The sequence below is a fragment of the Leucobacter japonicus genome, assembly GCF_001273855.1.
GTDB lineage: Bacteria > Actinomycetota > Actinomycetes > Actinomycetales > Microbacteriaceae > Leucobacter > Leucobacter japonicus.
Window position 1 is genome coordinate 344,765 of record NZ_JHBX01000142.1, and the last position, 57,031, is coordinate 401,795.

General features: G+C 66.7%; 53 protein-coding genes and 3 tRNA genes (2 of these 56 cut by a window edge). 28 read left to right on the plus strand and 28 right to left on the minus strand.

What is annotated here, in order from left to right; all coding sequences use genetic code 11:
• Together AMS67_RS15735 and AMS67_RS15740 are read right to left on the minus strand one after the other, a co-directional pair.
• Positions 1–597: the 5' portion of an MIP/aquaporin family protein gene (locus AMS67_RS15735; RefSeq protein WP_053388186.1), read on the minus strand. 165 nt of this gene lie to the left of the window's left edge; only the first 597 of its 762 coding nucleotides appear in the window; it begins with the start codon at positions 595–597; the stop codon falls past the left edge of the window.
• A gap of 106 nt (positions 598–703) precedes the next feature.
• Positions 704–2,425, minus strand: coding sequence for a glycerol-3-phosphate dehydrogenase/oxidase (locus tag AMS67_RS15740; RefSeq protein WP_053388187.1), 1,722 nt, complete (start codon positions 2,423–2,425; stop codon positions 704–706).
• A 79-nt stretch (positions 2,426–2,504) separates the two neighbouring features.
• Between AMS67_RS15740 and AMS67_RS15745 the strand changes: the two genes are divergently transcribed.
• Both AMS67_RS15745 and dinB read left to right on the plus strand, forming a co-directional pair.
• Positions 2,505–3,500, plus strand: coding sequence for a sugar-binding transcriptional regulator (locus AMS67_RS15745; protein WP_053388347.1), 996 nt, complete (start codon positions 2,505–2,507; stop codon positions 3,498–3,500).
• Between the two features lie 26 nt (positions 3,501–3,526).
• The gene (gene dinB / locus AMS67_RS15750; protein WP_053388188.1) at positions 3,527–4,756 is read left to right on the plus strand and encodes a DNA polymerase IV; all 1,230 of its coding nucleotides are present in this window, start codon (positions 3,527–3,529) and stop codon (positions 4,754–4,756) included.
• Positions 4,757–4,762: 6 nt separating this feature from the next.
• Here dinB and AMS67_RS15755 read toward each other — a convergent pair whose 3' ends face one another.
• From AMS67_RS15755 to AMS67_RS15765, 3 genes are read right to left on the minus strand one after another with little or no spacing between them, the layout of a single operon-like run.
• Positions 4,763–5,365 carry a DUF2017 family protein gene (locus AMS67_RS15755; protein WP_053388189.1) on the minus strand — a complete coding sequence of 201 codons (603 nt, stop codon included), beginning with the start codon at positions 5,363–5,365 and terminating at the stop codon, positions 4,763–4,765.
• Positions 5,362–5,649 carry an ATP-dependent Clp protease adapter ClpS gene (gene clpS, locus AMS67_RS15760; protein ID WP_370726597.1) on the minus strand — a complete coding sequence of 96 codons (288 nt, stop codon included), beginning with the start codon at positions 5,647–5,649 and terminating at the stop codon, positions 5,362–5,364. The genes AMS67_RS15755 and clpS overlap by 4 nt, the downstream gene beginning before the upstream one ends.
• Positions 5,650–5,651: 2 nt before the next feature.
• Positions 5,652–5,999, minus strand: coding sequence for a metallopeptidase family protein (locus tag AMS67_RS15765; RefSeq protein ID WP_053388191.1), 348 nt, complete (start codon positions 5,997–5,999; stop codon positions 5,652–5,654).
• Positions 6,000–6,133: 134 nt separating this feature from the next.
• Between AMS67_RS15765 and AMS67_RS15770 the strand changes: the two genes are divergently transcribed.
• The gene (locus AMS67_RS15770; RefSeq protein WP_156316704.1) at positions 6,134–8,458 is read left to right on the plus strand and encodes a putative bifunctional diguanylate cyclase/phosphodiesterase; all 2,325 of its coding nucleotides are present in this window, start codon (positions 6,134–6,136) and stop codon (positions 8,456–8,458) included.
• A gap of 41 nt (positions 8,459–8,499) precedes the next feature.
• On the opposite strand, the gene AMS67_RS15775 is transcribed toward AMS67_RS15770, so the two are convergent.
• Positions 8,500–9,351: a hypothetical protein gene (locus AMS67_RS15775; protein ID WP_241488117.1), complete on the minus strand. Its 852-nt coding sequence runs from the start codon at positions 9,349–9,351 to the stop codon at positions 8,500–8,502.
• 250 nt (positions 9,352–9,601) lie between these two features.
• On the opposite strand from AMS67_RS15775, the gene AMS67_RS15780 reads away from it, so the two are divergent.
• The gene (locus AMS67_RS15780) at positions 9,602–10,372 is read left to right on the plus strand and encodes a hypothetical protein (RefSeq protein ID WP_053388193.1); all 771 of its coding nucleotides are present in this window, start codon (positions 9,602–9,604) and stop codon (positions 10,370–10,372) included.
• Positions 10,369–11,316: a ThiF family adenylyltransferase gene (locus tag AMS67_RS15785; protein WP_053388194.1), complete on the plus strand. Its 948-nt coding sequence runs from the start codon at positions 10,369–10,371 to the stop codon at positions 11,314–11,316. Before AMS67_RS15780 ends, AMS67_RS15785 begins: the two co-directional genes overlap by 4 nt.
• Before the next feature lie 122 nt (positions 11,317–11,438).
• Here the strand turns inward: AMS67_RS15785 and AMS67_RS15790 are convergent.
• The 4 genes from AMS67_RS15790 to orn form a co-directional block, all read right to left on the minus strand.
• A tRNA-His gene (locus tag AMS67_RS15790) sits at positions 11,439–11,514 on the minus strand.
• A 132-nt stretch (positions 11,515–11,646) separates the two neighbouring features.
• Positions 11,647–13,071, minus strand: coding sequence for a mechanosensitive ion channel domain-containing protein (locus tag AMS67_RS15795; RefSeq protein WP_053388195.1), 1,425 nt, complete (start codon positions 13,069–13,071; stop codon positions 11,647–11,649).
• Position 13,072: 1 nt separating this feature from the next.
• On the minus strand, positions 13,073–15,241 hold the full coding sequence (locus AMS67_RS15800) for an adenylate/guanylate cyclase domain-containing protein (RefSeq protein WP_053388196.1): 2,169 nt from the start codon (positions 15,239–15,241) through the stop codon (positions 13,073–13,075).
• A 70-nt stretch (positions 15,242–15,311) separates the two neighbouring features.
• A complete protein-coding gene (gene orn, locus AMS67_RS15805) occupies positions 15,312–15,965 on the minus strand; it encodes an oligoribonuclease (protein ID WP_075201449.1) in 654 nt (217 codons plus the stop codon).
• 141 nt (positions 15,966–16,106) lie between these two features.
• Between orn and def the strand changes: the two genes are divergently transcribed.
• Entirely contained in the window at positions 16,107–16,670 is a 564-nt protein-coding gene (gene def, locus AMS67_RS15810) for a peptide deformylase (protein ID WP_053388197.1), read from the plus strand.
• Between the two features lie 7 nt (positions 16,671–16,677).
• On the opposite strand, the gene AMS67_RS15815 is transcribed toward def, so the two are convergent.
• The gene (locus tag AMS67_RS15815) at positions 16,678–17,898 is read right to left on the minus strand and encodes an MFS transporter (protein WP_053388198.1); all 1,221 of its coding nucleotides are present in this window, start codon (positions 17,896–17,898) and stop codon (positions 16,678–16,680) included.
• A gap of 69 nt (positions 17,899–17,967) precedes the next feature.
• On the opposite strand from AMS67_RS15815, the gene AMS67_RS15820 reads away from it, so the two are divergent.
• Positions 17,968–18,585, plus strand: a complete 618-nt coding sequence (locus AMS67_RS15820) for a PadR family transcriptional regulator (RefSeq protein ID WP_053388199.1) — start codon at positions 17,968–17,970, stop codon at positions 18,583–18,585.
• Positions 18,582–20,078, plus strand: a complete 1,497-nt coding sequence (locus AMS67_RS15825) for a DHA2 family efflux MFS transporter permease subunit (RefSeq protein WP_053388200.1) — start codon at positions 18,582–18,584, stop codon at positions 20,076–20,078. The genes AMS67_RS15820 and AMS67_RS15825 overlap by 4 nt, the downstream gene beginning before the upstream one ends.
• A gap of 66 nt (positions 20,079–20,144) precedes the next feature.
• Here the strand turns inward: AMS67_RS15825 and AMS67_RS15830 are convergent.
• The 9 genes from AMS67_RS15830 to AMS67_RS18125 all read right to left on the minus strand — a co-directional run bounded on the left by AMS67_RS15830 (position 20,145) and on the right by AMS67_RS18125 (position 27,576).
• Positions 20,145–20,217 (minus strand) — tRNA-Arg (locus AMS67_RS15830).
• An 86-nt stretch (positions 20,218–20,303) separates the two neighbouring features.
• Positions 20,304–21,242 (minus strand): GGDEF domain-containing protein, encoded by a 939-nt coding sequence (locus AMS67_RS15835; RefSeq protein WP_075201480.1) that lies wholly within the window; start codon positions 21,240–21,242, stop codon positions 20,304–20,306.
• 43 nt (positions 21,243–21,285) lie between these two features.
• The gene (locus AMS67_RS15840; protein WP_053388202.1) at positions 21,286–21,864 is read right to left on the minus strand and encodes an HhH-GPD-type base excision DNA repair protein; all 579 of its coding nucleotides are present in this window, start codon (positions 21,862–21,864) and stop codon (positions 21,286–21,288) included.
• Positions 21,865–21,949: 85 nt separating this feature from the next.
• Positions 21,950–22,528, minus strand: coding sequence for a TetR/AcrR family transcriptional regulator (locus AMS67_RS15845; RefSeq protein WP_053388203.1), 579 nt, complete (start codon positions 22,526–22,528; stop codon positions 21,950–21,952).
• Between the two features lie 9 nt (positions 22,529–22,537).
• Entirely contained in the window at positions 22,538–23,269 is a 732-nt protein-coding gene (locus AMS67_RS15850; RefSeq protein ID WP_162230867.1) for a DUF998 domain-containing protein, read from the minus strand.
• 101 nt (positions 23,270–23,370) lie between these two features.
• Entirely contained in the window at positions 23,371–23,871 is a 501-nt protein-coding gene (locus AMS67_RS15855; protein ID WP_082305564.1) for a globin, read from the minus strand.
• The gene (locus AMS67_RS15860) at positions 23,868–24,779 is read right to left on the minus strand and encodes a mechanosensitive ion channel family protein (protein ID WP_053388205.1); all 912 of its coding nucleotides are present in this window, start codon (positions 24,777–24,779) and stop codon (positions 23,868–23,870) included. The genes AMS67_RS15855 and AMS67_RS15860 overlap by 4 nt, the downstream gene beginning before the upstream one ends.
• Positions 24,780–27,365, minus strand: coding sequence for an aminopeptidase N (gene pepN / locus AMS67_RS15865; protein ID WP_053388206.1), 2,586 nt, complete (start codon positions 27,363–27,365; stop codon positions 24,780–24,782). It abuts the gene before it with no gap.
• 79 nt (positions 27,366–27,444) lie between these two features.
• Positions 27,445–27,576 (minus strand): hypothetical protein, encoded by a 132-nt coding sequence (locus tag AMS67_RS18125; protein WP_277619569.1) that lies wholly within the window; start codon positions 27,574–27,576, stop codon positions 27,445–27,447.
• Between the two features lie 179 nt (positions 27,577–27,755).
• Here AMS67_RS18125 and AMS67_RS15870 point away from each other — a divergent pair, with 179 nt between their 5' ends.
• The 12 genes from AMS67_RS15870 to AMS67_RS15925 all read left to right on the plus strand — a co-directional run bounded on the left by AMS67_RS15870 (position 27,756) and on the right by AMS67_RS15925 (position 39,161).
• Positions 27,756–28,724 carry an aldo/keto reductase gene (locus tag AMS67_RS15870; RefSeq protein WP_053388207.1) on the plus strand — a complete coding sequence of 323 codons (969 nt, stop codon included), beginning with the start codon at positions 27,756–27,758 and terminating at the stop codon, positions 28,722–28,724.
• Positions 28,725–28,729: 5 nt separating this feature from the next.
• Positions 28,730–29,353 (plus strand): DsbA family protein, encoded by a 624-nt coding sequence (locus AMS67_RS15875; protein WP_053388208.1) that lies wholly within the window; start codon positions 28,730–28,732, stop codon positions 29,351–29,353.
• Positions 29,354–29,410: 57 nt separating this feature from the next.
• A complete protein-coding gene (locus AMS67_RS15880) occupies positions 29,411–29,902 on the plus strand; it encodes a ribose-5-phosphate isomerase (protein WP_053388351.1) in 492 nt (163 codons plus the stop codon).
• Positions 29,902–30,906 (plus strand): Fpg/Nei family DNA glycosylase, encoded by a 1,005-nt coding sequence (locus AMS67_RS15885; protein ID WP_053388209.1) that lies wholly within the window; start codon positions 29,902–29,904, stop codon positions 30,904–30,906. Before AMS67_RS15880 ends, AMS67_RS15885 begins: the two co-directional genes overlap by 1 nt.
• A gap of 197 nt (positions 30,907–31,103) precedes the next feature.
• Positions 31,104–31,703 carry a dihydrofolate reductase family protein gene (locus AMS67_RS15890; RefSeq protein ID WP_053388210.1) on the plus strand — a complete coding sequence of 200 codons (600 nt, stop codon included), beginning with the start codon at positions 31,104–31,106 and terminating at the stop codon, positions 31,701–31,703.
• Between the two features lie 121 nt (positions 31,704–31,824).
• Positions 31,825–32,169, plus strand: coding sequence for a 50S ribosomal protein L19 (rplS, locus tag AMS67_RS15895; protein WP_053353259.1), 345 nt, complete (start codon positions 31,825–31,827; stop codon positions 32,167–32,169).
• Positions 32,170–32,321: 152 nt separating this feature from the next.
• On the plus strand, positions 32,322–33,041 hold the full coding sequence (lepB, locus tag AMS67_RS15900) for a signal peptidase I (protein WP_053388211.1): 720 nt from the start codon (positions 32,322–32,324) through the stop codon (positions 33,039–33,041).
• Between the two features lie 3 nt (positions 33,042–33,044).
• Positions 33,045–33,749: a ribonuclease HII gene (gene rnhB, locus AMS67_RS15905; protein WP_053388212.1), complete on the plus strand. Its 705-nt coding sequence runs from the start codon at positions 33,045–33,047 to the stop codon at positions 33,747–33,749.
• A 9-nt stretch (positions 33,750–33,758) separates the two neighbouring features.
• Positions 33,759–34,598: a glutamate racemase gene (murI, locus tag AMS67_RS15910; RefSeq protein WP_053388213.1), complete on the plus strand. Its 840-nt coding sequence runs from the start codon at positions 33,759–33,761 to the stop codon at positions 34,596–34,598.
• 57 nt (positions 34,599–34,655) lie between these two features.
• A complete protein-coding gene (gene rph / locus AMS67_RS15915) occupies positions 34,656–35,396 on the plus strand; it encodes a ribonuclease PH (protein WP_053353255.1) in 741 nt (246 codons plus the stop codon).
• A 1-nt stretch (position 35,397) separates the two neighbouring features.
• On the plus strand, positions 35,398–35,997 hold the full coding sequence (locus tag AMS67_RS15920; RefSeq protein WP_053388214.1) for a non-canonical purine NTP pyrophosphatase: 600 nt from the start codon (positions 35,398–35,400) through the stop codon (positions 35,995–35,997).
• 161 nt (positions 35,998–36,158) lie between these two features.
• Complete coding sequence (locus tag AMS67_RS15925) at positions 36,159–39,161, plus strand: aminotransferase (protein WP_053388215.1); 3,003 nt, start codon at positions 36,159–36,161, stop codon at positions 39,159–39,161.
• Positions 39,162–39,192: 31 nt separating this feature from the next.
• Here AMS67_RS15925 and mgtE read toward each other — a convergent pair whose 3' ends face one another.
• On the minus strand, positions 39,193–40,551 hold the full coding sequence (gene mgtE, locus AMS67_RS15930) for a magnesium transporter (protein WP_053388216.1): 1,359 nt from the start codon (positions 40,549–40,551) through the stop codon (positions 39,193–39,195).
• A 365-nt stretch (positions 40,552–40,916) separates the two neighbouring features.
• Between mgtE and AMS67_RS15935 the strand changes: the two genes are divergently transcribed.
• Positions 40,917–41,867 (plus strand): endonuclease/exonuclease/phosphatase family protein, encoded by a 951-nt coding sequence (locus tag AMS67_RS15935; RefSeq protein ID WP_053388217.1) that lies wholly within the window; start codon positions 40,917–40,919, stop codon positions 41,865–41,867.
• A gap of 151 nt (positions 41,868–42,018) precedes the next feature.
• A complete protein-coding gene (locus AMS67_RS17010; RefSeq protein ID WP_075201450.1) occupies positions 42,019–43,749 on the plus strand; it encodes a ParB/Srx family N-terminal domain-containing protein in 1,731 nt (576 codons plus the stop codon).
• Between the two features lie 95 nt (positions 43,750–43,844).
• On the opposite strand, the gene AMS67_RS15945 is transcribed toward AMS67_RS17010, so the two are convergent.
• The 5 genes from AMS67_RS15945 to fepB form a co-directional block, all read right to left on the minus strand.
• Positions 43,845–44,690, minus strand: coding sequence for a siderophore-interacting protein (locus AMS67_RS15945; protein WP_053388218.1), 846 nt, complete (start codon positions 44,688–44,690; stop codon positions 43,845–43,847).
• Entirely contained in the window at positions 44,687–45,547 is an 861-nt protein-coding gene (locus AMS67_RS15950; RefSeq protein WP_053388219.1) for an ABC transporter ATP-binding protein, read from the minus strand. Before AMS67_RS15950 ends, AMS67_RS15945 begins: the two co-directional genes overlap by 4 nt.
• Before the next feature lie 10 nt (positions 45,548–45,557).
• A complete protein-coding gene (locus tag AMS67_RS15955) occupies positions 45,558–46,535 on the minus strand; it encodes a FecCD family ABC transporter permease (RefSeq protein ID WP_053388352.1) in 978 nt (325 codons plus the stop codon).
• 74 nt (positions 46,536–46,609) lie between these two features.
• Positions 46,610–47,719: a FecCD family ABC transporter permease gene (locus AMS67_RS15960; protein WP_082305566.1), complete on the minus strand. Its 1,110-nt coding sequence runs from the start codon at positions 47,717–47,719 to the stop codon at positions 46,610–46,612.
• 5 nt (positions 47,720–47,724) lie between these two features.
• A complete protein-coding gene (fepB, locus tag AMS67_RS15965; protein WP_075201452.1) occupies positions 47,725–48,723 on the minus strand; it encodes a Fe2+-enterobactin ABC transporter substrate-binding protein in 999 nt (332 codons plus the stop codon).
• Positions 48,724–48,809: 86 nt separating this feature from the next.
• Between fepB and AMS67_RS15970 the strand changes: the two genes are divergently transcribed.
• Positions 48,810–50,273 carry a helix-turn-helix domain-containing protein gene (locus AMS67_RS15970; RefSeq protein ID WP_053388221.1) on the plus strand — a complete coding sequence of 488 codons (1,464 nt, stop codon included), beginning with the start codon at positions 48,810–48,812 and terminating at the stop codon, positions 50,271–50,273.
• 9 nt (positions 50,274–50,282) lie between these two features.
• Here the strand turns inward: AMS67_RS15970 and AMS67_RS15975 are convergent.
• A tRNA-Leu gene (locus tag AMS67_RS15975) sits at positions 50,283–50,364 on the minus strand.
• Between the two features lie 30 nt (positions 50,365–50,394).
• On the minus strand, positions 50,395–51,177 hold the full coding sequence (locus AMS67_RS15980; RefSeq protein ID WP_075201453.1) for a TIGR00645 family protein: 783 nt from the start codon (positions 51,175–51,177) through the stop codon (positions 50,395–50,397).
• 264 nt (positions 51,178–51,441) lie between these two features.
• On the opposite strand from AMS67_RS15980, the gene AMS67_RS15990 reads away from it, so the two are divergent.
• From AMS67_RS15990 to AMS67_RS16010, 5 genes are all read left to right on the plus strand, one after another.
• The gene (locus AMS67_RS15990) at positions 51,442–52,494 is read left to right on the plus strand and encodes a TerC family protein (protein ID WP_075201455.1); all 1,053 of its coding nucleotides are present in this window, start codon (positions 51,442–51,444) and stop codon (positions 52,492–52,494) included.
• A gap of 238 nt (positions 52,495–52,732) precedes the next feature.
• Positions 52,733–54,271 (plus strand): 3-isopropylmalate dehydratase large subunit, encoded by a 1,539-nt coding sequence (gene leuC, locus AMS67_RS15995; protein ID WP_053388224.1) that lies wholly within the window; start codon positions 52,733–52,735, stop codon positions 54,269–54,271.
• Between the two features lie 3 nt (positions 54,272–54,274).
• Entirely contained in the window at positions 54,275–54,877 is a 603-nt protein-coding gene (gene leuD, locus AMS67_RS16000) for a 3-isopropylmalate dehydratase small subunit (RefSeq protein ID WP_053388225.1), read from the plus strand.
• Positions 54,874–56,304, plus strand: a complete 1,431-nt coding sequence (murA, locus tag AMS67_RS16005) for a UDP-N-acetylglucosamine 1-carboxyvinyltransferase (protein ID WP_241488118.1) — start codon at positions 54,874–54,876, stop codon at positions 56,302–56,304. The genes leuD and murA overlap by 4 nt, the downstream gene beginning before the upstream one ends.
• A gap of 84 nt (positions 56,305–56,388) precedes the next feature.
• Positions 56,389–57,031 carry the 5' portion of a lysophospholipid acyltransferase family protein gene (locus AMS67_RS16010; protein WP_053353244.1) on the plus strand. Its footprint extends 134 nt past the window's final position, so 643 of the gene's 777 nt are visible here — the first part of the coding sequence; its start codon is at positions 56,389–56,391; its stop codon lies off the right edge, out of view.

The window sequence follows — 57,031 nt, forward strand, 5'->3', positions numbered from 1 at the left end:
TGGGTTGATGGCGTAACCGGTGGGGCCGCCGAGCGACGCGCCGATGCCGACGACGACGAGTGCGACCGGCAGTGCGGTGAGCGGCCCGAGACCCCCGGGTACTCCGACCTGGATGTCGCCGTAGTCGGCGAAGGCGAAGACGGCAAAGACGAGCACGAAGGTACCGATGACCTCGGTCAGGAAGTTGCCGAAGGGCGTGCGGATCGCGGGGCCGGTCGAGAAGACGCCGAGCTTGGCGGCGGCGTCCGGCTCCTCATCGAAGTGCGAGCGGTACGCGACCCAGCAGAGCACGGCGCCGATGATCGCGCCGATCAGCTCGGCCGCAGTGGCGACCAGGAACTGCACCACGCTGATCTTGCCAGCGATCGCCAGGCCGACGCCGACGGCGGGGTTCAGGATAGCTCCCGAATATGCGGAACCCAGCACGCCGACGAATACGGCGAGGCCCCAGCCCCAGTTCACGAGGAGGAAGCCGCCTCCGTTGCCCTTCGTCTTGGCGAGGGCGACGTTCGCGACGACGCCGCAGCCGAGCAGCACGAGGAGCCCCGTGCCGACGAGCTCTGAGAGGAAATACAGACCGAGGTTGACATCTGGCATGTCGTCTTTGACCTTTCGGGAGTGCGAACGCTGATGGCGTTCGCGGGTGGTGATGGAGTGCGGGGGGAGCCGAAGGTAGTGCGGCGCCCCCGCGGACCGAACCGGATTAGATATCTACGACAACGCCTCCGCGTTCGACGTCGATACGGTGGGCGGTGCGGAGCAGTTGGACCGTGCGGGCGATTTCGTCATCGACGCGCGCGGCATCCCAGTTCAGTGCCTCGGCGATTGCCTCGGCGGCGGCGCGCACGCGCTCGAGCGTGAGGCCGCCGACGAAGGCGATCGAGGTGCGTCGCAGCAGGAGATCGTCGAGGTGCACGACGTCTTCCGTCGCAGCGAGGTGCGCGAGCTCTGCGGCCGTGTAGCCCGGGAGGTGCGGGAGGTCAGTGGAATCCTCCGGTGCCGCGGCGAGAATCTCGTCGGCGCGCGTTCCATAGCGCTCGAGCAACTGCTCGGTACGCGCGCGGTCGGTGCCGTCAGCGTGCTCGGCGACCCACCGGGTGCGCGCGGACTGCGAGCGCGGGAAGTTCTTGCCGCCACCGATCGCGAGCGTCTCGGTACCCACGGTGCGTTCGACACCGAGCAGCGCAAGAGTGTCGTTCGCGAGGTGCGCGGCGAGCGCACGGAACGTCGTCCACTTGCCGCCGACGAGACTGAGGAGCGGCACGCCCGCGCGCTCCGAGGCGACGATGCGGTAATCGCGCGAGACGAAGCCGGGGGCCGTGTCGTCGTGGCGCGGCAGCGGCCGGATTCCGGAGAACGTGTACACGATCTGCGAACGGTCGACGGTGATCTTCGGGAAGACGTGCGAGATGAGGTCGAAGAAGTAGTCGACCTCGTCGGCCGTGGCGCTCATGGGGGTACTCGGGTCCGCGTTGATGTCGGTGGTGCCGACGAGCACGCGATCCTTGAGCGGGTAGATCAGCACGATGCGGCCGTCTGAGTGCTCGAAGAAGATCTCGCGGCCACCGGTGGCCGCGAGCAGCTCGGGGTGGTCGAGCACGATGTGCGAACCTTTCGTGCCGCCCATGAACTGCGTGCGCTCGCCGAGAGCGGCGTTGGTAAGGTCGGTCCACGGGCCGCTGGTGTTCAGGATCACCTTGGCGGTGAAATCGAACTCGTCGCCGGTGGTTTCGTCGCGCAACTGCACTGCGCCGTTCTCGAAACCGACCGCGGGGAGGTAATTCGCCGAGCGTGCGCGGTCACCGCCGGCGACGGCGCCGTCGTGCAGCACGTCGAGCGCGAGGCGCTCGGGGTCGTGCATCGACGCGTCGTAGTAGGTCGCCGTGTACTTGATGCCGTCGTTCAGCTGCGGCAGCGCGCTGAGCGAGCGGCGCTTGCCGTGGAATTGATGGCGCGGAACCTGGCCGCCATCGCGGGAGAAGGTGTCGTAGAGCGTGAGGCCGATCTTGATCAGGGCGGCGCCGCGCTCGTTCGGCTTGCCGCGACCGTGCGTCACGAGGAGGCGGAACGGAGCCGACAGGATGCCCGAGAACGTCGAGAAGATGGGGATGGTCGTCTTCAGCGGTCGCACGTAGTGCGGTGCCGTGCGGAGCAGGCGATTGCGCTCGGTCACCGCCTCTTGCACGAGCCGGAACTCGCCGTTCTCGAGATAGCGCACCCCACCGTGCACCATGTGGCTCGACGCCGACGACGCGCCCGATACGAAGTCTCCGCGCTCGACGAGCGCGACATCGACGCCCTGGAGCGCCAGCTCGCGGAAGGTCGCGATCCCGTTGATGCCCCCACCGATGATCAGCACATCGGCGTGCGGGCGATCCTGCAGTCGCGTGACAGCAGGGCGAATAGTCGGGGTGCGATCGTTCATAGCTCCAAACCTTTCAGCGTTGGCCTCAGCTTCCTCCACTCGTGCACTGAGTTGCAAGACCGTTGCACGTATGTGCATGATGTGTTCATCTCATGCGACGAAAGGGGCACCGGTGTCTGCAAATCCGTCCAAATCACGGGAAGCACTGCGTGCGGCGCAGCTCTACTACCTGCAGAACCTCACCATGGAGGCGATTGCCCAAGAGATGCGGGTTTCCCGCTCGTCGGTGTCGCGGCTCCTCACCTACGCGCGCGACACCGGCCTCGTCGAGATTCAGGTGCACTCGCCCCAGGAGGCGCGTTCCCAGCTCGAGCAGCGCCTGTCCGAGCACTACGGCATCACGGCGCACGTCGTGTCGTCACCAGTGCGCGCGAGTGAGGCCGATCGTCTGGAGCGCACGGCGCGCACGGCCGCCTACCGGGTCGCGGCGGCGGTCGGAGACCGAACGACCATCGGCGTCGCCTGGGGCGCCACGATGAGCGCCGTGGCGCGGCACCTGCCGTCGAAGACCGCGCACGAGGCGCGCATCGTGCAGATGAACGGCGCGGCGAATGTGCGCACAACGGGGGTGTCGTACGCAGCCGAGTTGCTCGGCGGCTTCGGCAATGCTTTCGCCGCTTCGGTCTATCAGTTCTCGGTTCCTGCAATCTTTGATGACCCGAACACTCGTCGTGCAATGTGGCGCGAGCGATCCGTGAGCCGGGTGCTCGAGCTCCAGGCGTCGAGCGACCTGTACGTCTTCGGTCTGGGATCTCGTATCGGAGACCCCAGATCCCGTATCTACTCCGGCGGATACCTCGACCGTGATGATTTGCAGGATCTCGTGCGATCGGGCGTCGTCGGCGATTGCGGCACGGTCTTCTACCGCAGCGACGGCAGCACTGACGGAATCGCGATGAATGAACGGTCGAGCGGGCCGTCGCTCGACGTCGTGCGACGGATTCCGCGTCGCCTGTGCGTCGTGTCGGGCACGGCGAAACGCGACAGTCTGCGCGGTGCGCTTGCCGCACGAATCGTGACGGAGCTCGTGGTCGAAGAGGAACTCGCGCGACTCGTGCTCGAGACTGGCAGCTGACCCGCTGACGTGGTGAAATAGTACGTATGTTCGAAGCGCCGCGTGAGATCGCCTCGATGCTGCACGTCGATATGGACTCGTTCTTCGTCTCCGTGGAACTGCTCGAACGCCCCGAGCTACGCGGTCTGCCGGTCGCTGCGGCGCACGACACCTCGCGGTCCGTGGTGTCCAGTGCCAGCTACGAGGCGCGAAAATTCGGTGTGAGGTCGGCGATGCCGGTCGCACGCGCCAAGCAGCTCTGCCCGCAGCTCGTGCTCGTCACTCCCACCTACGCGAAGTACCGCGAGGCATCGCGTGCGGTGATGGCCGTTTTCGAGGAGTTCACGCCCCTGGTCGAACCGCTGAGCATCGACGAGGCGTTCCTCGACGTCGCGGGCACCGTGCGGCTCTTCGGCGCTCCCATGGAGATCGCGCGTGCGATCCGTGAGCGCGTGCGCGAGCGCACAGGGCTCCCCGCCTCGGTGGGGCTGGCCGGCACGAAGTTCATCGCGAAGCTCGCGTCCCAGCGGGCGAAACCCGATGGCATCCTCGAGATTCCCCCCGCGCGCACGCTCGAGTTCTTGCACCCCCTCCCGATCGGAGCGATGTGGGGAGTCGGGCAGGCGACCGAACGCGCGCTGCACGCGCGAGCGATCCACACGGTGGGGGAGCTCGCTCGTGAGCCGCTCGCAACTCTCGAGCGCATCGTCGGGCGCGCCAGCGCGCAGCGCCTGCACGACCTCGCGAACGGTCGCGATGCGCGCCGGGTCGAGACGACGCGAGTCGAAAAGAGCATCGGGCATGAGGAGACCTTCGCCCACGACGTTTCGGATGTGGCCGTGCTACACCGCGAGCTGCTGCGACTGGCGACGCGCGCCGGTGAGCGGTTGCGCGCAGCCGGGCTCGAATCGCGCACGATCTCGATCAAAGTGCGCTGGGGCAACTTTGACACCATCACCCGTTCCCGAACGCTGGGAGAAGCCACGCACGCGACCCAGCGCATCTTCCAGACCGCGAAAGAACTGTTCGAGGGTGTCGACCGCGGTGGTCGAGCGGTGCGCTTGATCGGCGTGCGTGCCGAGCAACTCGTCGCCGCAGGCAGCGATCTTGCGGCGCTGTGGAGCGATGACGACGGCTGGCGCGCGGTCGATCACGCGGTGGATGAGGTGCGGGGTCGGTTCGGTACCGACGGTGTCACCTCGGCGAGCCTGCTCACCGGTCGCGGGGCCGTCGTCGACCCGCGTTCCCTGGAAGCCCCGGGGCCTGATCAGGGATAGCCGGTCTCACTCGACTTCGTCGTCGCTGTGATCTCCCGCGGTGTCCGCAGTCACCGACGCGAAGATGGCCAGTACAGATTCGAGGATCGCGGCCAACCAGTCGAACACGAGCACGGTGCCCCGCGAGTCCTCCTGCTCGAGCAGCCGTTCGCGATCCTCAGCTTCATCGAGACCGATGCGGGCGGCGATCGCCAACCGCAGTGCGGTGACGGTGCGCACCCAGGCAGGCAACGATGCAGGGGTGATCTCCACTTCGACCGCGGAGGTCTCGTCGATGGCATCGGCGCCGAGTCCGAGTGCCGCGGTCACCTCCATCGCATCCTGCAGTTTGCGATTGATGAGCCCCTGTTCGGTGACGCTGCGAAACGTGCCAGACTCGTCGGAATCCTCGTAGGCGTCGGGAAACAGTCGAGCGAGCGCCGGATCCTCGGGAGTCTCGTCCGATCCGCCCACTTCGAGGCTCGCGAACAGCGGGTCGGGATCGAGCGCGGTGCTGCTGTGGCTCTGCAGCAGCTGTGTGAGCTGCGTGATGAGTTGGTCGAGCATCGCGGCTTCGTCGTGGTCGAGCAGCAGTCGCAAGCCGGTGCCAGGGATCGGGAGGAGCTTCATGGGGTTCCTCCCTGGCGCACGGTCGCCCAGAGACCGTAGCCGTGCATCGCTTCGACGTGCATTTCCATCGCCTCGCGAGCGCCCTCGGCGACCACCGCGCTGCCACCGTGGTGCACACGCAGCATGAGTTCCTCCGAGCGCTCCCGTGAGAACCCGAAGTGCTGCTGGAAGACGTACGAGACGTACGACATCAGATTCACCGGATCGTCCCACACCACGGTCTGCCAGATCGGCTCGTGGCGTGTCGCCAGCTGTTCGCTGCGCTGCGCATCCGTCGCCTGCATGGTCATCCCCATCCGAGCTCGTGGATGCGCGATTCTGAGATGCCGTAGAAGTGCGCGATTTCGTGCACCAGCGTGACACGGATCTCGTGCACCAATTCGTCATGGTCGGCGCAGTGCCGCAGCAGATTCTCCCGGAAGAGAATGATGCGATCCGGCTCTTCGCCGTACCCGTAGACGCCGCGCTCAGCCAAGGAGAATCCTTCGTAGACGCCGAGCACGTCGCTCCCGTCTGCCGGTTCGTCTTCAACAAGGAAGATGACGTTGTCGAGTTGCGCGAGCATGTCGTCATGCAGCGAATCGAGGCCATCGGCGACCAGGGATTCGAAGTCCTCGTGCGAGATCTCGAGCATGTCTTCACCCTACACAGAACGACTCATTCGCGGGTGACGAATAGGTGAGTCGCGACATCCCGCGCATGCCATAATGAGCTGCTGCCACTCGCAATTACACTGCTGCGACAGGCATATTCGGGAATGGGGTCGTGGTGGGACGCGAATCAACGACGGCGCGAGACCGGGTCTTCGCTGCGCCGTTCATCGTGATCGCGGTCGCCGCGGTCGTCATCGGTGTCGTGGCGCTCGCCGGATCGGAACCGAAATCCTGGACGCTGGTGCTCACCGTGATCGCCAGCGTGATCATCTGCGGGCCCTTCCAATTGCGCATCGGGTACGACCGGGGATACCCGGTGGTCGGCGTATCCATCGTGATGCTCGCGATCGAGCCGATGCACGGCGCACCGTTTCTCGGCATCTGCGTGTGGGCGATCGGGGTGCTCATCTCGCAGACCATCATGCGCCGCAACCTCGTGCACGCCTGCTATCTCACCGGCGTGAGCACGCTCGGTGCCTGTGCGTTCGTGGGGGTGCGGATCGGCTTCGCCGCACTCGGCATCTGGTTCGTCGCCGCGTTCGTGCTGGCAACGGCGGCGTACTACTCCGTCTTCCTGATCGTTGAGTTCGTGCGTCAGCGCACGCGATCCGCCTCCGACCGCAGCGTCATCACCTCGGCGGTACGTCCGCTGCGGGTGCTCGTCGTCATCTGCATCGTCGCCGCAGCGGCCATTCTGATCAACTACGTCGATGCGTCAGTGATCTCCTGGCTCGAGGGCGACCCCAACGTGAGCCTGACCCCGTTCGTGGTGCTGCTCGCCGGATCGATCTTCTACGTGCTCGCGCAGCGCTCGCGCTCCGATGACGTGGAGGCCCGTCTGCACGCTGTTGTCGATGCGGCCATCGAGTTCCCCCGGCAAAGCGGTGAAGCGCTGGCAGGGGTGCTGCGCGACCGCGCGCAGGCGATCGTGCACGCCGACGAGGTCGAACTGCGCGGTGGCGCCCCCGAGCGCCGAGAGATCGGTGCGCCCGTGCGCGTCGAGTCGGGTGTCGATCAGTTTCTCGTGGCGTCGGGCAAGGTTGGCGGGGGAACGTTCAGCAGGGATGACGAGCGCACCCTCTCGACGCTCGCGCACCTCGCTACCGAGGCGGCGCGCATGCAGGAGGAAGTGGACACGCTCGAACAGCGGGCGAACAGTGATCCGCTGACCGGCCTGCCCAACTACGGTGCCTTTCAGAAGGCGCTCGTCGAAGCGAACGAGCACCGCCCCTATCACGAGGGCATTGCCCTGCTCTTCCTCGACCTCGACAACTTCAAGAAGCTGAACGACAACTACGGCCACCGGGCCGGCGACGAACTGCTGTGCGCGATTGCGCGCCGACTGCAGCGCGCGGCCGGCGGTGGCGACTTCGTCTCACGCGTCGGTGGCGATGAATTCGTGGTGATTTTGACCGGCCTCGTCTCGATCGATCAAGCGAAGGACTCCGCCGATCAGATCGTCGCCGCGCTCAGCGAGCAGATCGATCTCGAAGGTCACCTCATGCGGCCCGTGGTGAGCGCTGGCTTGGCGTTCTCCAGTCATCGAGAGATCGACGCGCAGTCACTCGTCGAAGACGCTGATCGCACGATGTTGCACGCGAAGCGCACGCGACGGCAGGGGAGCGTCGTCGAGAGCAGCAGCGTGAGCGTCTCCTCGCATCGTTCGACGCGTCTGAACGAAATTGTCGCGCGTGCGATTCGCGACAACCGGTTGATGCTCGCGTTCCAGCCGATCGTCGATATGTCGACCAACCGCCTGTGGGCGTTCGAAGCCTTGACGCGCTACGTCGACCCCGAACTCGGCCCGATCTCGGCGCCCTCGCTCATCGCGCGCGCGAAGAGCTTGGGGCTCATGAACGAACTGACGCAGCAGGTCATCCGTAAGGCACTCGAAGCCGCCGAGCAGTTTCGTGCGATCGAACCATCGGTCGAGTGCATGACGGTCAACCTCGAGCTGGGGCAGATCAGCGAAAACCAGCTGGGTCCGTTCATTCGAGAAGCTGCGCAGGCCTACCCCGAGATCAAGCTGTGCATTGAGCTCAACGAGCGATCACTGCGCACCGTGACCGATGATCTGCGGCACGATGCCGAGCGCCTGCAGCGCGCCGGAGTGCTGCTCGCACTCGACGACTACGGTTCCGACGACTCCGTCGTCGGCGCACTCGTGCACTTTCCGATGGATATCCTCAAGATCGATAAGGGCCTGATCGACAACCTCGACGATGCGCGCCAGCGCGAGGTCGTCAAAGCGCTGCAGTCTTTCGGCGATAACCTCGGCCACACCGTGATCGTCGAAGGCATCGAGAGTCGAGCGATGGCTGACATTCTCATCGGTCTCGGAGTGCGCGATGCACAGGGGTACTACTTCGGTCGCCCAGTCAGCCTGGCGCTGACGCTCGATCGACTGCGTCGCCGAGGCATCGTCGCCGATATCTCCTGACCATCGGTCGTGGGTGCCGCTGATGCGAGCGGCACTGACGGTCAGTAGGAGTTGTTCTCCGAAGGCGGGGTGACGTCGACGCCGGAACTCAGGCGCGAAATGGCCTCATCGGCATCGAACTCGGGGTCGCGCTCGATAAAAGCGTCGACGACTCCCATGAAGGAGAGCGCGGAAACTGACCAGGATTCGGCCTCGGTTTCGGTCTCGCGAGTGAAGTGGGCCTGCACAAGCGACGGAACCGTCGCACGCACGATGCCCAAGCCCTCGATGACCGATGCTGCGGCGACGACGAACGGCTGGTAGTCGTTGTGGAACATCGGCTTGAGACGGTAGCCCACGGTAGGCAGTACGTTGCGGTAGAAGTTTTCCATGGTTTCGACGAACGACATTTCGCTCGCGCGCAACGCGTCGAGCACGCGCGTGCGTGCTTCGCCATCTGGCCACGCCGTGATGGTCGTGGAGAGGGCGGCGTAGGTGCGCCACTTGCTGGAGGCGGTGATGACATCGAAGTTGTACTCCGCAGCGGTGCGGATGATGTCGATGAGCACGCTGCGTCGGCCCTCGACCGACCGCAGGTCGCCGACCCGCATGCTGAGGTACTGCCACGTCGTGAGCAGCGTCTCGGTGTCGGCCCGGTCGATCTGCGCTTGATTCGCGAGCTCGGTGAAGAGGTCGGCGAGGAACGCCTCGTGCGTCGGCCAGGCCTGCGCGAACTGCTTGTTGCTGACGCCGGCGTTGCCTGCAATCTGTTCGATCAGGCCGGCGGTGACACCGAGGGTCAGGCCAACGGACTCGACGTGCTGCACCGCGGCGGAGAGCATTTTCGAGCGCGCGTCATCGAAGCCCGGGCGGGAGCGCACACTGCTCGCCCGGTTCCAATTCTCTCCCTGCACCGTTCCCCCCATCGTCGACGACCGTAGTTGCCACATGCTATCACTCGCGTGTTTCCGTCAATTCAGGCGCGCGCGATATGTCATGAGTTCCGTGCGTGTTATCTCGCGACGCGCCGATCACCGCAATCCGTGCACGGGGTATCGCAATTAGTGCAAAATGAGAGTACACAGGAGTCGTTCGCGGTCATCGCCCGGGGATTCATGATTTCCATGGCCGTCACAGCTATGCAGCCTCAGGAGGGCCCCGGCGTTGTCTCATATCGACCGTTCCGTCACGAATCACGACGTCATTCCCGTCGTCGATTCTGACGTCTTCGCTGACAACCCGGCATCGCGCCTGGCCGTCGGGCTCATTGCCGTGCACGACGTGCCGCTTCCCGGGTTCGAGCGGGAGTACCTCGCTCACTTCGATCTGCGTCGCCGGGTGTACGTCGATCAGACCGGTCAACTCGATGCGAGCGAGCTGCAAGACGACGGCACCGACCGCGATGCCGATGACGCCCGATCAGCGACGTTTGCCGTGTTCGAGAATCACGCTGACGGAGTGCGCGTGATCGGCGTGTCGCGACTCATCATTCGCGGTGAGGATCACCCGCTGCCGGTCGAAGACTTCTGCCCCGATTCGTTCAGCCCGGGCGACCTGAACACCGTGAGCGTCGAGGTCTCTCGTGTGATCGCGCGCCATGAAAAGGCCGTGATGCAAGAGATGGCGCAGTGGCACCTCTTTGCCGTCATGCTGGCCTACGTTGCCAATCACGGTCTCGAGCGGACCTTCGCCATCATCGAGCCCTGGCTCGAGCGGCATCTTCACGGTTCCATTGCGATCTCGAGAATCGGCGAACCGCGCTACGTGGAGCACTATCTCGACTACAACCTGCCCATCGAGATTGACATTCCGGCATCGGCTGCGCGCGTCAACGCGCGGGGCGGTGACTTCATCGACCAGTACCGGGCCGCTGAGCCCGGCATGCTGTTCGTGGGGCGTGCCCCGAAACGCGTGCTCTCGGAGCCGGCGCTGTGACAAGTCGCGCAGCGCACGAACTCGAGTTCGCGCGCAATTACGGGTTCTGGAGCGAAGACGAGCAACTGGCTCTGACGCGATCCCGCGTCGCGATCGCTGGCGTGGGCGGCGTCGGGTTCCAGCTGGGGCTGAAGCTCGCGCGCATGGGCGTGGGCAGCTTCAGTATCGCCGACCCTGAAGTCTTCGAGCCCGAGAATGTGAACCGTGTCGACGGCGCGGTGCACTCCACCTTCATGCGCAGCAAGGCCGAGGTATTTCGTGAGCGGCTGCACGACATCAATCCTGAGGCGAAGATCGATCTCTTCACCGACGGCGTGAGCGCGGAGAATGTGCAGGAATTCATGCACGGCGCTTCGGTCGTGCTCGACGAGACCGAGATGACGATGCCCGACATCGGCACCCTCGTCGCTCGCGAGGCGCGCCGAATCGGTATCCCGGATGTGCTCGCGATGAACATCGGATTCGCGGCCCAGGTCACCTCGTTCGATCCGCAGTCCGCGTGGACCTTCGAGCGGTACCGCGGCTTCAGCGATCAAGCGCCGCTCGATGAAATCGCCGAACTCGGTGTCGATTTTGCGCGCTGCTTGCCCTACATTCCCGCCTACACCGACTTGCGGTCGCTCGCGACGGTGCAGGGGGACGAGGCACACGCTCCGGCATCATTGCCCTCGATCTCGGTCGGCGTCGACGTAGCTTCGGCATTGGCGAGCGCTCAGGTCTTTCTGCATCTCACGTCGTCGCTGGGCAACCGTCGACGCAAGCCCATCTGGGCACCCCGTGTTGCGTACACGGACACGTACGATTTGCGCACGCGCGTCGTGCGTGCGGGGAAGTGGTCGCACCTGCGGCACCTGCTGCGCGCCGCGCTGCGGCAGAAGGCGGGACTCAATCCGCTCGCAAGTTACACCCACGGAGATATTGCGCGTCGCGCCGCTGCGCGCTGAGGGGGACATCGCGGGGAGGCCATCCCTGGCCCACCGTGATCGTCGCTCCGCGTGTGCGTGAAAACGAACAACGAAGCCCGTTTCGCAACTGGATTCCAGTGCGAAACGGGCTTCGTATTTCTTGGGGTGGCTAACGGGACTTGAACCCGCGACCACCGGCACCACAAGCCGGTGCTCTACCGACTGAGCTATAGCCACCATGCTGTTCTGACCCGCCGAAGCGAACCAGGCAACCGTATCATCATAACCCAATGCCGCGATCGAACGCCAATCCGCGCGGCCCCCGCTGCGTCTCGGCGTGTTGCGCGAGACCGGGGGCCGCATTCGCGGTTACGTGCGTCGAATGATGCCGCGATTGATGCCGATCTGCTGCGCGGCTTCGGCGGCCAGCTTGCGCTTGAGATCGAGTGATTCGCCGATCTCGGCCGCCAGTCGCGGTCGTGACGCGATGAGTGCGTCGATGGTGTCGATGGGCAGCGACAGCACCGTCAGGATTTCACCAGCGACCACAACTGCGTGAGACGGCTCACGCGTCAATGCCGTCAGTCCGACGAGGTCTCCCGGCCCCGCAGAGGTGAACTCCAGGCGCCCGCCATCTGACTCGAGCGCCACCGATGCGCGGCCGGACACGACCACCTGCACCGCATTGGGGACCGCGCCGGTCGGCAGAACGACCTCGCCCACACCGTAGCGCTCGAGTCGCGCGGTCTTCCGCACGAGTTCGCGACCATCTTCGCGAAGGTGCAGCGTGGGCGCGACGAACTCAATTGCAGCGTCCAGGCGTTCGGGCTCGGCGATCGGATCCGTGGAGTCGCCGTCGAGCGCGAAGCCGCGTCGACGCGCCGCATACCAGAGCCATGACAGGTATAGCGTCTGAGCCCGCTGCGCATCTGACGGGCCGTCAACCGGGATTGAGACTTCGAACGCCGCATTTCCCGAATAGTCGACCGTTGCGCTCTCGCCGCGGCGCTTCATCGGCAGTGCATTCGCCACCTCGACCAGAAGCGCCATGACCTCGTGCGGCGGATCGTCGGTCGTGAACTTCACTGCTGACGTGGCGAAGTAGGGGCCGGCGGGTTCGCTGAGGTTCGTGAACGACGCACCCGAGAGCGTGGAGTTCGGCACGATCTGAATGCCAGATCCCGTTTCAATGTGCACCGCACGCCAGTTGACCTCGACGACCCGACCGCGCACGCTGCCGGTGTCGAGCCAGTCGCCGATCTTGAACGGCTGCTCGAAGAGCAGCAGCAGGCCAGAGATCACGCCGCCAACGGCGTTCTGCAGTGCAAGGCCGATGACGATCGATGTGACGCCCAGAGCGGCGAACAGGCCGCCGACGTCGGCCTCCCACACCCAGGAGAACAGAATCGCGAGCCCGACGACGACCAGCACCAGGCGTGCGATCTCGATGAAGATCGACGGAATGCGCTCTCGCCACGATCCGGGCTTCGCGTTCGCGAAGAGTGCCGCGTTGAACGACGACAGCACGAGCAGGATTAGCAGGAAGCCGAAGACCGTTGCGGCGACGCGCACCCACACGAGTTCGGCGGGGGAGGTGATCGCGAATGCGAGCAGGGCGAAGAGGGCCCCCGACGGGATGACCCAGTTGCGGAAGAACCGCACCGGCCCCGCAAGCGGGTGGCGGCGACGCGCCAGGAACGTGATGAGTTCCGTGAGCCCGACGAGCACTACCGGCACGCCGACGGCGAGGACGATGATCCACCACGTCCACGCCTGAGCGAAGAGATCAGCCATATCAGGCGACCTTCCAGACCGTCTCGTGCTCGCCGCGCGACTCGACGGTGCCGGCCTCGACGTACTCGAAGATCTCTTGCGTGCGGTTGTACACGGTCTGGCTCACGTACACACCGGGGTCGCCGGTGACCGAGCGCACTCGGTAGGCCAGGCTCACGGCATCGCCCCACAGGTCGTAGGCGAGGGTCGTGCGGGCGACGAGGCCGCTCGTCACGGTGCCGGTGTCGACACCGGCGCGCACCGAGATCGAGGAACGGTTCTGCGCGTTGAAGCGCTCCACGACCGTCAAGAGCGACTTCGCGAACTCCACGCTGCGGCGCACGTTGTCGACGCGCGGCACAACGAGACCGGATGAGACGAGGTAGCCGCCGCGCAACGTGCGCACCTTCTCGACGCCGGCCTTCTCGGCCGCCTCATCGAATCCGCGCATCAGCGTATTGAGCTGACTGATCTCCTCTTCAGGGGTGAGGCCGCGCGCATAGTCGTCGAATCCGACGAGCTCGGCAAACGCCACCGAGACGTTCTCGTGCGCCTCGCTGATCGCCTCATCGCCCTGCTTGTAGCGGGCCGCGACGCTCTCGGGCATCAGGGTGTGCAGCAGTTTCTCGTTCTCGACGCGCTGCTCGTCGATCAGATCCTGCTTCAAGCGCAGGCTCGATGCCATGTCGTTGAACGCGCTGCCGAGACCGCCGAACTCGTCGCGCGATGCATCGGGTACGCGCACGTCGAGGTCACCCTCAGCAATGTGGTGCGTTGCGTCAACCAGGCGGCGGATCGGGCGGGTAAAGACCTGCGCGAGCACGAGCGAAAGGAGTGACACCGCGACGAGAATTCCGAGCAGCGAGAGCAGCACATTGCGGGTGAATTCGGTGACCGGAGCAAACGCCTCGGACGTGTTAATGCGCGCAACGATCATCCAGTCGACGTCTTCGATGTCGAGTGGCGCGTACGCCGAGATGCTTTCTTTGCCCACGTAATCGCGACCGACGATGGCGCCGCTTTCGCCGGCCTTTGCCGCCTCGATCGCGGGGGTGTTGATCTCCTGCAGCATGGTGGTGCCGCCCACGTCGATGATGCGCTGGGCAACCGCGGGGGAGTTGCCCCCATCAATGGCGAGCTGAGCGTAGTTCTCGGGATCCTCGATGAGCAGACGCGAGTTGCTGCGCATGAGGTTGTCGCGGCCGACGAGGTACACCTCGCCGGTGTTGCCGAGACCCTGCTGCTTCCACTGCTCGTTTCCGGTCATCACATCGTTGATGCGATCGATCGACACCTGGAAGGCGAGTGCGCCGGTGATGCCGCTGTCGTTGCCGACGGGCGAGATCACCCAGACTGCGGGTACGTTCAGCGACGGGATCCAACGCTCGAAGTCGGTCATCGCGACGGTATCGACGGTGTTCGTCGCGATCGCGGCTCGGTACTTCTCAGCGAAGGAGGTATCGCGGTACGGGCCCGAGTTGAGATTGGTGCCGAGTTCGATGCCCTTGAACGCCGAGTACACGACGTCGCCGTCGAGGTTCAGCAGCAGCGCATCCTCGTATCCGGCCTGATCGATGAGGCGGGTGAGGTAGTCGCCATAGCGATCGGCTGCGGCCGAGTAGCTTGAACCGTCGCCCGAGTCGTTCGATCGCAGCTGAGCGTCGTAGCCCGCGTCATCGAGCGTCTCGTTCTTGACCGTGTACTGCGTCTGCAGGTACTTGCCCGCCGTGGAGTCGGGAATGAACGCCTCGTCACCGTAGGCGTGATCGGCGCGCTTTTCGAGTTCGGGAATGAATGTGTCGCGATAGTAGCCGGTGAGCTGCGCATCCTGAGCCTCGGTGAGTGCCGGGCGACTCTGCAACTCGTCGAACGCGGCGTTCATCTCGCGTGACAGCGTCTGCGCGCTCAGGTTGCGCGACTGCAGGGACGCATCGAGACGGAACGCCTTCACGGCGGTCTCAACCTCCGTGGCACGCATCGAGCGGATCGTCGTGACCTGATCGATCGCGGAATCCTGCAGCGACTGTCGCCCGTTCACGAAGCCGATGGCGCCCACCACGATCGACGAGATGAGACTCACGCCGAGCAGCATGATGAGCAGCTTCGACTGAATGCTGAGCCCGCCGAACTGTCGTTTCCGTCGTGGTGTCGATCCATCCGCGAGCGTTGCGGCGGTACTGCTGTCACTCATGCATCCCCCAATGCTGTGGGCACGCATTGCCCAGTCCAGGTTTAACTGTAGTGGGCGCGGGGGAGTGGGACTACTGCTGTTCGGGCTCAGCCTGCTCGGTGTCGATGAGGCTGGCGTAGCGTTCCATCGCGGCGCGTGAGAGATCGGTCGCGGCCGCTTTGTCGGGCCCGGGCTGCGCGACCATCACGGCGTCGCGGAAGTAGGCGAGCTCTTGGATGGACTCGGCAATATCGGCGAGCGCTCGGTGGCCGCCGCGCTTCTCCGGGGCTGCGAAGTATCCGGCCGGGTACCAGCGACGGCTGAGCTCCTTGATGGTCGATACGTCGACGCTGCGGTAGTGCAGTCGCTCTTCGAGCGTCGGCAGGTACTTCGCAATGAACCGGCGATCCATGCCGATCGTGTTGCCGGCGACGAGCGGGCGACGGCCGGCCGTGACGAACCGCTTCAGATAGTCGATGACCTGCTGTTCGGCGTCGGCGAGGGTCGCGCCGCTGGCGATCTTCGGCAGCAGCCCCGACTTCTCGTGCATCGAGCGCACGAAGTCGTTCATGTGCGCGAGTGCGGCTTCGCCCGGGTTGATGACGATTTCGAAGCCGGCGTCGAGTGGTTTCAGGTCGAAATCAGTGACGATGACCGCGATTTCGCAGAGCCCATCGGCGTCAACGTCGAGGCCTGTCATCTCGCAGTCGATCCAGACGATCTGGTCCGCTGGCGTGTTCGGCACGATTGCTCCTCGCTGCTGCGTATCGAGCGTCGGTGATCGCTCGCAATCGCTCCAGTCTAGTCGCGTGCATTCGGCTGCTGGATCGCCGGGCGGGCTCGAGGGCGGCGCGGCTGGCACGGGCGACGCCGTAAACTGGCGGGCATGGCTGTTCTTCCCATCGTGATCTCTGGCGAGCCCGTGTTGCATCGTCCTGCCGCCCCAGTCACCGCGTTCGACGACACCCTGCGCACGCTCGTCGATGACATGTTCGAGACGACTGTTGCGGCTCCGGGGGTCGGCCTGGCAGCGCCTCAGGTGGGCGTCGACCAACAGGTGTTCGTCTGGATCTATGAGGATCAGGACGAGGCACCGGAGCGAGGCGTCGCGATCAACCCCGAACTCTGGATCACCCCCGCGGAGCCGGGACTGCCTGACGATAACGAGATCGAGGGGTGCCTGTCGTTCCCCGGCGAGCGGTTCGCCCTGCGCCGGTCACCGCGAGCGCTGTTGCGTGCGCAAGACATCGATGGCGAGCACTACGAGGTCAGCGCATCGGGGTGGTTCGCACGCATTCTGCAGCACGAGTTCGATCATTTGCAGGGGCTGCTGTACGTCGACCGACTCGTGCACCCGGAGAATCGCGGTGCCCAAAAGGCTCAGCGAAAGAACGGGTGGGGCAAGCCAGGGCTCAGCTGGCTTCCGGGGGTCGACGACCTCGAGGGATGACCCGAGGTCAGGCCCGGCCGGGCGTCCCCGTGTCATCGAGCAACGGTCGTGAGGCCGGCGTCAGTGACCACGCGAGCGCCGCGACGGCGATGAGTGCTGCGGTGACGCCGAACGCCCAGCCGAAACCGGCGATGTCAACGATGGCGCCAGCGATCAGCGGGCCGAGTACGCCGCCCAGATCGCTCATCATCGAGTAGCCGGCAACCACGGCGCCGCCTCGTCGGCCCGCGAGTACATCGGCGAGCACCGCTTGCTGTCCGGGATTCACCAGTGCCGACCCGGCGCCGGCGACGAACATGATGATGATGGCAGCCCACAGCACGGGCGCGGCGGGAAATGCGGCGTAGGCGGCGGTCAGGATGACGCTTCCGCTGACCAGCAGCGGTTTGCGGCCGACCGTATCGTTCCATTTCCCGGAGGGGAAGATCAAGAGCGCGTTTCCGGCAGCGTAGGCGGCGAGCACCCAAGCGGCCATGGTTGCGTCTCCGTGGAAGGTGACGGCGACGAGGATCGGGATGACCGAGACGCGCACGCCGAACGACGACCATCCGAAGGTAAACACCGACCAGAGCAGCGTTCGGTACTGCGGAATGCGAAGCGCCGCACCCAGCGTGAGCTCCGCGCGTTCGTCGTGGGAGCCGCGCGGGGTGCGGCCGGCAGCCGCAGAGCGGCGGAGTGCGATCGCGACGACCGTCGCCGCCGCGATCAGGGTGAAGAAGTAGCAGATAAACGGAGCACGGAGACCGAAAACGGCGACCGCACCACCGAGCACCGGCCCCAGGAGCCCGCCGAGCAGGAACCCCGCGGCATTCACACTCGCCACGCGCCCGCGAGCGTGAGGTGGGCTGACCTTGATGAGTAGTGCGGTCGCCGCGACGGTGAACATGGCGGAGCCGACGCCGCCGATGCCGCGGAGCACGAGAAACTGCGGGTAGCTGACGGCGAGGGCGGCGGCACCTGTCGACCCGGCGACGACCAGGATGCCGATGATGTAGGTGCTGCGCTCGCCGAGCTTGCCGACGACCCAGCCTGCGAGCGGCGCAGATACGAGTCGCATCAGCGCAAAAGCGCTCACGATGGCGGATGCGGCGAAGCTCGAGACGTCGAATTCGAGAGCGAACTGAGGGATCGCGGGCGCCACCACGCCGTAGCCGAGCGCCACGGTAAAACCACCGGCGACCAAGGCCCACACCTCGAAGGGGAGTTTCTGGCGGTGGGAAGCGGGCACCTCAAGATCTTACTGGTCGAGGGTCGCTGTTCAGAGTGGTATATTCCATGTGGACCATTCGGGAGGAAGATGACGAATCCGAAGCTGACGCCGCTCGGCGTGATGCTCCTCGCGCTGCTGCGCGAGGGCGACATGCATCCGTACGAGATGATGCGATTGCTGCGCGCCCGCGAGCGCGATCGGCTGTTGAAAGTGACGAATGGCACGCTTTACCACACGGTGGCGCGACTGCTCGAGCACGGGCTTCTCGCAGAGATTGGCGTGGACCGCGACGGCAACCGGCCCGAGCGCACGACCTACTCGCTGACCGAACGCGGTGACGCAGCACTGGTGGCCTGGGTGCGCGAGCAGCTGCCGCGGGTGGATCGCGCGACCGACTTCAGAGTGGCTCTCGCCGAGGCGCACAACCTCTCGCGCGAAGACACCCTGATGCTGCTCACCCAGCGACGATCCTCACTCGCCGAGAGCCTCACCCACGCCGAGCAGGCGCTCGACGCGGCGACGGCAGCGCACGCACCGATGCAATACGTGATCGAGATCGAGCGAACCGCGGCGATGAGATACGCCGACCTGCAGTGGTTGCAGACGCTGCTGCAGCGTCTGGCTGATCCAGCATTTCCCTGGGGCCCTGGCGCCTCACCACACACTGAGCACTACTTGCAACTCCGAAAGGCAGCACGGCAATGACCGACACCTCCAGCGCAGCGTCCCCCGCGGCGGCGACCGGCACGTCGCACACCGCACCGCGTAGCCCCTGGCCCGCGCTCTGGGCGATGATCATCGGCTTCTTCATGATCCTCGTCGACACGACGATCGTCTCGGTCGCGAACCCCGCGATCAAAGCGGCACTCGACCCCAACACCAACAACCTCGACAACGTCGTATGGGTGACCAGCGCATACCTGCTGGCGTACGCCGTGCCCCTCTTGATTACCGGCCGCCTGGGCGACCGCTTCGGGCCGAAAAACGTCTACCTCGTCGGCCTCGTGATCTTCACCCTCGCCTCACTCGGGTGCGGGCTCTCGGGCTCGCTTGAGTGGCTCATCGTCTTCCGTGCGGTGCAGGGGATCGGTGCGTCGCTCATGACGCCGCAGACCATGGCCGTGATTACCCGCACCTTCCCGCCCGCTCAGCGCGGCGCGGCCATGGGGCTGTGGGGTGCCACCTCTGGAGTCGCACTGCTCGTTGGTCCGCTCGCCGGTGGCCTGCTCGTCGACGGCCTCGGCTGGGAGTGGATCTTCTTCGTCAACCTGCCCGTCGGCATCATCGGCTTCGTGCTCGCCGCGATCCTCGTGCCGCAGCTCGATACCCACGAGCACAAGTTCGATCTGTTTGGCGTCTTCCTCTCGGCGGTCTCGCTGTTCCTCATCGTGTTCGGCCTCCAGGAGGGCGAGAAGTACGACTGGGCCGCATGGATCTGGGGCACCATCGCTGCGGGCGTGGTGATCATGGGCCTCTTCATCTGGCAGCAAGCGAAGACCCGCAGCGAGCCCCTGGTGCCGCTGCGACTCTTCAGCGATCGCAACTTCTCGATCGCGAACATCGGCATCTCCGTCGTGGGTTTCGTCGTCACCAGCATGACGCTGCCGATGATGTTCTTCATCCAGCTCGCGCGCGGCCTCACCCCCACGCAGTCGGCACTGCTCATGGTGCCGACGGCGGTTGCTGCGGGAGTGCTCTCGCCGCTCGTCGGTCGGCTGCTCGATCGCGTCGACGCCCGCTTCCTGCTCGTCCCTGGTCTGCTGCTCGTCTCGGGCGCGCTGTTCTGGTACTCGGCGCTCATGAACGCCGACACCCCGATCTGGGTCTACCTGCTGCCGTCGTTCCTCATCGGTGTCGGCAACGCGGGCATGTGGGGCCCGCTCGCCACCACGGCGACGCGCAACCTCGACCCGCGCCAGGCCGGGGCCGGAGCCGGCATCTACAACACGACCCGCACCATCGGATCGGCGATCGGCTCGGCGGCGATCGCGGCGTTCATCCAGGCGCGTCTCGAAGCGAACCTGCCCGGAGCCGCTGACGCGGCGGGCGGCATCGGTGGCGGGCAGCTGCCCGCACAGATCGTGCCCGGATTCTCTGACGCGATGTCGCAGACGCTGCTGCTCCCCGCGATCGTGATGCTCGTCGGCGTCGTCGCGGTGCTCTTCCTCGAGCGCCCGAAGCACCTCGCGCGCGGCTAGCTCGAGCTTGCAGAAAACGCGCTCGCACCCCTCAGGTCGACGGGGTGCGAGCGCGTTGTTCATGTGTGCCCCCGGCAGGATTCGAACCTGCGACCAACGGATTAGAAGGCCGTTGCTCTATCCACTGAGCTACGGGGGCAGCCCTACGAGCGTACACCGATCAGGGGTGCCATCGACGCACCGTGCACTGTCGTGACTGACGCTCGTGGCCTCGCGCGATTGAGGTCAGATACCGACCGCGTGCTTCTGCGCGTACATCTCCGCGTCCGCGGTCGAGATCGCTTCCAAGACCGTCGCGACGCCCGGCACCGCCGGGGCGCACCCGAGCGATGCGGAGACTCCCGCAGCGTTCAGTGCGTCGTCGAAACGTTGGAAGTGTGCGGGCAGCTGATGCGTCGTGACGCCGTTCGCCAGAATCGCGAATTCGTCGCCACCGATGCGGGCGACGCGGTGCGCGGGCGACGCCGCAGCCTGCAACGCTTCGGCCGCTCGAGCGATCAGTCGGTCGCCGGCGGCATGGCCGTCGCGGTCGTTTACGGCTTTGAGTCCGTTGAGGTCGATGATCGCAATCGAGACAGGATCGCCGAAGGCATCGACGCGCTCCTGAGCGTCGGCGACGACCCGATCCCAACCCCGACGATTCAGCACCCCGGTGAGCGCATCGGAGTGGGCGAGTGCGTCGGCGATGGCGATGCTGCGACGCTCGCGGTCGATGTTGCGCGAGAGCTCGAGCTGCGTGGAGAGCAGCTCGCTGAGAAGCCGCACCAGCTCTTCATCGACCGTCTCTTCGATGCGCAGCGGTTCAGGCCGTACCCCGCAGAGCACGCCGAACAGGTCGCCGTTGTCGTCACGGATCGTGTATCCGGCGTAAGCGCCCACATCGGCAGCTGCGGTGAGGTCGGCGTAGTCGGGATCGGCACGGGAATCGCGAACCACGTGTGCGGCGCCGTTCGACATGCGACTGCAGAACGATTCGCTCCAGTCGACACGGTCGCCGACCGACAGCACTTGGTCATGCTGCACGTGCACGTGGATCTGCTCGCCGTTCGCGACGCGTGACACCGACCAGTCGGTGAGCGGAGTGTGCTCGCGCAGGTAGGCGACGACGCGTTCGGCCGATTGCGTAAATGTTGTTGCGCCATTGAGCGCGTGTGCATCGGGCATCAGCACGTCGGCTCCGTCGTTCGACGCCGCACTGATTCGCGCGTCATGCAGTGCGCCCCTGCTTCGCGGCGGCTTTCGCCGCGCGCTTCGTCTCACGCACTTCGAGCAGCGTTTCTGGAGAAGTGATGTCGGCGACGCTGCGTCGTGAACCCTCCTCGCCATAGGCGCCGGCTGCTTCACGCCACCCCGCGCCCGAGAATCCGAGCTGCTTGCCGATCAGGGCGAGGAAGATCTTGGCCTTCTGCTCGCCGAAACCGGGAAGGGCCTTGAGGCGCTTCAGCACGGTCTTGCCGTCAGGGTCGCCTGCGGTCCAGATTGCCGCCGCGTCGCCGCCCCAATCGTCGACCAGCGTCTGGCAGAGCGTCTGCACGCGCGTCGCCATCGAGCCGGGGAACCGGTGCACCGCGGGCGTCTGCTTGAACGCTTCGAGGAACGCGTCGGGGTCGGTCTCGGCGATGGCACGGGCATCGACGTCGCCCACGCGCTGCTGAATCTTGAGCGGGCCGACGAACGCGACCTCCATGGCGATCTGCTGATCGAGCAGCATACCGATGAGGAGCGCGAGTGGATTGTTCGTCAGCAGCTCATCGGCTGCAGGATCGTCGGTGAGATGCAGGCTCATAATTGCAGTCTAGTAATGCACGCTCCTGATTGCGGAGAACCACTGCGCAAACGTCAGATATGCGTCTTGGGGCGTGTGAAATCGGTCATCGCGCGGTCGCCGGGCCGGGCGCGGTCAGCGTCGCGCGGGCGATCGGCAGGATCTCGCGATACGCCGTCGCGCGATCGACCTCATCCTGCGACGCGAGAGCCAACACGCCGATGACCCCGACCGTTCCGACCACGCGGAAGAGGGCTGACGGGTCGTTGCGCTCCGCTGGGAACTCGAGGCCGAACATGGCCAGCAGGTGTGCTGCGATGGCACCTGCCTCTGCACCGAGCTCACCCGGCTCGCGCACCGTGATTGACGCGACCGTCAGTGCGAGAAAGCCGGGCCACTCGAGTCCGGTGTCGACGAGTGCGCGCAGCGCAGCTTCGTCTGGGTCGTCGGGGGAGTCGCTCGCCGAGCTCCGGGCCGTCGCGGCCAACTCGATGCACTGTGCGACGGTGCGTTCAACGAGCGCGTCTTTCGAACCGAAGCGGTTGAAGATTGAAGCCTTTGAAAGCCCTGCCGCCGTCGCGACGAGCTGCGTCGACGTCGCGGCGACGCCGTGCCGAGCGACGAGGCCAGCGGTGAGATCGAGGATGCGTCGGTCGACGGTAGCGCTACTCGGGCGTACGGACATGCTGGCAGCCTACGGTGTCGCGACGGTGGGGTGCGTCGATGAGTGGGTGCGGGTCTGGTCGCGATTGCGGTCGGCGATGAGTCGCGCCAGCACATTCCAGCCGAACACGACGGTCCAGATGAGGATCGGGTAGGCGGCGAACCGCTCGAACAGGCCGAAGAGCCTGAACGGTGCGACCAGAAGGGTGCCGCAGCTGAGCAAGCCGATCGCGCCGAGCGCGATGCCGGCCCAGCCCGAAGCCTGCCATCCGGGGAGGTGTCGCTGGGAGACGCCGAGCAGCAGTATCGCGATCAGCCCGAACGCGATCGCGGTCATCGCGGACGGGATGTGCCAGGCGCTCGCGTCTTCGGGGTTGAGTCCGACCGAGCAGAGCGCGATTCCGGCGATCGTGAGGAGTGCCGCGCCGAAACGGGCGAGCGGACGGTGCGCGAAGCGGGGCCAGAGTGCGAGGGCGCCGATTGCGATCGCGATCCCCGCGAGCGACCAGGACGTGTTTGCCGCCGCGTGCCAGGGCGAACAGACGGCCCGCCCCTCGAACGTGCCGCAGTGCACCGCACCCAGGTCGCTGATGGCGTTCGTCACAACGCTGTAGGGCGTGGTCCACGCGGCTTGGGTAATGAGGTTCATGAGGAAGTACTGCAGTACGGATACCCAGGCGATTCCGCCCAGCATGCTTCGCCACCGGGGGAGTCGCGTGGGAAGGGCGACTGCGGGGCGCTCGGGCATCGGGCTGCGGGGCATGCGAACCTCCATGATCACGGGCAGCGGAATTGCTGACCGATTCGATCATATTTTGACCGAATCGGTCAGTCAAGCATTGCGCGTGACGTGAGCTGCGCCGACTATTCGAAGCGGTTCACCATCGCGGTCGCGGCGCGTTCCACGTAGTCGCGGAATGCGGTGTCATGCATCGGCGGCAGTGCGGCCTCGTCGAGCGCCGCGTGCATGTGACGCAGCCAGCGCTCGCGCGCATCCGGAGTGACCGCGAAGGGCTGATGCCGCATGCGCAGTCGCGGGTGTCCGCGCTGCTCGGAATAGGTCGTCGGCCCGCCCCAGTACTGTTCGAGAAAGGCACGCAGGCGCCAGGTAGCACCTTCCCAGTCGTCATCTGGATACATCGGGGCGAGTACCTCGTCGGTGCGCACCCCGCGGTAGAACGCCTCGGCGATGATCTCGAACGTGGGAGTGCCGCCGACCTGAGCCCACACGGTGTCGGTCACCGCGTCTCCATGTTCGCCCGAACGGAGCGTGAGTTTCGCGGGTGCGGTGGGTGCGGCGGCCTGCTGCGGATTCGCTGCTGAGTGAGCGTTGGAACCGCCGGGGGTCAACGGAATGCTGGTCATGCGGCGCCTCCGGGCGGCTTCGGCAGCTCGTCTGCCAGGGTGATGTCGTTCTCGCGGAACTTGCGGCGTAGTTCGGCTCGGATGCCGCGCTGCACCTCCCACTGCGCTTCGGGCCGCGTTCGCACGGTGAGCCGCAGCGTCGCGCGGTCGCCATAGATGCTTTCGAGGCCGAGCAGTTCGGGCGAACCGGTGACCTTGCGGGCGTAGCGCTCGGAACGCAGCAGCTCTTTCGCCGCATCGAGGGTGACCTCGGTGACGCGCGCAAGATCCTGTCTGGCGTCAACGGTCACGTCGATGACGGCCTGGCCCCACCCTTGCGAGGCGTTGCCCAGGGTGAGGATTTCGCCATTGCGAATGAACCAGAGCGTGCCATCGATCGCGCGCACCTGTGTCACGCGGATGCCGACGTCTTCGACCGTGCCGCTCACCGTGCCGATCGTCACGACGTCGCCGACGCCGAGCTGATCCTCGAACACCATGAAGACGCCGTTCAAGATGTCTTTCACGATGTTCTGGGCCCCGAAGGCGAGGCCAGCCGCGACGATACCCGCAGAGGTGAGCAGTGCGCCCAGATCGACGTTGAGCTGACTGAGGATCAGGATCAGGGCGATCACGACGATCGCCCAGGTGATCACTGCGCGGCCGACGGTGCCGAGGGTGCGCGTGCGCTGTACGGCACGTGCGCTCACGTAGGGCGCCGCGCGCATCTCAGACGTCGTGTCGACGTCTTGCGCCTTCTTGACCCCGCGCACCACATGCGTGACCGTGCGCATCAGGAGCTTGCGCAGCAGCCAGTTCAGGAGCACCGCAACGATCACGATGAGCGCGATCGTAAGCGGCACCTGATACGTGGTCAGGAAGTCGTGGAACGCATTCCCGACTGCCTCCTCGACACCGTCGCCCTCCATTTAGGCCTCCTGGTCGGCCGCCTGCACGCGCAGCGCGCGCTCGACTCCCGAAAGGTGCTCGGACACCATGCGGCGCAGGGCCGCCGGGGCATCGCCGTTCGCTTCGAGCCACGCACGAGTCGCCTGGGCGAGCGCCTCGTTCGCGAGCTCCGCCGGGTAGAAGCCCTCGACGAGTTCTTCAGCGATCGCGTAGCTGCGCGACTCCCAGATCGGCAGCAGCGCGGCAAAGAAGCGCTCGACGTACGGTTCGAGTACGGCGAGGTCGTGCGCATGGGTGAACCCGGCAGCGGTCGCGCGTACGATCGCGTTCGGCTTGTCGGCATCGTCGAACACCGAACTCCAGGCGCGTGCCTTGTCATCCGCAGTCGGAAGCGCGGCGCGCGCGTGCGCGGCCGACTGATTGCCGTTCGCCGTGCGATCTTCCGCAAGACGCGCATCGATCTGCGCGTCGGTGGCGCGGCCGCCCGCGGCGAGCGAGTAGAGCAGCTCCCACCCGAGGTCGGTGTCGATCGCCAGGCCGTCGAGCGAGCGTTCGCCGTCGAGCAGCGCCTGCACGGTGTCGAGCTGCTCGGCACTTGTGGCAGCCTGCGCGAACGACTTCACGAACTGGAACTGTCGGTCGGAACCCGCCTCGGCGTTCGCCGCGAGCTCCCACAGCGCATCCGCGACCTTCGCCCCGGTCGCCTCGCGTCGATCTCGCGCCACATAGCTCGCCGCCGAGAGCAGCAGCTGGCCGAGCAGGGTGCGCAGCGTGGTCGATGCCGTCTCGCGGCCGATGTGCGCAAGCACGATGTCGATGAAGCGGCTCGCCGGGAACTCACCGTCTCGCGTCGCATCCCAGAGCGTGCCCCAGAGCAGCGCGCGTGCGAGCGAATCTTCGGCGCTGCCGAGGTGCGCCGCCGCCGTTTCGAGCGAGCGCTCGTCGAGGCGGATCTTCGCGTAGGTCAGATCGTCGTCGTTCAGCAGCAGCAGCGCGGGCTGCGCCACGCCGACCAGTTCGGCGACGTCAGTGCGCTCGCCATCCACGTCGAGTTCGATGCGCTGCGTACGGCGCAGCACGCCGCCCTCGACCTCGTAGAGTCCGACGGCGATGCGATGCGGGCGGATCGTGGGGTACTCGGCGATCGCCGACTGCGCGATGGCGAAGCTCGCGTAGCGGCCGTCGGCATCGAGCTCGAACTCCGGGCGCAGCGTGTTGACGCCCGCGGTCTCGAGCCACAGCTTCGACCAGCCGGTGAGGTCGCGGCCGCTGCGGGCCTCGAGCTCCGTGAGCAGGTCGGGCAGCTCGGTGTTCGAGTGGTGGTGCTTCACGAAGTAGTCGTGCACGCCCTGCATGAAGGGCTCGCGACCCACCCATGCGACGAGCTGCTTGAGTACCGACGCGCCCTTCGCATACGTGATGCCGTCAAAGTTGACGAGCACGTCTTCGAGGTCGCGGATCGGGGCGACGATCGGGTGCGTGGAGGGCAGCTGATCCTGCCGGTACGCCCACGACTTCTCCGAAGCGACGAACGTCGTCCAGCACTCGGTCCATTCGGTGGCTTCGGCGACACCCAGCGTCGACATGTACTCGGCGAACGACTCGTTGAGCCACAGGTCGTTCCACCACCGCATCGTCACCAGGTCGCCGAACCACATGTGCGCGAGTTCGTGCAGGATCGTGACCACGCGACGCTCGCGCATCGCGTCGGTCACCTGGCTGCGGAAGACGTACGCCTCGGTGAAGGTCACCGCGCCGACGTTCTCCATCGCACCCATGTTGTACTCGGGCACGAACAACTGGTCGTACTTGTCGAACGGGTAGGCGTAGTCGAACTGCTCTTCGAAGAACTCGAAACCTTCGCGGGTCTTGTCGAAGATGTAGTCGGCATCGAGGTGCGGTGCGAGCGACTCGCGGCAGAAGACACCGAGCGGAATGGTGCGACCGTCTCGGCTCGTGAGTTCGGAACGCACGACGTGGTAGGGGCCGGCGATGAGCGCCGTGATGTAGCTCGACATCACGGGCGTCGGCTCGAATGACCAGGTCGCGATGGCCTGCTCGGCCCAGTCCTCGCCCTGCGCAGCGGCCTTGACTCCGGCACCGGCGGGCTCGGGAGTCGGCTGGTTGCTGACCACGTGCCAGCGTGCGGGCGCGGTGATGGTGAATGCGAACGTTGCCTTCAGATCGGGCTGCTCGAAGACCGGGAACATGCGCCGCGAGTCGGGCACCTCGAACTGCGAGTAGAGGTAGACCTCGCCATCGGCGGGATCGACGAAGCGATGCAGCCCCTCACCCGTATTGGTGTAGCGCTGCGTCGAGGCGATCCGGAGCACGTTCTCGGCGGCGAGACCGGGCAACTGGATGCGCGAATCGGCGAAGACCTCTGCCGGGTCGAGCGCGACACCGTTCAACTCGACGCTCTCCACTGAGTCGGCGATGAGGTCGATGAACGTGGACGCCCCGGCGGTGCCGCTGAAGTGAATCGTGGTGACGGCGGCGAAATTCTGCGCGCCGGTCGTGAGATCGAGGGCGACCTCGTAGCGATTCGTCGAGACGACTGCGGCGCGCTCCTGCGCCTCCGCACGGGTGAGGTTCGTTCCTGGCACTGAAGCTCCTGACGATCGGGAATATGTGATGCGCCCAGCCTAGGCCCGGCGCCTATCATCCCGCTCGGAACGGCGCGGCTCAGGCGATGGTGAACACGATGTCGCCGCGCTCGCGCACAGCCCAATCGATGAGCCGGCGCATCGCCACCACTGCCTTTCCGCGGGTGCGGCGAGTGGTCTGCATGGGCGTGGCATCTGCTGAGGCGTGCATGGATCTTCCTTCGTTCGGTCGTCACCGGGCTCGTGCAACGCCCGGTGGTCACTCGTAATACGGAGGCACGTGCGAATCGTGACGCGCGTTTGAAGGAATTTATGCGGCCGCCGGAGAAGTCGGCGCCGACACCCGGGTGCGCCCGCGCAGCAGTGCGCCGCTCCTCTACAGTGGAAGCCATGCAACGCCAGCTCGGTGCCTCTGACCTGTTCGTCTCGACCGTCGGCCTCGGCTGCAACAACTTCGGGCGTCCCGGCGCCGCAACTGAGACGCAATCCGGCACTGACGCGGTGATCGGCTCCGCGATCGACGCCGGCATCACCCTCTTCGATACCGCAGATCTCTACGGGTACGCCTTCGGGCGCAGCGAGGAGATGATGGGGCGTGCGCTTGGATCCCGGCGTGATGAGATCACGCTCGCCACGAAGTTCGGGCACCCCGACGCCGACGCCCCCTATGCCGGTGCTCGCGGATCGCGGGAGTTCATTCGTGCGTCGATTGAAGGATCGCTGCGCCGTCTGCGGACCGACCGCATCGACCTCTATCAACTGCATGTGCCCGACCCGTCGACGCCCATTTCGGTCACCATCGCGGCACTCGACGAGCTGGTGCGGGAGGGCAAGATTCGTGCGTTCGGGCACTCGAACTTCAGCGCTGACGAGATGCGTCTCGCCGCTGAAGCCGCGAGTGAACTCGGCACGGGCGCGTTCGTTTCGGCGCAAAACGAGCTGAGTCTCGTGCAGCGCGACGCCGACCGAGACGTCGTGCCGGCGGCCCGCGATCTCGGCCTCGGGTTTCTCCCGTTCTTCCCGCTCGCCAATGGTTTGCTGACCGGCAAATTCGCTCGCACCCGATTTCCTGCCGACAGCCGCATCATGCGACAACGCCCCCACGTCGCCGAACAGGCCGATTGGGACGCGCTCGATGCCTATCGGGCGCACTGCGCCGAATGGGGCGTCACGATGCTGGAAGCAACGCTCGGCTGGCTGCTCGATCATGCGCCCGTCACGAGCGTCATCGCCGGGGCCACGACGCCCGAGCAGGTGCGACAGAACGCCCGGGCAGGCGAGCGGTGGCGCCCCGATCACGCCCAGCGCGAACGCATCGAACAACTCTTTCCGGTACCCGTCGGCCCGCGAGTAGGCTGAGCCGCATGAGCACCGAAACCGCATCGCCGTCAGCGCAGCCATCCGTCGAATTCTGGTTCGACCCGATTTGCCCGTGGTGCTGGATGACGAGTCGATGGGTCTCGAACGTCGCCGAGCAGCGCGGCTTCGACGTCGTCTGGCATCCGGTGAGCCTGAAGGTGATCAACGAGGGCAATGAGCCCGGGCCGTACGATGAGGCCATGCGTCACGGCCATCGTTTGGGCCGCGTCGCCGTCGCCGTCGGTCGCGAGCACGGCGCCGAGACGGTCGGCAAGCTCTACACGGAGTTCGGTACAGCGATTCACCCCGGCGGCCGCGACGACTTCGACGCCCTCCTGACCGATGCACTTGCGGCACTCGGCCTGGATGCGGCGTTCGCCGCAGCCGCCGACGATGAGCAGTACGACGACGAGGTACGCGGCAACACAGCGCACGCACTCGAGATCGCCGGGCCCGACGTCGGGGTCCCCGTGATCTCGGTCAATGGCGTGGCCTTCTTCGGTCCCGTCGTCACCCCGGCACCGCAGGGCGAGCAGGCGCTCACGCTCTGGGACGGCATCGTTGCGGCCGCCAGCGTGCCGGGATTCTACGAGCTGAAGCGCGGTCGCACTCAGGGGCCGCAGTTCTGACTCGTGTCACTGGTGCGCGGGGCCGCTGAGCTCCCGCGCACCGGTAGCATTGACCCCATGCGTATTCACGTCGCCACGGACCACGCCGGGCTCGAGTTCAGCCAGCAGTTGCAGCACCACTTGAGCGGGCTGGGGCACGAAGTCATCGATCACGGGCCTGCCGAGTATGACGCGCTCGACGACTACCCGTCGTTCTGCATCAACGCCGCCGTGGGCGTCGCTCGCGACGAGCGAGCAGGTGTCGAAGCGCTGGGTGTCGTCTTCGGCGGGTCGGGCAACGGTGAGCAGATGGCGGCGAACAAGGTCGAGGGCATTCGCGCCGCGCTCGTGTGGAACGAATCGACGGCGACGCTCGCCCGCGAGCACAACAACGCCAACGTGATCTCGATCGGCGCGCGCCAGCACGAGGTCGCCGAAGCGATTCGATTCATCGAGCTGTTCATCTCGGCTCCGTTCCCCGGAGACGAGCGCCACGTGCGACGCATCGGGCAGCTCGGCGAGTACGAGCGCACGGGTGAGATCGTCGGCAAGCAGGTCGACAGCCTCTAATGCCCGAGGGCCACTCCGTACACCGCATCGCTCGGCAGTTCGCCGTCAACTTCGTTGGCACCGCGCCTGAGGTGACGAGCCCCCAAGGGCGCTTCGCTCAGGGCGCCGCGTTGTTGAGCGGCCGTGAGATGACCGATGCGCGCGCCGTCGGCAAGCAGATGTTCCTCGAATTTGCGGGCGGGCACTGGCTGCGCGTGCATCTTGGCATCTACGGCGCCTGGGACTTCGCCGGAGACGTGCGGGTCGACGCGTCGATTCAAATTCACGGCCAGACCCCGGGGCACTCCAAGCTGGGTCAGACCGGCGAGTACTCGCGACCCTATCAGGCCCGGCCTCTCGACCGTGATGCCGAGGACTCAGTGACCTCGATCGGGGCACCGCGCCGCAGTCGGGTGCGCATGGCCGAGTCGGATCGCGCATCCGATGCCTCCGCAGAGTTTCCGCCCGAGCCGGTCGGTCAGGTGCGTGTGCGTCTGCTGAACGATCGGGTGTGCGCCGACCTGCGCGGCCCCACGGCGTGCGAGGTGCTCACTCCTGCCGAGGTCGACGCGGTCGTATTGAAGCTCGGACCCGACCCGGCGAATGCGAACACCCCTGAAGAGCGGGAGCGTTTCGTCGCGCGAGCACTGCGCAAGAAGACGCCCATCGGTCTGGTGCTCATGGATCAGTCGGTGATCGCGGGAATCGGCAACGTGTACCGGGCCGAGATGCTGTTCCGTGCGGAATTGAACCCGCACACGCCTGCGAACGCGATCGACCGGACGGTGCTCGAATCGCTGTGGGATGACTGGGCGCACCTGCTGCAGATCGGCATCACGGTGGGGCAGATGATCACCATCGATGGGCTGACCGGCGAGGCGTATCAGCGAGCGCTCGAGGAGCGCGACGAGCGGCACTCGGTGTACAAGCTGGAGGGCACGCCCTGCAAGCGATGCGGCACGAACATCGTGCTCGAGGAATTCGGGGCCCGCAAACTCTATTGGTGCCCGGGCTGCCAGTCCTGACGCAGTCAGGTGAACGGCCATTTCTGGCCGTTCATGCAGCCCCGGATGCCGTCTCGGCATCTGTGCAGCGCGCTGCGTGATGCGCGCGCGTGGCTGCCAGTCCTGACGCGGTCAGGTGAATGGCCATCAATGTCGGTGGCCTGAGTCACACTGGAAGTGCCCGGAACACCCCCGCATTCCCGTGAAACGAGCCGCACATGACCCGCACGATCTTCTACACCGCGACGACACTCGACGGCTTTCTGGCCGATCCCGATGACTCGCTCGATTGGCTCCTGCGCCAAGACCTTGAGGAGGGCGGCCCGGGTGACTACTCGACGTTCCTTGGTGGCGTCGGCGCGATTGTCATGGGCTCGACGACCTATGAGTGGGTGCTCGCGCACGAGAACGGCGAGTGGGGGTACGACCTGCCCGCATTCGTGTTCACGACTCGCGAGCTTCCGCTGCCGACCCGCTCGAGTCACGGCGGCGCGTCCGACGTGCGATTTCGGCGGGGCAGCATCGCCGATGCACTCGAAGAGATGCACGCGGCTGCGGGCGAGCGTGACCTCTGGGTGGTCGGCGGCGGCGACCTGGCTGGGCAGTTCGCCGACGTCGGTGCACTGCATGAGGTGCTCACCTCCATCGCCCCGGTGACCCTGGGCGCGGGCCGGCCGCTGCTGCCTCGGCGGCTCGACCTTGAACTGCTCAAGGTATCGCGAAACGCGGGGTTCGTCGTCGCGCGGTACCGGGTGGTGGGCCGACTGCGTGAGGATGTGCAGGCAGACGGTGCGTCGAGCCCCCGAAGTGTGGCATAATTGATCCTTGTGCCACGGTGCGGCACTGCCGCGAGGGTCCGCACGAACCGTGAGCCGAACACCTCAGTACTTTTTCGATATCCGCGTTCCGACTTGCGGCGGGCGCAGAGAGTAGACAACCATGCAGAAGCTCGACCACGTCGATGCCGCGTCGCTCAAGAGCGACATCCCCGAGTTCCGTGCCGGTGACACCGTCAAGGTGCACGTGAACATCATCGAGGGCAACCGCTCGCGTGTCCAGGTGTTCCAGGGCATCGTGATCTCCCGCCACGGCGAGGGCGTTCGCGAGACCTTCACCGTTCGCAAGATCAGCTTCCAGGTCGGCGTGGAGCGTAAGTTCCCCGTGCACTCGCCCGCGATCGACAAGATCGAGGTCGTGACCCGCGGTGACGTGCGTCGTGCCAAGCTCTACTACCTGCGCGGCCTCACCGGCAAGAAGGCGAAGATCAAGGAGAAGCGCTTCTAATCGAACGCTTCACTCACGGCATGTCCACGGCATGCCGATACGCTCTCAGGCTCCCCCCGGCAATAGGGTGGGAGCCTGAAGTGTCTCACCGGTAGGGGAGACGAGAGCATCCGCACCACCGCAGCACCACACCCATCGACAGGGGCACCCACATGAGTGAAGCCGAGGCATCGACCTCAACGCGTCGAACCAGGCGGGGAGGCGTCGTCGGTTTTCTCCGCGACCTGCTCGTCATTCTGGTCGTGGCATTCCTCGTGTCGTTCCTGCTGAAGACCTTCCTCGTGCGCAGCTTCTTCATTCCGTCGGAGTCGATGGAGAACACGCTGCAGATCGACGATCGTATTCTCGTCAACCAGCTCGTTCCCGACCTCGTTCCCGTGCAGCGCGGCGACATCGTGGTCTTCAAGGATCCGGGCGGGTGGCTCTACCCGCGCAGCACGGAGCCTCCGCAGGGCTTCGAACGCGTGCTGCAGTCGGTCGGCCTCGCTGCCGACACCAGCAACGAGTACGTGGTGAAGCGCGTCATCGGTATCGGCGGCGACCACGTCGAATGCTGCGACGCACAGGGGCGCGTGATGGTCAACGGTGTGCCGATCGATGAGCCCTACATCGTGAAGCCCGAGGGCGAAGACCGAGCATCGGCGATCGACTTCGACGTCACCGTGCCCGAGGGGTCGCTCTGGGTCATGGGCGACAATCGCTATCAGAGCAAGGACTCGCGTTACAACCAAGACCAGCCGGGCAAGGGCTTCGTCCCTGATGATGAGGTTGTCGGCCGTGCATTCGTGCTCAACTGGCCGCTCAACCACTTCGCCTGGCTCGGTACTCCCGAAGGCACGTTTACCGGCGTCGAAGCGGCGAAAGCGAAATAACCGGTGGCGGGCGACGCTGCCGCGACTCGGTCGAAAGATCCCACCCTCGACGTCGAGCGCGCATACTTTGCCGAGGGCGCCGAGATCGTCATCGGTATCGATGAGGTCGGTCGAGGCGCGATCGCCGGCCCGGTCGCCGTGGGCGTACATGCGGTCACGGCGGGCACCAATGGCTTTCCTGAGGGGCTGCGCGACTCCAAACTGCTCAGCGAGAAGCGGCGCGACGCTCTGGCACCGCTTGTACGCGAGTGGGGCAGCGGGGCGGTCGGGTTCGCCAGTGCCGAAGAGATCGATGCCCAGGGCATCACCGCAATGCTGGGGCATGCCGCGCGGCGTGCGCTGCTCGAGCTGCGCTCGACGGGTGTGCCGGTCGAACGAGCGGTGATCCTACTCGACGGATCGCACGACTGGCTGTCGGGCGTGCTGCGCGCCCCGCTCGATGTGCGCACCCGAGTGGGCGCCGATCGCGATTGCGCGAGTGTCGCTGCAGCTTCGGTGCGGGCAAAAGTGTCGCGCGACGCCCTGATGCGCGACGCCGATGAGGCGCACCCGGAGTACGCCTGGGCATCGAACAAGGGGTACGGGGCGAAAGCGCACTACGCGGGTATCGCGAGCGCGGGTCTGACGGAGTTGCATCGGCACACCTGGATCAAACTCGCGGCGCTCGGAGATTCGGCCTCGGCACCGGCCTCGACGCCCCTCGGGTAGTCTGGTCGAGTGAGTTCGCAAGCTTCTGACGCGTTCGCGCCCATCGGGGTGTTCGACTCCGGAGTCGGCGGGTTGACGGTCGCCCGTGCGATCCGAGACCAGCTGCCCGGCGAGTCCATGATCTACGTCGGCGACACCGCGCGCACCCCCTACGGGCCCCGGCCGATCGCCGAGGTGCGACGCTTCGCGCTCGAAATTCTTGACGGGCTGGTCGATCAGGGCGTCAAAATGCTCGTGATCGCCTGCAACACGGCGTCTGCAGCCGTGCTGCGTGACGCCCGTGAACGATACGACGTTCCCGTGGTCGAGGTCATCGGCCCGACCGTGCGCAGTGCGGCGTCGATCACCCGCAATCAACGCGTCGGTCTCATTGGCACGCAGGGCACGATTCAGTCGCGCGCCTACGACGACCTTTTCGCCATGCGGCCCGAGATCGCCCTCACCTCTGCCGCGTGCCCGCAGTTCGTCGAGCTCGTCGAGTCGGGTGAGACGAGCGGTGCGCGCGTGCACGAGGTGGCGGAGCAGTACCTCGCGCCGCTCGTCGCCGAGGGCATCGACACGCTCGTGCTCGGCTGCACGCACTACCCGTTCCTGCGCGGCGCGATTCGCCAGGTCGTCGGCGCCGATGTGGCCCTCGTGTCGAGCGACATCGAGACCGCGAACGAGGTGTTCCAGGTACTCACCGATCGCGGGCTGCTGCGCCCGACCGGGTCGGGTGAGCCCGAGCTGCGCTACGAGGCGACCGGGCCCGATACTGCTGCATTCGTCGAGCTCGCGAGGCGCATGCTCGGGATCGGCATCGATGCCGTCGACCGACTCGAAACCGGCGCCATTCGCCTGCCGAGCTAGGCAGCCGCGCCAGACCGTACTCACGTATCCGATCCGCCTGAACCCCGGGAGCCCCAGATGACCGAGACCCTCCGCGCCGATGGGCGCACCCCGCAGCAGACCCGTCCCGTGACCATCGAGCGGGGGTGGAGCGCGCAGGCCGAGGGCAGTGCGCTGATCTCGTTCGGCAATACGAAGGTGCTCTGCACGGCGTCGTTCACCCCCGGGGTGCCGCGCTGGCTCGCGGGTAAGGGGACCGGCTGGGTGACCGCCGAGTACTCGATGCTGCCCCGTTCGACGAACGAGCGCATGCAGCGAGAGTCGATCAAGGGCAAAGTTGGCGGGCGCACGCACGAGATCTCGCGCCTCATCGGGCGCAGCCTGCGGGCCGTCATCGACACGAAGGCGCTCGGCGAGAACACGATCGTCATCGACTGCGACGTGCTGCAGGCCGATGGCGGCACCCGCACGGCGTCGATCACGGGAGCGTATGTCGCTCTCGTTGACGCGCTTGAGTGGGCGCGCGAACGCGGTTTCATCGCGAAGAAGGCGAAGCCGCTCACCGATAGCGTCGCGGCAATCTCGGTCGGTATCGTCGACGGGGTACCGCTGTCAGACCTCGCCTACGTCGAGGATTCGCGTGCGGAGACCGACATGAACGTGGTGGTGACCGGCTCCGGCGACTTCGTCGAGGTGCAGGGCACCGCCGAGGGCGCACCCTTCAAGCGAGACGAGCTCGATGCGCTGCTCGATCTTGCGCTGGTCAGCACGACCGAACTCTCCGAGCTGCAGCGCGCGGCACTGGCGGAAGGACGCTGAGATGACGACCGTCGTGCTCGCCTCGCACAACGCGCACAAGCTCGAGGAGCTGCGGCGCATTCTCGGCCCGCTGATCCCGGGTGTCGAGCTCATCGGTTACGACGGACCCGAACCGGTCGAGAACGGCCTCAGCTTCGAGGAGAACGCGTTCATCAAGGCGCGCGCTGCCGCCGAGCACACCGGGCTCCCGGCCATTGCTGACGATTCGGGCATCGCGGTCGACGTGCTGGGCGGCTGCCCGGGCATCTTCTCGGCGCGCTGGGGCGGCCCGGCTCGCGACGATCGTGCGAACGTCGATCTGCTGCTCTGGCAGCTGACGGACGTCGCCGATGAGCATCGCGCCGGCGGATTCGTGTGCGCGGCAGCACTTGCCTTGCCCGGCGCATCGCGCGACGGCGATGTGTGCGAGCTCGGCGTCTGGAAGGGGACGTTGCTGCGCGAACCCGCGGGGGAGCACGGGTTCGGATACGACCCGATCTTCCAGCCGGAGGGCGAGACGCGATCCGCTGCAGAACTGACGAGCACGGAGAAAGACGCGCACTCGCACCGCACCCGTGCCTTCACGGCGTTGGCCCCGGCCATCCAGGCGCTCACCGGGTAGCGGAGGCCCGCGTCCGCGACACCCACGATCTTCGACGTCGGCTTGTGCGGCCCCATGGCCCGAGCCCGAGTGCCCCGCACCGCACGCGCACCCGCGCCGCGCCGCGATGGAGCACCCAACACACGAGTGACATCATCGACATCAGAGATGGAGACCACGCGATGACTGAATCATCACCGGGTGGATTGGTGCGACCCGCTGTGACCGAGGCCGACGCCGTAACGATTGCCCGCGACTGCTATGGGATCGAGGTGACCGCCTCAGAACTCGGCAGCAACCAAGATCGCAATTTCGCGTTGACCGCCGCCGATGGCACCCGGAGCGTACTGCGCATCGACAACCCGATCTTCGCCGACGACGCGCGTGACGCGCAGCACGCGGCGATCGACGCCTATCGCGCTGCGGGCGTGCAGCCGGCGCCGGTACTGCCGGGGCTGAACGGCGAGTTGACGCAGCGCTGGGGTGGCTTCGCCGTGCGGCGCAGCGAGTTCGCCGCGGGCGAGCCGATGGTCGACCTCGGCTACTTCGCACCTGTCGTGCTTGACGAGTTCGGGGCACTCGCGGCGGCCTCCGCGAATGCGCTCGCCGACTTGCGCCACCCCGGGCTCGACCGCGAGCATATGTGGGACATGCGCGTGGCGTTCGCCGAGACCTCGAAGCTGGTCGACGCGATCACCGACGAAGACCTGCACGAGCGCGTGGTGCTCGCCGCGACCGCGGCTGACGAAGCGCTCGCTCCGCTCGTCGACGCGCTGCCGGTACAGGCGATCCACGGCGACCTCACCGACGACAACGTGACGGGCGTGCGCGGCGATGACGCGCGCGTGCACCCGTCGACCGTGCTCGACCTCGGCGACCTCTCGTACGGCTGGCGCGTCGCGGAGCTCTCGGTCACCGCGAGCTCGCTGCTGCACCACGAGCCCGAGCGGCCGCTGCGGTTGCTCGACACGATCGCCGCGTTCCATCGCGACGCTCCGCTGTCGGCTGCCGAGGCGCGCGCCATATGGCCGCTCGTCGTGCTGCGGGCCGCACTGCTCGTCGCGAGCGGGTGGCGGCAGCTGCAGATCGACGGCGACAACGACTACGCCCGCGACCGCATCGCCGGTGAGCAGGCCATCTTCGACGCGGCGACCTCGGTGCCGCTCGCCGAGGCGACGGAGCAGGTGCTGGCGCGTCTCGGGTTCCAGGGCGTCGCGCACGGGAGCGAGTTGCAGCTCGTGGCGCTGCCCCAGGCGGTTGCGAGCGCTCCGCTCCGCGCCCTCCTGCCCGGGCTCGACGGCGACGTGGAGATCGTGGATCCGGGCGTCGAATCTGAAGCACTTGCGTCAGGCGCGTGGCTCGAGCCCGACGCCGAGGCGAGCCTGGTGGCGGCAACACTGCGCGCCGGAAACGCCGCTGCCGTGCTGCCCTACGGCGTGTACCGTCTCACTCGCGCAACAGTCGACGCGAGCGAGGCCGCGGCGACCTGGCCGATCGCGACGGAGATCTGGGTCGCCGGGGGAGACACGCTCGACGTGGCCGCCCCGGTCTCAGGGACGGTTGCGGTCGCGACCGAGCAAGGCCTGCTGCTTGAGCTCGACGGCGGGTGGTTCCTCGCGATCGATGGTGTCGCCGCGTCGCGCGAAGCGGGCGATGCGGTCGCAGCCGGTGGCCCGCTCGGGCGCCTCGCCGCGTCCGAAGACGCCCGTGCGCTCGCCGTGACGCTGTGCCGCAGCGACGCGCTCGACGGTGCGGAACCGCCCATCCTCGCCGTGGCCGAACCCGCACCTGGTCGTGCGCCACTCGTGGCCCCGGAGCGGGTACCCGCTTGGAGCCGTTTTACGCATGACGCGGCGCTGGTGCTGGGCTTGCCGCGCCTCGCTCAGCGGGATGAGGCCGGTGACGAACTGCACCGCCGCGAACAGATCTTCGCGAGTGCGCAGGAGCGCTACTACGATCGGCCGATGCAGATCGAGCGCGGCTGGCTCCACCACCTCGTCGATACGACCGGCCGCACGTACATCGATATCGTGAACAACGTCACCGGGCTCGGCCACGGCCACACGGGCGTCGCCGATGCGGTGAATCGGCAGATCCGTGTGCTCAACACCAACTCGCGGTTCCTGTACCGAGAACTGGCCGAATACAGCGAACGGCTGCTCGCACTGGTGCCGCCGGAGTCTGAGCTCGACACGGTGCTCCTCGTCAACAGTGGCTCCGAGGCCGTCGATCTCGCCCTCCGACTCGCGCAGGCGGCGACCGGCCGCAAGACCGTGGTCGCGCTGCGCGAGGCCTATCACGGCTGGACCATGGCATCGGATGCCGTGACGACGAGTGCCTACGACAACCCGTTCGCGCTCGAGAACCGCCCCGACTGGGTGCACGTCGCCGACGTGCCCAACCGGTTCCGCGGCACCTATCGGGGCGACGACACCGGCGCCGCGTACGCCGCGGATCTGGGGCGTGACCTCGACGAGCTGTCGGCCGACGGTCGCGACGTCGCTGCATTCATCTGCGAATCGGTGCTCGGCAACGCGGGCGGCGTGCTGCTGCCCGACGGCTATCTCGTCGATGCCTACGCCCGAGTGCGCGCCGCTGGTGGGCTGTGCATCGCCGATGAGGTGCAGGTCGGCTTCGGTCGTATGGGGTCGAGCTTCTGGGGGTTCGAGCAGTCGGGGGCGGTGCCCGACATCATTACGATTGCGAAGCCCATGGGCAACGGCTTTCCGATCGGCGGCGTCATCACGTCGAAGCGCGTCGCAGACGCGTTGGCGAGCCAGGGTCAATTCTTCTCGTCGGCCGGCGGCAACCCGCTGAGCTGCCGCGTCGGCATCGCGGTGCTCGACGCGATGGCCGAGGAGGGGCTGCAAGAGAACGCGCGCGTGGTCGGCGAGCGCCTGGCGAACGGATTCCGCGCACTGGCTGAGCAGCACGATCTCATCGGCCCGGTGCACGGCGAGGGGTTGTATCTCGGCGTCGAGCTGGTGCGGGATCGCGAGACCCTCGAACCGGCGAAGGCCGAAGCGGCGGCGATCTGCGAGCGGCTCAAAGAGCTGGGCGTCGTCGTGCTGACGACCTCTGAGCGCTCGAACGTGCTGAAGGTGAAGCCGCCGCTCTGCCTCACCGCGGAGAGCGCCGACTTCGTGGTGTCGGCGCTCGACCGGGTGCTCACCGAGGGCTGGTAACCTCGCCGCTCTCGGCGGTGCTGCGGCCGGTTTAGAGCCGCAGCACCGCCGAGGCGATGCCGAAGTACACGAGCAGACCCGTGGCGTCGACGAATGTCGAGATGAACGGGTTCGAGAATACGGCGGGGTCCACCCGCACGGCGCGAGCGAGCAGCGGCATGCACCCGCCGACCACGGCCGCCACCGTGCAGACGGCGAGCAGCGTGAGCCCGATCACGGCCCCGATGGGCAGCGAGTAGAGCGTCCCGGCGATCCCGAACCCCAGCGCTCCGAGCAGCAGCCCGAGCAGTGCCCCGGTGCGCAGTTCCCGCGCGAGCACGCGGAAGATATCGCGCGGTCGCACGTCCCCGAGCGCGAGCGCGCGGGTGACGGTGGTCGCGGCCTGGTTTCCGGTGTTGCCGCCCGTGCCGATCAGCAGGGGCACGAACAGGGCGAGTACGGTGACCTGCTCGATCGTCGCTTCGAATATCTCGAGCACCTGCACCGTGAGCGTCGCGCCCACCGCGAGCACGAGCAGCCAAACCACGCGCGAGCGCACCAGGGTGCGCACCGGGGTCGAGAGGTAGGGGCGGCGCAGCGGCTCGGAGCCGCCCTGACGCGCAGCGTCCTCGCTCTCCACGTTCTCGAGGATGCGGATCGCGTCGTCGATCGTGAGCATGCCGACGAGGCGCTCCTCGCTGTCGACGATCGGCAGCGCGAGCAGCGAGAGATCGGCGCAGCGTCGCGCGGCCGTCTCATCGGATTCGGTCGCCGCCGCGGTGTGCACGGGCCGCATCAGTTCCGAAATGACGGCGTCTGACTGCGCCGCGAGCAATTCGCGCAGGCTGACCACGCCCACGACCGTGCGCGTGCCGTCGAGCACCGGAATCGTGTAGACGGTCTCGGCGTCATCGATGTGCGCGTGCACGCGCTGCAGGGTCTCTGCGACCGTCAGCGTGGCGCGGGTCGACACGTACTCCGGGGTCATGCGCCGCCCGACACTGCCCTGCGGATACCCGAGCAGGGATGCGGTGAGCGCGCGATCCTCTGCGGGCAGCCCGCGCAGCAGCTGGGTCGCGAGCACCGACGGTACCTCGTCGAGCAGCCACAACCGGTCGTCGGGGTCGAGCTCGGCGAAGAGCCGACTGACTTCGGCATCTTGCAGCCCGTCGAGCAGATCGCCCTGGAGTGAGGGCGGCAGTGCTTCGAACACCTCGATCGCGCGGGGCTTCGCCAGCAGGCGGAACAGCACGGCGCGCTGGCGCAGGTCGAGGCGCTCGAACATCGGCACGAGCTCCGCGGCTGAGACCGACGTGAGGTCGTGCGTCAGCGCGGGCAGGTCGGTGCCGTCGAGATGCGTGATGATCTCGGCGAAGCGGTCATCGATGGTGGGGATCGGCTGAGTGGTCATGAGAACTCCTTCGCTCGGGCGCAGAAACGCGCCACGGCGCCCGAGAAATGTCGGGCGGCTGGATGGGAGCCGGGCAGACGCGGAGCCTCGCAGCGAACGGCGGAGACGTGCTCGGGGGAGTACGTGCCGTTAGCGAGCGTGCGAGAACCGGAGCGCGGAGCCCGGCTGCTGACTATTACTGTCACTGGACATCGGGCTCACCTCGCTTGGGTTCTGGGTCGTGCTGACCACGGGAACCCTAACAGTCAGGCAGCCGATCGGCAAACCCGGCGTGGGTCAGGCATTCCGCATCTCCCCAGGAACTGCCTGAGCCGCGTTGGTAGCATCGGGAGCTTCGCGCCGAGATCCGGGCGGAGGGAGCAGCCATGAACGAAAACGCACCCCGGCGACGGCCGGGCATCATTCTGGCTGCGCTCGCAGGCGTACTCGGCGTGCTCGTCGCCGTACCGCACCTCCTGCCGGATGCGCTCGGCCTGGCGATTGCGGTCGAGGCCGTGCTGCCCTGGTTCGGGATCGCCATTGCGCTCGTGCTGATCGCCGCACTCGTGCGCCGCCGCTCCCTGGCCGTCATCGTGGCCGTCGCCGCAGCGATCGCGTGGTGCGTCGTCTTCGTGCCGCGCGTGCTGCCGCTCAGCGTCTCCGCAGACGCCGCCGCGAGCGCCGCAGCGGGGGATCGAACGCTCAGCGTGATCAGCCAGAATCTGCACGGTGCCGTTGGCGACCCGGCGGGCACGGCGCAGGCAGCGCTCGATGCGGCTCCCGATCTCATCGCCTTTCAGGAGCTCGACGGTGGTTCGCGCGATGCGGTAGACGCGGTGCTCGCCGAGCAATACCCCTACCTCTCACGAGCGGGGTCCGTGTCGCTGTGGAGTGCATACCCGATTACCGCCGATGAACCGCTTGATCTCGGGCTCGGCTGGAATCGTGCGCTGCGCGCAACGGTCGCGGCGCCCGCTGGAGACGTCGAGGTGTACGTCGTGCACGCCGCGTCGGCGCGCATCGGAGAGCACGGGCCGCGGGATCGCATGCTCGCCGAACTTGCCGACACGGTGCGGGCAGACGGGAGCGCCCGCATTCTCGCCGTCGGCGACTTCAACGCCGGCACCGACGATCGCGCGTTCGCCCCGATCGCCGCGCTGCTGACCGAGCCGCGGCAGACGAGCGGTGGCTTCGGGTTCTCTTGGCCCGAGGAGTTTCCAGTGACCCGCCTCGATCACGTGCTCACGCGTGGCCTGACCGCGACCGCGTCGTCGACCGAGCGCCTCGGAGCGAGTGACCACCTGGGGGTGCGCGCGGAGTTCGTGCTCAGCGACTAGCGAGACTGGAAGCGGCCGCGCGGGTGAACGATTCCGTTCACCCCGGGGTCGCAGGGGAGACACTTCTGGTTCATCCACGCTCGGAATGATGGTCGAGGTTGCGGCTGGGAAACGGCCGCGCCGATCCGACATTCGATCAGGAAAGGCCTCCGTGCTCCCCACCCCGAATTCTGCCGTTCCGCGTGCGCGCCGCCGGTTCGCGGCGCTCAGCGTCGCCACCGCGCTGCTGGCCGCACCGCTCGCCGCGGGCGTCGCCGCACCGGCGTTCGCCGACCCCATCACCGATTCCGGCGCGACGCAGGCTGCCGAGCCGACCCTCGACACCGCCGCTGCGGGTGGCTACGCCGACGCCGAAGCGGGCGATCTGCTCGACGTGCGCATCGGTGACGTGCACCCGACGCAGCCGTCGATCGGCTACGACGAGATCTACTACAAGCTCGGGCGCTACGACGCGACCATGGGCAAGGACGCCGTGAACAAGCGCTTCGGCGACTGGTGCGAGGCCAACGGGCAGCTGGATGCCGTCGCCGCCGAACCGACTGCGACGCTCCGCGATCCCGCATCGTTCACCTGCGAGCTGCCGCTGGGCGGCGAGACCGACAAGAGCCGGGCGGCGATGAAGACCGTCGTCATCGGCCCCGAAGGGGTGCCGTACCTCACCGACGGGCACCACACCCTCACATCGCTTGCGGAAACGCCCGACGGCGGGCTCGACCTGCACGTGCGTCTGCGCGTGGTCGCGAACCTCTCGGACCAGGCGCCCGAGCAGTTCTGGCAGACGATGATCGCGAACAAGTGGACGTGGCTCGAGCAGGTCGACGGCTCGGCCATCACCCCCGATCAGCTTCCGGCTACGGTGGGCATGAAGAACTTCGCGGACGACCCCAACCGCAGCCTGCTGTACTTCGCCCGCGACATCGGATTCGCGTCGGGCACCATCCCGTTCCAGGAGTTCTACTGGGGCGCATGGCTGCGCGACAGCAACCCCGACTACCTCGCGACCTGGAACAGCAGCGACCGCGAAAGCTACCTCGCGACCGTGCGGGCGCTCTCTGAGCAGCAGGTCGCCCTCCCGAAGGATGGCGTCGTGTACAGCGGCTTCACCGCCACGGATCTCGGCGCACTCGCCGAGTGGAACGACGGCAAGAAGGAGACCAAGGGCGAGTGGGACAAGCTTTCCCAGCCGTACGAGGCCGCGAAGCCGGGCAAACTCGCCTACGCGATGGCTTACAAGGCGACGCTGCCGGAGACCGAGGAGCCTGGGACTGAAGAACCCGGGACCGAGGAGCCCGGTACGGAGGAGCCCGGCACGGAGGAGCCCGGCACGGAAGAACCTGGCACGGAGCAGCCCACCGACCCCGCGACGGTGCTCGGCACCCTCTCAGTGCAGGGCGAGCTGGTGCCCGGTGGCACGATCTCGGTGAACGGCACCGGGTTTGCGCCTTCGACGAGCGGATTCTCGCTGGAGCTGCACTCCGACCCGGTCAAGCTGGCCGACGTGACGACCGATGCCGACGGCGCATTCACGATGGCCGCGACCCTGCCCGAGTCGCTGAGCGGCGCGCACCGCGTCGTGCTGCTGATCAACGGTGTCGAGGTCGGCGGGGCGGCGGTTGAGATCGCCCCGATCGACGGTGAGCAGGCGAACGGTGCAGTGAACGCCGACGGTACCGACCTGACGACGGGAACAGCGTCGGGCGATGCCACCATCGCGGCTTCCGGCTCGGCCTCCGGCGCCGGCTCGAACGCGGGCGCCGGTACGACGGCAGCGCTCGCGCAGACGGGTGCGACATCGGCACTGCCCGCGCTCGCCATCGGTAGCGCGCTGCTGCTCGTGGGCGCTACCGCGCTCGTGCTGCGACGACGCGCTGTGCAGCACTGAATCGCCGCGCAGCGCTGAACTGAACTGCAGCACAGAGCTGACCCGCTGGTTCGGGCGTCCGTGAAATGCGGGCGCCCGAACCAGCGCGATACGGGTCAGATGGCGAGCGACAGGTCGTCGAGTTCGGTGAGCGAGCCGCCCTCTGCCAGCAGTTTCTCGTAGGCTGCGAGACGCTGCTCATCGATCTGCGTGTTGGTCGTGCCCCGCTTCCAGTAGCCGAACACGGCGACGTCGTCTTTCGTGAGCCCGTGCTCCGAGCGGAAGAACGACCGCACGGTGCGCATCTCGTCGCGCTCGCCGGCGCCCCACACCACCATCTCGCCGGGCAGGTCGATCGACGTGAGCTGTTCTGAGAACCCGGCGCCCGGTGCCACCCGTGTGAGTTCCAGCCCGGGCAGCTGGGGGAGTTCGCCGAAGGCCACCGCGTCGTCGGTCGCGACCCAGCCCACTCCACTCAGACCTGGGCGCGCCTGCGTCAGGATCGCGTAGAGCGCCGGAATCGCGGTCGCGTCGGCGAAGATCGCGACCGCACGGCCCTCGGTTTCCGGGATGGGGAAGTGCGGGCGGGGGCCGCCGAACGAGACGGTGTCGCCGACGCGCAGCGTCTGCAGCCACTGCATCATCGGGCTGCGCGCACCGTGCCGCACGACATCGACCTCGATCGTGTCGGCATGCAGATCGGCAGACCGTACGGTGTAGACGCGGGTCGACGCCTCGAATCGGTCGTCGAGGTAGAAGCGAATTGCGACATTGGGTGCGGTCCAGAGGGGCTCGTCGGAGAGACCCTCGATGTGCAGCACGACGCGGGCGAGCTCCGCAGTGATGTCGTCGATGCTGCGCACGGTCGCGGTGCCGAGCACCAGGCCTCGGTTGTGCTCCGACGACTGCACGGCGGATCGCTCCTGCAGCGGGGTCGAGCTTTCGGGGGTGGGCTGCGTCATGAGCGCTCCTGTTCTGCCGCGACGGGTGCCGCAGCGGTCATGGGTGTGTGGTTCTGAGGCCTCCGGCGGTCGCGCGGGATCACCAGCGGTCGACCGGTCTCGGGGTCGTCGATGACGCGCGCGTCGAGCCCGAACACCTCGCGCAGGGTCGGTTCCGTGAGCACCTCATCGGGGGAGCCCGCGGCGGCGATCCGACCGTCGCGCATCGCGACGATGTGCGTGGCGTACCGTGCCGCGAGATTGAGGTCGTGGAGTACCGCGACCAGCGTGCGACCGCGCGAGTGCAGCTCGGAGCAGAGATCGAGCACGTCGATTTGATGCGCGATGTCGAGGTAGGTGGTGGGTTCGTCGAGCAGCAGAATCGGGGTTTCTTGAGCGAGTGCCATCGCGATCCACGCGCGTTGGCGCTGCCCGCCGCTGAGCTCTTCGACGAGGCGGTCGGCATCACTGGTCAATCCGACTTCGGCGAGCGCTCCGTCGACGGCGAGTTGATCGTCGGGAGACCACTGTCGCAGCAGCGACTGATACGGATTGCGGCCTCGCGCAACGAGATCGGCCACGGTAATTGCCGCCGGGGTGACAGGAGATTGTGCCAGGGTGCCGATGGTGCGGGCGACCTGCTTCACCCGCATAGTCGACAGATCGACGTCGTCGAGGGTGACGGCTCCCGAGCTCGGCGTCATCATGCGGGCGAGGGATCGCAGCAGCGTCGATTTGCCGCACCCGTTCGGGCCGATGACGGCCGTGAACCCACCGTCGGGTACGGCGAACGTGAGGTCCGAGATGATTTGCCGGTGACCGTAGCCGACGTCGAGGTGCGCGGCGGCGAGCCGTGGGGTGGGGGGTACGTGGTGCATGGAGTTCCGTTCAAGCGCGGCGTGCGAGGAGCCACAGGAGGTAGACGCCGCCGAGCACGCTGGTGACGAGCCCGACCGGCGTGCGCAGGCCGATGTCGAGATTCTGGGCGAGGAGGTCGGCGCCGACGAGGAGAGCAGCGCCGACGAGAGCGGAGAGACCGATGAGGGCTCCGGGAACCGGGGCGAGTCGGCGTGCGATCTGCCCGGATGTGAACGCGATGAATGCGATGGGCCCGGTCGCCGCGGTGCCGACCGCCGCGGCGATGACGGCGACGATCATCGCCAGAAATCGCGTGCGTTCGACGCGTACCCCGAGCCCGTGTGCGCTGTCGTCGCCCATCTCGATGAGTGCAAGATCGCGGCCGAGCCAGAGCAGCAACGGCAGCACGATGGCGAGCGCCGCCGTGGCGGCCCAGACGTGCGGCCAGCCGCGACCGATGAGCGAGCCGGACGTCCATACCTGCGCGAGCAGGGCGTCGTCGACGTCGGCGCGGGCGATAAGCAGAGCGGTGATCGCGCTCACCACGGCGCCCACGCCGATCCCGACGAGTACGAGTCGGAGGCCGCCAGTGATGCCGTCGCGGCGGGCCAGTGCGTAGACGATCAGTGCTGTCAGCACACCGCCGAGTACGGCAGCGGCCGCGGTGGCGAGCATTCCGCCGTCGAACACCACGATCTGAAAGACCGCGCCGGTCGCCGCGCCCGAAGTGAACCCGATGATGTCGGGGGAGCCGAGCGGGTTGCGCGAGAGCGACTGGAACGCGGCGCCGCTCATCCCGAGCAGCGCCCCGACGAGCGCGGCGGTCAGTGCGCGCGGCAGGCGCCGGTTGAACACCGAGCGTTCGAGTGCTGGTCGGGCATCTCCGGTCAGCACGGCCGTGATCTCTGTGAGTTCGAGACGCTGACTCCCCACAATGACCGCGGCGATCACGATAACGACCACGAGCGCGGCGAGGATCGCCACGCTGCGCGCGAGACGCCGCTGCATCACAAAACTGAACCTGCCGATCTGCACGATGATCCGGGACCGCGGAGCACGGCTCGGCGCGACCACCTGCCCGCTCACAGTGCGGCGACCCGGCGTGAGCGCACGAGTGCGATGAAGAGTGGCGCGCCGAACAGGGCCGCAGCGAGGCCGGTCTGCAGCTCTGCGGGGGCGACAAGTGCGCGACCGAGCGTATCCGCGGTGACCAGCAGGGCCGCGCCGACGACGATCGATGCGGGGAGGAGCCGACGGTGCTCGTTGCCTGCAGCGAATCGAGCAATGTGCGCGGCGCCCAGGCCGATGAACCCGATCGGACCGGCTGCCGCGGTGGCGGCACCGGCGAGCACCACGACCACTGCTGCGGCGCCGATCCGGGTCCCTGCGACGCGCGTACCGAGGGCACTCGCGGCATCGTCACCGAGCGCGAGCGCGTTGAGCGGCCCCGCGAGCAAACCGGACACGATCAATCCGACCGCGATGAACGGCAGCACCGACCAGATGACGTCGGCTCCGCGCCCCTGCAGCGAGCCGAGCGCCCAGTAGCGGAAGATCGTGAAGCTCGTCTCGTTGCTGATGAGTACCATCTGCGTCAGCGCGGAGATGACGATCGCGACGGCGGTGCCTGCGAGCGCGATGCGCACCGGCGTCGCGGCGCTCCGTCGTGCCGTGCCCAGCGCATAGACGAGCACTGCGGTGAGTGCAGCGCCGGTGAACGCGAACCAGATGTACCCCGTGACGCTGTGCACTCCGAAGTACGCGATCGCGATGACGACGCACAGCGACGCACCCGCGTTGACTCCGAGAATGCCGGGGTCGGCGAGCGGATTGCGCGTCATGGACTGCATGAGCGCGCCCGCGAGTCCGAGTGCGGCGCCCACGAGCGCGCCGAGCAGTATTCGCGGCAGACGGGACTGCACCACGATCAGGTGCGCATCATTGCTCGGATCGTACGCGACGAGCGCCTGCACGACCGTTCTGGGCGGCACCGGGTGGGAGCCGAGACCCAGGCCGAGTACCGACGCTGCGGCGAGCAGGGCGACGCCGCCACCGAGCATCGCCGCGGTGCGCCCGCGCGGAGAGCGGCGGGTACGCGATGTTGGGCTCGCCGGGGCGGCATCGGAGGGCTGTCCGGGCTGCTCCGGGGCGCCGTGCGCATCGGCGCGGCGCCCCGGTGAGGTGATGGTCATCGCGGTCAGTTGCTGAAGGTGTCGACCAACAGCTCGACGGTGAGTTTCGCGCTGTAGTAATCGAGACGGAACGCCTGTGCACCCAAGGAGAAGACGCGGTCGTTCTGTACGGCCGGCTGATTGGCGAGCAACGGATCGCCGGAGAAGTCTGCGGCAGGATCCCCGCCACCCATGGCGACGGCGAGCACGGTTTCGGCATCAGCAAGACCGGCCGACGTGTTCTCGGAGGTGAGCACGTCGACGCCGCGCCCCTGCGCGTCGTCGGTCTGGTATTTCTCGGCGACCGGTGCGTAGGTGAATCCGAGCGACGTGAGCAGTTCTGCTTGCGGGCTGTCGGCCGTGAAGGCCCACGAGCCGTCGGCGCCCATGTAGACCAGGGCGGTGGTCGGCTGCTCCGGGAGCTCAATGCGGGTGGCCTGGTCGGCGACCCAGTCATCGTACTCGGCGATGCGATCCGCCGCCGCGTCTTCGAGCCCGGTGATCTCCCCGAGCTCGGTCGTGAGTTCCTGCCACGTGATGCTGCTGTAGTCGAGCATGACGGTCGGAGCGATCTCGGAGAGCTGATCATAGGCGTCGGCGGTGGCGTCGCCGCCATTCGCGGAGCCGATGATCAGGTCGGGTTCGAACGCATCGACGGCATCGACGTCGAGGGTGAGGTCGGTGTACGCGATCTCGACGCCGCGGTCTTCGGCCACCTCGGCCCACTGGGTGAAGAACCCCTGGTCGTCGGTCAATGGGGAGACCGTGGTCGCGCCGGAGGCGACGAGCGGTGCATCGATGGCGAGCAGGCTGCCGGTGATGGAGGGGGACGTGGAGACGATGCGCAGCGGTGCCGCGTCGATCTCGGTCTCGCCGGATTCGTGGGTGATCGTGCGCGGCCAGTCGCCCGAGGAGTCGGAGGCCTGGGTGGCGTCGGCATCAGTCGCTGCGCTGCTCGTGCTGCAACCGGCGAGGAGCGCGGTCAGCGCGGCGGCCAGAATGATCGGGGCAAGGGGTTTCGCCATGCGGCGCACCTCCGTGGAATCGAGTTCAGCGCGGTCGAATCGCCGCGCGGTACCCTAAGTTAGTAGAGCCTAACTTGCATCTGTTGATGGAGAACGACACCGTGTTACCAGGACCCGCCGGGCGCCTCGCCGAACCGTTGCTGTACGTTGCGGTGCGCGGCGCGTGCACGATCACCGTGGGTGAGGTTGCCTGCAGCATCGCGGAGGGTGAAGCGCTCTGGGTACCGGCGGGGTCGATCGTCGATGCGACCCAGGCGTCAGAGTCCGGCATCGTGCTCCCGGTTCCCGGACACGCATCGGGGCCCGCGGTCATTGCGCAGATGTCCGGCGCGATCGAACACCTGCCGGTGCTGCTCGAGGCCTTCTCGAGGGGGCTCGGGCACCTCGACGACGGCTCGGCGCGCGGCGTGTCCGTGCGTCTTGAGGAGTCTGCGCTGCTCGAGCCCCCTCCGGCGCCGGTCTCGGCCGAACTCCACGACCTCGCCGACGCGTTGGCCGACAATCCCGACCTCGACCTCGCTGCCGCGCTCGATGCCGCGGTCACCGGCTGGAGCATGCGCTCCGTACAGCGGAGGTTCCGCGCCGAAACCGGTCTCTCGCTCACCGCGTGGGTACGTCGTTCCCGCATTCATGCCGCCGCCGAACTCCTGCGGAGCGGCCGTGACCTCGAATGGACGGCGCACCGAGTCGGCTTTCGCAGCGTGCCCGGGTTCGTGCGGGCATTTCGTGAGATTGCCGGATCACCACCCGGAGAGTGGCGACGTACCGCGACGGGTGCCGAGCTCGCCCGGGCGCAGATCGTTCCCACGGTCGCACTGGCGGAGACCCGCACCTGGGAGCGAGTGAACGGCGCGCACGTCGCCGTGTGGGCAGCCCTCGGGTTCGTCGACGTGATCATTGGCGGGCGGCAAATGCGCCTGCGCGAGGGAGACGCCGTGGTGCTCCCCGCAGGCCTGCGCAACCGAGTCACCGTGCCGGCCGGGTCGCTCATGCTGCCCATCGGCTATCGATCGGGCCGGGCGGGTGCCGTGGGGGTGCCGCTCGCCCCCGTGCAGGTGGCTCCACGGCTCGATATCGAGGCGATCGCGTGGATGATCGATGCGTACGCCAGGCCGAGTGCGACCGGTCCCGGTGCCGAGCGCGTGGAGGCGGGATTCGCTTCAGTGCTCCGCGAGGGCTCTCTTGCGCCCACCGACACGGATGACCACCGGCTCGCAGCCCTTGCGAGCGCCGTGTCGCTGCGACCCGAATGGAGTTTCACCGACATCGCAGCGCTGCTCGACGACAGCGAGCGCGATCTCAGGCGGTTCGTTCGCGAGCGCGCGGGGGAGTCGAGTGCGACCTGGCTTCGTGCGGCGCGCATGACCCGCGCCCGCAACCGACTCAACGAAGGGCAGGCAGCATCGCGCATCTCCCGAGATCTGGGCTACGCGCACCTGCCCGCGTTCTCGCGAGCGTTCAGAGAAGTGCACGGAGCGGGGCCCGCGACGGTGCCGCTCACCGACATCTCGGCGGTGTGGCCATCTGCCGGAGCCGGGTCGGTGCGCTGATACGCCACGTGCGCGAGGGGGGACTTGAACCCCCACGTCCGAAGACACTGGAACCTAAATCCAGCGCGTCTGCCAATTCCGCCACTCGCGCGTGGGCCGGGAATCCCGGCCGGGTACCACCTTAGCGGTCGTGCGAGACCACTTCGGCGCCCTCGGGCAGTTGTGCGCCCGCCGGCAGTCGCACGGTGACGAATCCGTCTGCTGCGGGTGCCGTAGCAGGCGCCGCAGGCGTCGGCGCGGCTGCAGGCGCGTCGCCGCGCAGCCCCGCTTCGATGGCTCCGGCGCTCAACCCGCTCGGGGCCGCCGGTGCGTGGTGCTGGCTCATGCGATCGATCCAGGCGAGCGCGATCGCGGAGACGATGAAGGCCAGGTGAATGGCGACCTCCCACATCACGCCCTCCGACGAGTACAGCACGGTGCCGTTGGCGTTCTTCACCAGGCCGTCGTGCATGCGCCCTACCTCGATGAAGGTCTTGAGCAGGTGGATCGATGAGATCGAGATGATGGACACCGCGAGCTTGACCTTCAGCAGGTTGGTGTTCACGTGCGACAGCCACTCGGGCTCGTCGTGGTGACCCTCGACACGAATCTTCGACACGAAGGTCTCGTACCCGCCGATGATCACCATGATGAGCAGGTTCGCGATCATGACGATGTCGATGAGCGCGAGCACGCTGAGCATCACGTCGGTCTCGGTGATGTGCCCGGTCGCGACGACGTTCTCGACGAGATGCCACAACTCGACGAAGAAGAGCACGACGTAGACCGCCTGCGCGACGATGAGGCCGAGATACAACGGCGCCTGCAGCCAACGGCTCGCGAAGATGAATCCTGCGAGCGTGCGAGAGGCGACCCCGGGGCCGGCTTCGGTGCTGCGTTCGATGGTGTTGGGTCGCTGACTCACGTGGGGCCCTCTCTGCGGATGTAGATGGCATGATGCTAGCGCAGCGCGATTGAGCGTTCGTGAACGAGGTGCGACGCGATCCGCCCGTGCGAGTACACTGTTGCGAGCGAAGGGGAGTATCCCGGTTCGCCCGTGTCGTCAATACGTGCCGCTCCGTAGCGGCGCCGGTGCGGGCGCGGTACTGCAGACGTCACGTCGAGCACCGGGGAGAGACTTTCGGTCATTCGCGCGCCTGCCGCGCCCTGCCGAAAGAAGTGCACTCCGGTGACCTCAGTTCTGCCACTCTGGTTCGAAATCGGATCGATGGTCGCGCTCGTCGTGATCCTCGTCATCGATCTCGCCCTGATCATTCGTCGTCCCCACGTTCCGTCGATGCGAGAGGCGAGCCTGTGGGTCGGGTTCTACGTGCTGCTCGCGCTCGTCTTCGCCGGAGCGATCTTCCTGCTCGGCGACGTGCAGCACGGCACCGAATTCTTGGCCGGCTGGCTGACCGAGTACAGCCTCTCCATCGACAACCTCTTCGTATTCGTGCTGATCCTCGCGAGTTTCAAGGTGCCGAGCGCCTACCAGCAGCGCGCGCTCATGATCGGCATCGTGCTCGCACTGCTCTTCCGCGGCGCGTTCATTCTGGTCGGTGCTGCGGTCATCGAACGATTCATCGCGATCTTCTTCGTGTTCGGTGCGTGGCTGATCTGGACGGCCTGGCAGCAGATCAAGCCCGGCGGTCACGACGACGAGGGCGATAGCTGGATCATTCGCCAGATCAAGAAGGTCATGCCGTTCAGCGAGCACTACGACGGTGGCAAGCTGCGCACCACGGTCGATGGCAAGCGCATGTTCACTCCCTTCCTCCTCGTGCTGATCTCCCTGGGATTCACCGATCTGCTCTTCGCCCTCGACTCGATTCCGGCGATCTTCGGCATCACGCAGAGCCCGTTCATCGTGTTCACCGCGAACGTGTTCGCGCTCATGGGCCTGCGTCAGCTCTACTTCCTGCTGGGCGGGTTGCTCGAACGTCTTGAATACCTCAAGTACGGCATCGCCGCGATTCTGGCCTTCATCGGCGTCAAGCTGATTCTCCACGCCCTGCATGAGAACGAGTTGCCGTTCATCAACGGAGGCGAGCACGTTCCCGTCCCCGAGATCACGACCGGAGTCTCGCTCGGCTTCATCGTCGGGGCGATGGCGATCGCGACGATCGCGAGCGTCATCAAGGCCAACCGCGAGGCGCGCGCACAGGGTGAGCACCTCCACCTCGGCATGGCCGAACCGCACGAATCGAACAGTCAGCACCACGATCGCGCGAACCGCCATTAGGGGCCAGCGCGCGGCTCGGCACCGAATGCAGGGTGCTCGGGTCGCGCGGTGGTAGACTCTCGGCATGCGTTCGCGGGCTCTGCTTCTTCACAGCCGCGACGGGGTCTAGCCCATCGACCGCCCGTCGCGGAGTTCGCGCATGGTCGATCCGCCGCGTCAGAGCTTGCGAAATAGTTTCGTGCCGCGCGGTGTTGAACAGCACAGTGCTGAGTGCACGGAACCGGGAAGAGAAGCACACATGAGCGAGCAGAATGCGACGGAGGCGGCCGGTCGGCCGCGGACCCTGGCAGAGAAGCTGTGGGACGACCACGTGGTCGTCAAGGGCGAAAACGGCGAGCCCGACCTGATCTACATCGATCTTCACCTCATTCACGAGGTCACCAGCCCGCAGGCGTTCGATGGCCTGCGTGTCGCTGATCGCCCCCTGCGTCGCGTCGATCTCATGATCGCGACGGAAGATCACAACACTCCGACGCTCAACATCACCCGTGAGATCGAAGACCCGACGAGCCGTCTGCAGATCGAGACGCTGCGTCACAACGTCGCCGAGTTCGGCGTGCGCGCGCATCCGTTGGGCGACCGCGAGCAGGGCATCGTGCACGTCGTCGGCCCGCAGCTCGGTCTGTCGATGCCGGGCATCACCGTGGTCTGCGGTGACAGCCACACCTCGACGCACGGCGCCTTCGGCGCACTCGCGTTCGGTATCGGCACCAGCGAGGTCGAGCACGTGATGGCGACCCAGACGCTGCCGCTCAAGCCGTTCAAGACCATGGCGATCAACGTCGACGGCGAACTGCGCCCGGGCGTAACGGCGAAAGACATCATCCTTGCGGTCATCGCGAAGATCGGTACCGGCGGCGGGCAGGGGTACGTGCTCGAGTACCGCGGTTCCGCGATCCGTGACCTGTCCATGGACGGCCGCATGACGATGTGCAACATGTCGATCGAAGCCGGTGCGCGCGCCGGAATGGTCGCTCCCGACGAGACGACCTTTGCGTACGTTAAGGGTCGCCCGCACGCACCGCAGGGTGACGATTGGGATGACGCGGTCGCATATTGGAAAACGCTGCCCACCGACGAGGGCGCGGTGTTCGACGCCGAGGTGTTCATCGATGCGAACGAGCTCGAGCCGTTCGTCACCTGGGGCACGAACCCCGGTCAGGGCGTGCTCCTCAGCGACACGGTGCCGAATCCCGAGCTCATCGCCGATCCCAATGAGCGCGCTGCAGCCGAGCGCGCACTCGAGTACATGGATCTCGCCGCGGGTACCCCGATGAAAGAGATTCCGGTCGACGCGGTCTTCATGGGCTCGTGCACCAACAGCCGACTCGATGATCTGCGCACCTTCGCCGAGCTCATCAAGGGCAAGCAAAAGGCGGAGGGCGTGCGACTGATGGTGGTTCCCGGCTCCGCCCGAGTGCGCGCCGAGGCCGAAGCCGAGGGCATCGACCGTATCGTCGAGGCATTCGGCGGTGAATGGCGCTTCGCGGGCTGCTCGATGTGCTTGGGCATGAACCCGGATCAGCTGGCGCCGGGTGAGCGGTGCGCGTCGACCTCGAACCGCAACTTCGAAGGCCGGCAGGGCAAGGGCGGTCGTACCCACCTGGTCTCTCCGCTCGTCGCAGCGGCGACCGCGATTCGCGGCACGCTCTCGAGCCCGTGGGATCTGCAGGATGACGCAGCGAACGGAGTGTCGCACGACGCGCCTGAGGGCTCCGAACTCCCGGTGCGGCGACGCATTCCGATCATGCCCGTCTCCGAGCAGGCAGGAGCCTGAGCCATGGATAAGTTCACCACGTTCACGGGCATCGCGGCTCCGCTGCAGCGCTCGAACGTCGACACGGATCAAATCATCCCTGCCGTCTTCCTGAAGCGGGTCACCAAGACCGGTTTCGACGATGCGCTCTTCTACCACTGGCGCCAGGACGAGCAGTTCGTGCTCAACCAGCCGGCGTTCCAGGGTGCGCAGATTCTCGTCGCGGGCCCCGATTTCGGCACCGGCTCGTCGCGCGAGCACGCCGTCTGGGCGCTGCGCGACTTCGGTTTCAAGGTGGTCATCTCTCCGCGTTTCGCCGACATCTTCCGAGGCAACTCGGGCAAGCAGGGTCTGCTCGCTGCGGTTGTTGCCGAAGACGACGTGAAGCGTATCTGGGCGGCCATCGATGCGCAGCCGGGCATCGAGCTCACGGTGAGCCTCGAAGATCGCACGGTGACGGTCGGCGACCTGACCGTAGGGTTCGACGTCGACGACTACACGCGTTGGCGCCTGCTCGAAGGCCTTGACGATATTTCCTTGACGCTCCGCAACGCGGATGTGATCACCCAGTTCGAGGCGAAACGCCCGAATTGGATGCCGACGACGACTCCCGTGGAGGCCGCATGACCGAGAAGCTCACGACCCAAGACACTGCGGTCGATACCGCCACTGAAGACGCGGATGCCGCCGGGCGCAAGCTCGACGCGCAGCGCGCTGGCGCCCGAGTCGGCCTCACCTCCGATGAGATCATCATCAACGGTGGGCGGCCGCTGAAGGGCCGCATCGAGGTGCGCGGTGCGAAGAACCTCGCGACCAAGGCGATGGTCGCGGCGCTGCTCGGCAAGACGCCGAGCGTGCTGCGCAATGTGCCAAACATCTCCGATGTTCGCGTCGTCGCCGGCCTGCTCGCACTGCACGGCGTGCTCATCACCAAGGGTGATCAGGCCGGGGAGTGGCGGCTCGACCCGTCGAACGTCGAGGTGGCGCATCAGGCCGACATCGATGCGCACGCGGGCTCGTCGCGCATCCCGATTCTCTTCTGCGGGCCGCTGCTGCACCGCCTCGGGGAAGCCTTCATCCCCGACCTCGGCGGATGCCGCATCGGCGACCGTCCGATCGACTTCCACCTCGATGCGCTGCGCCAGTTCGGTGCCGTCATCGAGAAGCTGCCGAGCGGCATCAGCCTGACCGCTCCGGATGGCCTCAAGGGAGCGAACATCGAGCTGCCTTACCCGTCCGTCGGTGCCACGGAGCAGGTGCTGCTCACCGCCGTGCTCGCCGAGGGCCAGACCGAGCTGCGCAATGCAGCGATCGAGCCCGAGATCGTTGACCTCATCTGCATCTTGCAGAAGATGGGCGCCATCATCTCGATGGAGCCGAACCGCGTCATCTTCATCGAGGGCGTTCCCGAGCTGCGCGGCTACGACCACCGTGCGATCTTCGACCGCAACGAAGCCGCGAGCTGGGCTGCTGCCGCGCTCGCGACCAAGGGCGACATCTTCGTCGGCGGTGTCGAGCAGGAAGAGATGATGACCTTCCTGAACGTGTTCCGCAAGGTCGGGGGCGATTTCGACGTCCACGACGACGGAATCCGCTTCTGGCACCCGGGTGGAGAGCTCAAGCCCGTCGTCATCGAGACCGACGTGCACCCCGGCTTCATGACCGATTGGCAGCAGCCCCTGGTGGTCGCGCTCACACTCGCTCAGGGCGAGTCGACGATTCATGAGACGGTGTACGAGAACCGCTTCGGCTTCACGGACGCACTCGTGAAGATGGGAGCGGACATCGTGGTGTACAAGGAGGGTCTGCACGACGAGAACCGTCGCGTCAAGCGTCGCGAGTTCGAGCAGGCCGCGGTGATCACCGGGCCCGTGCACCTGCGCGGCGCCGATATCGAGGTTCCCGACCTGCGCGGCGGGTTCAGCCACCTCATCGCAGCGCTCACTGCAGAAGGCCAATCGAAGGTCACGAACCTCGGCATCATCTCTCGCGGCTATGAGAACTTCATCGAGAAGCTGCACCTGCTCGGGGCAGATTTCGTCTACGAGAGCTGATCCTGCAGCAATCATTTTCTGCGAATGCGGCGGTGGCCCGGAGCGTATGCTTCCGGGCCACCGCCGCTTCGGGATAATGGACGTATGACTGACACGGTGAAATTCCGCAGCCGGCTTTCCGCGGAGAAACGCCGGCCCTCAGCGTTCTGGGCGCTCGCATCGTTGATTCTGCCGTTCTGGTCGATGATGGTTCGCTATCGCTTCACGCCGAAGTCGAAGCTGCCCGAGAGCGGTCCCTTCATCCTCGCGCCCAATCACTACAGCGAAGTCGATCCGATTGCGATGGGTGCCGCCGTCTGGCATCTCGGTCGACTGCCGCGATTCATGGCGAAGGCGAGCCTGTTCAAGGTGCCCGTACTCGGCTGGCTGATGCGTGCCTCGGGTCAGATCCCGGTGCAGCGAGAAGGTGCGGCGCGCTCCGCCGCCCGTGACGGAAACCCCATGAGCGCGGCGTCATTGTTGATCGAACGCCAACAAGGGGTCATCGTGTACCCCGAGGGCACCCTGACCCGCGACCCCGATCTCTGGCCGATGCGCGGCAAGAGTGGAGCGGTTCGTCTCGCCCTTGAATCAGGCATTCCGCTGATCCCCGTGGCGCACTGGGGTACGCAGCACTTGATGCCGCGGTATGCGAAGCGACTGCATCCGTTCCCTCGGAAGACGATCGAGGTATCGATCGGGGCGCCGCTCGATCTGAGCAAGTTCAAGGGCCGGCCCCTCGATCAGC

Bases quoted from the DNA above. Each gene is read 5' to 3' on its own strand.
- AMS67_RS15740 (WP_053388187.1), bottom strand. From the start codon at position 2,425: ATGAACGATCGCACCCCGACTATTCGCCCTGCTGTCACGCGACTGCAG.
- AMS67_RS15745 (WP_053388347.1), top strand. From the start codon at position 2,505: ATGTGTTCATCTCATGCGACGAAAGGGGCACCGGTGTCTGCAAATCCG.
- dinB (WP_053388188.1), top strand. From the start codon at position 3,527: ATGTTCGAAGCGCCGCGTGAGATCGCCTCGATGCTGCACGTCGATATG.
- AMS67_RS15755 (WP_053388189.1), bottom strand. From the start codon at position 5,365: ATGAAGCTCCTCCCGATCCCTGGCACCGGCTTGCGACTGCTGCTCGAC.
- clpS (WP_370726597.1), bottom strand. From the start codon at position 5,649: ATGCAGGCGACGGATGCGCAGCGCAGCGAACAGCTGGCGACACGCCAC.
- AMS67_RS15765 (WP_053388191.1), bottom strand. From the start codon at position 5,999: ATGCTCGAGATCTCGCACGAGGACTTCGAATCCCTGGTCGCCGATGGC.
- AMS67_RS15795 (WP_053388195.1), bottom strand. From the start codon at position 13,071: ATGGCTGATCTCTTCGCTCAGGCGTGGACGTGGTGGATCATCGTCCTC.
- AMS67_RS15800 (WP_053388196.1), bottom strand. From the start codon at position 15,241: ATGAGTGACAGCAGTACCGCCGCAACGCTCGCGGATGGATCGACACCA.
- def (WP_053388197.1), top strand. From the start codon at position 16,107: ATGGCTGTTCTTCCCATCGTGATCTCTGGCGAGCCCGTGTTGCATCGT.
- AMS67_RS15820 (WP_053388199.1), top strand. From the start codon at position 17,968: ATGACGAATCCGAAGCTGACGCCGCTCGGCGTGATGCTCCTCGCGCTG.
- AMS67_RS15825 (WP_053388200.1), top strand. From the start codon at position 18,582: ATGACCGACACCTCCAGCGCAGCGTCCCCCGCGGCGGCGACCGGCACG.
- AMS67_RS15835 (WP_075201480.1), bottom strand. From the start codon at position 21,242: ATGCCCGATGCACACGCGCTCAATGGCGCAACAACATTTACGCAATCG.
- AMS67_RS15840 (WP_053388202.1), bottom strand. From the start codon at position 21,864: ATGAGCCTGCATCTCACCGACGATCCTGCAGCCGATGAGCTGCTGACG.
- AMS67_RS15845 (WP_053388203.1), bottom strand. From the start codon at position 22,528: ATGTCCGTACGCCCGAGTAGCGCTACCGTCGACCGACGCATCCTCGAT.
- AMS67_RS15850 (WP_162230867.1), bottom strand. From the start codon at position 23,269: ATGCCCCGCAGCCCGATGCCCGAGCGCCCCGCAGTCGCCCTTCCCACG.
- AMS67_RS15855 (WP_082305564.1), bottom strand. From the start codon at position 23,871: ATGACCAGCATTCCGTTGACCCCCGGCGGTTCCAACGCTCACTCAGCA.
- AMS67_RS15860 (WP_053388205.1), bottom strand. From the start codon at position 24,779: ATGGAGGGCGACGGTGTCGAGGAGGCAGTCGGGAATGCGTTCCACGAC.
- AMS67_RS18125 (WP_277619569.1), bottom strand. From the start codon at position 27,576: ATGCACGCCTCAGCAGATGCCACGCCCATGCAGACCACTCGCCGCACC.
- AMS67_RS15870 (WP_053388207.1), top strand. From the start codon at position 27,756: ATGCAACGCCAGCTCGGTGCCTCTGACCTGTTCGTCTCGACCGTCGGC.
- AMS67_RS15875 (WP_053388208.1), top strand. From the start codon at position 28,730: ATGAGCACCGAAACCGCATCGCCGTCAGCGCAGCCATCCGTCGAATTC.
- AMS67_RS15880 (WP_053388351.1), top strand. From the start codon at position 29,411: ATGCGTATTCACGTCGCCACGGACCACGCCGGGCTCGAGTTCAGCCAG.
- AMS67_RS15885 (WP_053388209.1), top strand. From the start codon at position 29,902: ATGCCCGAGGGCCACTCCGTACACCGCATCGCTCGGCAGTTCGCCGTC.
- AMS67_RS15890 (WP_053388210.1), top strand. From the start codon at position 31,104: ATGACCCGCACGATCTTCTACACCGCGACGACACTCGACGGCTTTCTG.
- rplS (WP_053353259.1), top strand. From the start codon at position 31,825: ATGCAGAAGCTCGACCACGTCGATGCCGCGTCGCTCAAGAGCGACATC.
- lepB (WP_053388211.1), top strand. From the start codon at position 32,322: ATGAGTGAAGCCGAGGCATCGACCTCAACGCGTCGAACCAGGCGGGGA.
- rph (WP_053353255.1), top strand. From the start codon at position 34,656: ATGACCGAGACCCTCCGCGCCGATGGGCGCACCCCGCAGCAGACCCGT.
- AMS67_RS15920 (WP_053388214.1), top strand. From the start codon at position 35,398: ATGACGACCGTCGTGCTCGCCTCGCACAACGCGCACAAGCTCGAGGAG.
- AMS67_RS15925 (WP_053388215.1), top strand. From the start codon at position 36,159: ATGACTGAATCATCACCGGGTGGATTGGTGCGACCCGCTGTGACCGAG.
- mgtE (WP_053388216.1), bottom strand. From the start codon at position 40,551: ATGACCACTCAGCCGATCCCCACCATCGATGACCGCTTCGCCGAGATC.
- AMS67_RS15935 (WP_053388217.1), top strand. From the start codon at position 40,917: ATGAACGAAAACGCACCCCGGCGACGGCCGGGCATCATTCTGGCTGCG.
- AMS67_RS15945 (WP_053388218.1), bottom strand. From the start codon at position 44,690: ATGACGCAGCCCACCCCCGAAAGCTCGACCCCGCTGCAGGAGCGATCC.
- AMS67_RS15950 (WP_053388219.1), bottom strand. From the start codon at position 45,547: ATGCACCACGTACCCCCCACCCCACGGCTCGCCGCCGCGCACCTCGAC.
- AMS67_RS15955 (WP_053388352.1), bottom strand. From the start codon at position 46,535: ATGCAGCGGCGTCTCGCGCGCAGCGTGGCGATCCTCGCCGCGCTCGTG.
- AMS67_RS15960 (WP_082305566.1), bottom strand. From the start codon at position 47,719: ATGACCATCACCTCACCGGGGCGCCGCGCCGATGCGCACGGCGCCCCG.
- fepB (WP_075201452.1), bottom strand. From the start codon at position 48,723: ATGGCGAAACCCCTTGCCCCGATCATTCTGGCCGCCGCGCTGACCGCG.
- AMS67_RS15970 (WP_053388221.1), top strand. From the start codon at position 48,810: ATGGAGAACGACACCGTGTTACCAGGACCCGCCGGGCGCCTCGCCGAA.
- leuC (WP_053388224.1), top strand. From the start codon at position 52,733: ATGAGCGAGCAGAATGCGACGGAGGCGGCCGGTCGGCCGCGGACCCTG.
- leuD (WP_053388225.1), top strand. From the start codon at position 54,275: ATGGATAAGTTCACCACGTTCACGGGCATCGCGGCTCCGCTGCAGCGC.
- murA (WP_241488118.1), top strand. From the start codon at position 54,874: ATGACCGAGAAGCTCACGACCCAAGACACTGCGGTCGATACCGCCACT.